Annotated in this window: 58 protein-coding genes (2 of these 58 running past the window's edge); 19 read left to right on the forward strand and 39 right to left on the reverse strand. The window is 30.2% G+C overall.

From position 1 onward, the window contains the following. The 28 genes from GFV01_RS01865 to GFV01_RS02000 form a co-directional block, all read right to left on the reverse strand. A protein-coding gene (locus GFV01_RS01865) for a hypothetical protein (RefSeq protein WP_160564392.1) crosses the window boundary here: on the reverse strand, positions 1-73 show its beginning. It extends 107 nt beyond the left edge of the window; the window shows 73 of its 180 coding nt (coding positions 1-73); its start codon is at positions 71-73; its stop codon lies off the left edge, out of view. Between the two features lie 29 nt (positions 74-102). Next, the gene (locus tag GFV01_RS01870) at positions 103-588 is read right to left on the reverse strand and encodes a hypothetical protein (protein WP_160564394.1); all 486 of its coding nucleotides are present in this window, start codon (positions 586-588) and stop codon (positions 103-105) included. Then, positions 585-956, reverse strand: a complete 372-nt coding sequence (locus tag GFV01_RS01875; RefSeq protein ID WP_160564396.1) for a DUF1508 domain-containing protein — start codon at positions 954-956, stop codon at positions 585-587. Before GFV01_RS01875 ends, GFV01_RS01870 begins: the two co-directional genes overlap by 4 nt. 12 nt (positions 957-968) lie before the next feature. Next, positions 969-1,340, reverse strand: a complete 372-nt coding sequence (locus GFV01_RS01880) for a hypothetical protein (RefSeq protein ID WP_160564397.1) — start codon at positions 1,338-1,340, stop codon at positions 969-971. Between the two features lie 13 nt (positions 1,341-1,353). Next, positions 1,354-1,713 (reverse strand): DUF1508 domain-containing protein, encoded by a 360-nt coding sequence (locus GFV01_RS01885; RefSeq protein ID WP_160564399.1) that lies wholly within the window; start codon positions 1,711-1,713, stop codon positions 1,354-1,356. 23 nt (positions 1,714-1,736) lie between these two features. Next, entirely contained in the window at positions 1,737-2,093 is a 357-nt protein-coding gene (locus tag GFV01_RS01890; protein WP_160564401.1) for a DUF1508 domain-containing protein, read from the reverse strand. A 12-nt stretch (positions 2,094-2,105) separates the two neighbouring features. Further along, positions 2,106-2,480 (reverse strand): DUF1508 domain-containing protein, encoded by a 375-nt coding sequence (locus tag GFV01_RS01895; protein ID WP_160564403.1) that lies wholly within the window; start codon positions 2,478-2,480, stop codon positions 2,106-2,108. A gap of 12 nt (positions 2,481-2,492) precedes the next feature. Continuing rightward, positions 2,493-3,203, reverse strand: coding sequence for a DUF1508 domain-containing protein (locus GFV01_RS01900; protein WP_160564405.1), 711 nt, complete (start codon positions 3,201-3,203; stop codon positions 2,493-2,495). A gap of 38 nt (positions 3,204-3,241) precedes the next feature. Next, on the reverse strand, positions 3,242-3,532 hold the full coding sequence (locus GFV01_RS01905; protein WP_160564407.1) for a hypothetical protein: 291 nt from the start codon (positions 3,530-3,532) through the stop codon (positions 3,242-3,244). Continuing rightward, positions 3,529-4,647: a hypothetical protein gene (locus GFV01_RS01910; RefSeq protein WP_160564409.1), complete on the reverse strand. Its 1,119-nt coding sequence runs from the start codon at positions 4,645-4,647 to the stop codon at positions 3,529-3,531. The genes GFV01_RS01905 and GFV01_RS01910 overlap by 4 nt, the downstream gene beginning before the upstream one ends. A gap of 23 nt (positions 4,648-4,670) precedes the next feature. Next, positions 4,671-4,820: a hypothetical protein gene (locus GFV01_RS01915; protein ID WP_160564411.1), complete on the reverse strand. Its 150-nt coding sequence runs from the start codon at positions 4,818-4,820 to the stop codon at positions 4,671-4,673. A gap of 16 nt (positions 4,821-4,836) precedes the next feature. Next, entirely contained in the window at positions 4,837-5,613 is a 777-nt protein-coding gene (locus GFV01_RS01920; RefSeq protein ID WP_160564413.1) for a DNA cytosine methyltransferase, read from the reverse strand. Between the two features lie 37 nt (positions 5,614-5,650). Next, positions 5,651-5,926 carry a hypothetical protein gene (locus GFV01_RS01925; RefSeq protein ID WP_160564415.1) on the reverse strand — a complete coding sequence of 92 codons (276 nt, stop codon included), beginning with the start codon at positions 5,924-5,926 and terminating at the stop codon, positions 5,651-5,653. Further along, positions 5,910-6,698: a hypothetical protein gene (locus GFV01_RS01930; RefSeq protein ID WP_160564417.1), complete on the reverse strand. Its 789-nt coding sequence runs from the start codon at positions 6,696-6,698 to the stop codon at positions 5,910-5,912. The genes GFV01_RS01925 and GFV01_RS01930 overlap by 17 nt, the downstream gene beginning before the upstream one ends. Beyond that, positions 6,673-7,644, reverse strand: a complete 972-nt coding sequence (locus GFV01_RS01935; RefSeq protein ID WP_160564419.1) for a hypothetical protein — start codon at positions 7,642-7,644, stop codon at positions 6,673-6,675. The genes GFV01_RS01930 and GFV01_RS01935 overlap by 26 nt, the downstream gene beginning before the upstream one ends. A gap of 112 nt (positions 7,645-7,756) precedes the next feature. Then, positions 7,757-8,959, reverse strand: coding sequence for a DEAD/DEAH box helicase (locus tag GFV01_RS01940; protein ID WP_160564421.1), 1,203 nt, complete (start codon positions 8,957-8,959; stop codon positions 7,757-7,759). Positions 8,960-8,974: 15 nt separating this feature from the next. Then, positions 8,975-9,505: a hypothetical protein gene (locus GFV01_RS01945; RefSeq protein WP_160564423.1), complete on the reverse strand. Its 531-nt coding sequence runs from the start codon at positions 9,503-9,505 to the stop codon at positions 8,975-8,977. 138 nt (positions 9,506-9,643) lie between these two features. Then, positions 9,644-9,922, reverse strand: coding sequence for a hypothetical protein (locus GFV01_RS01950; protein ID WP_160564425.1), 279 nt, complete (start codon positions 9,920-9,922; stop codon positions 9,644-9,646). A gap of 29 nt (positions 9,923-9,951) precedes the next feature. Then, on the reverse strand, positions 9,952-10,542 hold the full coding sequence (locus GFV01_RS01955; RefSeq protein WP_160564427.1) for a DUF1508 domain-containing protein: 591 nt from the start codon (positions 10,540-10,542) through the stop codon (positions 9,952-9,954). A gap of 4 nt (positions 10,543-10,546) precedes the next feature. Continuing rightward, positions 10,547-10,999 carry a hypothetical protein gene (locus tag GFV01_RS01960; RefSeq protein ID WP_160564429.1) on the reverse strand — a complete coding sequence of 151 codons (453 nt, stop codon included), beginning with the start codon at positions 10,997-10,999 and terminating at the stop codon, positions 10,547-10,549. Between the two features lie 30 nt (positions 11,000-11,029). Continuing rightward, a complete protein-coding gene (locus tag GFV01_RS01965; protein WP_160564430.1) occupies positions 11,030-11,470 on the reverse strand; it encodes a hypothetical protein in 441 nt (146 codons plus the stop codon). A gap of 6 nt (positions 11,471-11,476) precedes the next feature. Beyond that, positions 11,477-12,508, reverse strand: a complete 1,032-nt coding sequence (locus GFV01_RS01970) for a hypothetical protein (protein WP_105297680.1) — start codon at positions 12,506-12,508, stop codon at positions 11,477-11,479. Between the two features lies 1 nt (position 12,509). Continuing rightward, a complete protein-coding gene (locus GFV01_RS01975; RefSeq protein WP_105297681.1) occupies positions 12,510-13,061 on the reverse strand; it encodes an ERF family protein in 552 nt (183 codons plus the stop codon). Positions 13,062-13,157: 96 nt separating this feature from the next. Then, positions 13,158-13,391 carry a hypothetical protein gene (locus GFV01_RS01980; RefSeq protein WP_160564432.1) on the reverse strand — a complete coding sequence of 78 codons (234 nt, stop codon included), beginning with the start codon at positions 13,389-13,391 and terminating at the stop codon, positions 13,158-13,160. A gap of 11 nt (positions 13,392-13,402) precedes the next feature. Then, on the reverse strand, positions 13,403-13,738 hold the full coding sequence (locus GFV01_RS01985; protein ID WP_160564434.1) for a hypothetical protein: 336 nt from the start codon (positions 13,736-13,738) through the stop codon (positions 13,403-13,405). 122 nt (positions 13,739-13,860) lie between these two features. Further along, complete coding sequence (locus GFV01_RS01990; RefSeq protein ID WP_160564436.1) at positions 13,861-14,211, reverse strand: hypothetical protein; 351 nt, start codon at positions 14,209-14,211, stop codon at positions 13,861-13,863. A gap of 26 nt (positions 14,212-14,237) precedes the next feature. Continuing rightward, positions 14,238-14,426 (reverse strand): helix-turn-helix domain-containing protein, encoded by a 189-nt coding sequence (locus GFV01_RS01995; protein WP_160543274.1) that lies wholly within the window; start codon positions 14,424-14,426, stop codon positions 14,238-14,240. Between the two features lie 11 nt (positions 14,427-14,437). Continuing rightward, complete coding sequence (locus tag GFV01_RS02000) at positions 14,438-14,626, reverse strand: hypothetical protein (protein WP_160564438.1); 189 nt, start codon at positions 14,624-14,626, stop codon at positions 14,438-14,440. 85 nt (positions 14,627-14,711) lie between these two features. Between GFV01_RS02000 and GFV01_RS02005 the strand changes: the two genes are divergently transcribed. Then, a complete protein-coding gene (locus GFV01_RS02005) occupies positions 14,712-15,137 on the forward strand; it encodes a helix-turn-helix domain-containing protein (RefSeq protein WP_160564440.1) in 426 nt (141 codons plus the stop codon). A 935-nt stretch (positions 15,138-16,072) separates the two neighbouring features. Beyond that, entirely contained in the window at positions 16,073-16,318 is a 246-nt protein-coding gene (locus tag GFV01_RS02010) for a hypothetical protein (RefSeq protein WP_160564442.1), read from the forward strand. 1,143 nt (positions 16,319-17,461) lie between these two features. Here GFV01_RS02010 and GFV01_RS02015 read toward each other — a convergent pair. Beyond that, on the reverse strand, positions 17,462-19,321 hold the full coding sequence (locus tag GFV01_RS02015) for a hypothetical protein (RefSeq protein WP_160564444.1): 1,860 nt from the start codon (positions 19,319-19,321) through the stop codon (positions 17,462-17,464). A gap of 550 nt (positions 19,322-19,871) precedes the next feature. Beyond that, positions 19,872-21,089, reverse strand: coding sequence for a DUF6051 family protein (locus GFV01_RS02020; RefSeq protein ID WP_160557054.1), 1,218 nt, complete (start codon positions 21,087-21,089; stop codon positions 19,872-19,874). A 418-nt stretch (positions 21,090-21,507) separates the two neighbouring features. Here GFV01_RS02020 and GFV01_RS02025 point away from each other — a divergent pair, with 418 nt between their 5' ends. After that, entirely contained in the window at positions 21,508-22,452 is a 945-nt protein-coding gene (locus tag GFV01_RS02025) for a 3-oxoacyl-ACP synthase III family protein (RefSeq protein WP_160557053.1), read from the forward strand. Positions 22,453-23,005: 553 nt separating this feature from the next. Here GFV01_RS02025 and GFV01_RS02030 read toward each other — a convergent pair. After that, entirely contained in the window at positions 23,006-23,554 is a 549-nt protein-coding gene (locus GFV01_RS02030; protein ID WP_160564446.1) for a hypothetical protein, read from the reverse strand. A gap of 253 nt (positions 23,555-23,807) precedes the next feature. On the opposite strand from GFV01_RS02030, the gene GFV01_RS02035 reads away from it, so the two are divergent. After that, the gene (locus GFV01_RS02035; protein ID WP_160564447.1) at positions 23,808-25,328 is read left to right on the forward strand and encodes a lipopolysaccharide biosynthesis protein; all 1,521 of its coding nucleotides are present in this window, start codon (positions 23,808-23,810) and stop codon (positions 25,326-25,328) included. 540 nt (positions 25,329-25,868) lie between these two features. On the opposite strand, the gene GFV01_RS02040 is transcribed toward GFV01_RS02035, so the two are convergent. Continuing rightward, positions 25,869-26,057: a hypothetical protein gene (locus GFV01_RS02040; RefSeq protein WP_160564449.1), complete on the reverse strand. Its 189-nt coding sequence runs from the start codon at positions 26,055-26,057 to the stop codon at positions 25,869-25,871. A gap of 55 nt (positions 26,058-26,112) precedes the next feature. Between GFV01_RS02040 and GFV01_RS02045 the strand changes: the two genes are divergently transcribed. Next, positions 26,113-27,444 (forward strand): HTTM domain-containing protein, encoded by a 1,332-nt coding sequence (locus GFV01_RS02045; RefSeq protein WP_160564451.1) that lies wholly within the window; start codon positions 26,113-26,115, stop codon positions 27,442-27,444. Between the two features lie 92 nt (positions 27,445-27,536). Here the strand turns inward: GFV01_RS02045 and GFV01_RS02050 are convergent, their stop codons facing one another. After that, the gene (locus GFV01_RS02050; RefSeq protein WP_160557048.1) at positions 27,537-28,484 is read right to left on the reverse strand and encodes a DMT family transporter; all 948 of its coding nucleotides are present in this window, start codon (positions 28,482-28,484) and stop codon (positions 27,537-27,539) included. Between the two features lie 296 nt (positions 28,485-28,780). Between GFV01_RS02050 and GFV01_RS02055 the strand changes: the two genes are divergently transcribed. Further along, positions 28,781-31,576: a hypothetical protein gene (locus GFV01_RS02055; RefSeq protein ID WP_160564453.1), complete on the forward strand. Its 2,796-nt coding sequence runs from the start codon at positions 28,781-28,783 to the stop codon at positions 31,574-31,576. A 437-nt stretch (positions 31,577-32,013) separates the two neighbouring features. Beyond that, positions 32,014-33,546 carry a DUF6770 family protein gene (locus GFV01_RS02060; RefSeq protein ID WP_160564455.1) on the forward strand — a complete coding sequence of 511 codons (1,533 nt, stop codon included), beginning with the start codon at positions 32,014-32,016 and terminating at the stop codon, positions 33,544-33,546. Positions 33,547-33,572: 26 nt separating this feature from the next. Here the strand turns inward: GFV01_RS02060 and GFV01_RS02065 are convergent, their stop codons facing one another. Next, entirely contained in the window at positions 33,573-34,880 is a 1,308-nt protein-coding gene (locus tag GFV01_RS02065; protein ID WP_160564457.1) for a M48 family metallopeptidase, read from the reverse strand. A 108-nt stretch (positions 34,881-34,988) separates the two neighbouring features. Here GFV01_RS02065 and metH point away from each other — a divergent pair, with 108 nt between their 5' ends. The 10 genes from metH (at position 34,989) to GFV01_RS02115 (ending at position 49,892) form a co-directional block, all read left to right on the forward strand. Beyond that, complete coding sequence (metH, locus tag GFV01_RS02070; RefSeq protein ID WP_160564459.1) at positions 34,989-37,652, forward strand: methionine synthase; 2,664 nt, start codon at positions 34,989-34,991, stop codon at positions 37,650-37,652. A gap of 151 nt (positions 37,653-37,803) precedes the next feature. Then, the gene (locus GFV01_RS02075) at positions 37,804-38,481 is read left to right on the forward strand and encodes a response regulator transcription factor (RefSeq protein WP_160564461.1); all 678 of its coding nucleotides are present in this window, start codon (positions 37,804-37,806) and stop codon (positions 38,479-38,481) included. After that, entirely contained in the window at positions 38,478-39,836 is a 1,359-nt protein-coding gene (locus tag GFV01_RS02080; protein ID WP_160564463.1) for a HAMP domain-containing sensor histidine kinase, read from the forward strand. Before GFV01_RS02075 ends, GFV01_RS02080 begins: the two co-directional genes overlap by 4 nt. Before the next feature lie 129 nt (positions 39,837-39,965). Then, entirely contained in the window at positions 39,966-41,090 is a 1,125-nt protein-coding gene (locus GFV01_RS02085; RefSeq protein ID WP_160564465.1) for an efflux RND transporter periplasmic adaptor subunit, read from the forward strand. A gap of 15 nt (positions 41,091-41,105) precedes the next feature. Beyond that, positions 41,106-44,198: an efflux RND transporter permease subunit gene (locus tag GFV01_RS02090; protein ID WP_160564467.1), complete on the forward strand. Its 3,093-nt coding sequence runs from the start codon at positions 41,106-41,108 to the stop codon at positions 44,196-44,198. A 12-nt stretch (positions 44,199-44,210) separates the two neighbouring features. Next, positions 44,211-45,494 carry a TolC family protein gene (locus GFV01_RS02095; protein ID WP_160564469.1) on the forward strand — a complete coding sequence of 428 codons (1,284 nt, stop codon included), beginning with the start codon at positions 44,211-44,213 and terminating at the stop codon, positions 45,492-45,494. 94 nt (positions 45,495-45,588) lie between these two features. Next, entirely contained in the window at positions 45,589-46,569 is a 981-nt protein-coding gene (gene dusB / locus GFV01_RS02100; RefSeq protein WP_160541825.1) for a tRNA dihydrouridine synthase DusB, read from the forward strand. A 180-nt stretch (positions 46,570-46,749) separates the two neighbouring features. After that, complete coding sequence (dprA, locus tag GFV01_RS02105) at positions 46,750-47,835, forward strand: DNA-processing protein DprA (protein WP_160564471.1); 1,086 nt, start codon at positions 46,750-46,752, stop codon at positions 47,833-47,835. Positions 47,836-48,166: 331 nt separating this feature from the next. After that, positions 48,167-48,682: a YceI family protein gene (locus GFV01_RS02110; protein WP_160564473.1), complete on the forward strand. Its 516-nt coding sequence runs from the start codon at positions 48,167-48,169 to the stop codon at positions 48,680-48,682. A gap of 211 nt (positions 48,683-48,893) precedes the next feature. Beyond that, complete coding sequence (locus GFV01_RS02115; RefSeq protein WP_160564475.1) at positions 48,894-49,892, forward strand: homocysteine S-methyltransferase family protein; 999 nt, start codon at positions 48,894-48,896, stop codon at positions 49,890-49,892. Between the two features lie 130 nt (positions 49,893-50,022). On the opposite strand, the gene GFV01_RS02120 is transcribed toward GFV01_RS02115, so the two are convergent. After that, the gene (locus GFV01_RS02120) at positions 50,023-50,439 is read right to left on the reverse strand and encodes an Hsp20/alpha crystallin family protein (protein ID WP_160564476.1); all 417 of its coding nucleotides are present in this window, start codon (positions 50,437-50,439) and stop codon (positions 50,023-50,025) included. A gap of 323 nt (positions 50,440-50,762) precedes the next feature. Here GFV01_RS02120 and GFV01_RS02125 point away from each other — a divergent pair, with 323 nt between their 5' ends. After that, the gene (locus GFV01_RS02125; protein ID WP_105296649.1) at positions 50,763-51,416 is read left to right on the forward strand and encodes a DedA family protein; all 654 of its coding nucleotides are present in this window, start codon (positions 50,763-50,765) and stop codon (positions 51,414-51,416) included. Positions 51,417-51,533: 117 nt separating this feature from the next. Further along, positions 51,534-52,931: a dicarboxylate/amino acid:cation symporter gene (locus GFV01_RS02130; protein ID WP_160541820.1), complete on the forward strand. Its 1,398-nt coding sequence runs from the start codon at positions 51,534-51,536 to the stop codon at positions 52,929-52,931. Positions 52,932-53,272: 341 nt separating this feature from the next. On the opposite strand, the gene GFV01_RS02135 is transcribed toward GFV01_RS02130, so the two are convergent. The 4 genes from GFV01_RS02135 to GFV01_RS02150 all read right to left on the reverse strand — a co-directional run. Beyond that, positions 53,273-55,147, reverse strand: coding sequence for a thioesterase family protein (locus GFV01_RS02135; protein ID WP_160564478.1), 1,875 nt, complete (start codon positions 55,145-55,147; stop codon positions 53,273-53,275). 111 nt (positions 55,148-55,258) lie between these two features. Next, complete coding sequence (locus tag GFV01_RS02140; RefSeq protein WP_160564480.1) at positions 55,259-56,359, reverse strand: ABC transporter permease; 1,101 nt, start codon at positions 56,357-56,359, stop codon at positions 55,259-55,261. Next, complete coding sequence (locus GFV01_RS02145) at positions 56,356-57,462, reverse strand: ABC transporter permease (RefSeq protein WP_160564482.1); 1,107 nt, start codon at positions 57,460-57,462, stop codon at positions 56,356-56,358. The genes GFV01_RS02140 and GFV01_RS02145 overlap by 4 nt, the downstream gene beginning before the upstream one ends. Positions 57,463-57,498: 36 nt before the next feature. Continuing rightward, on the reverse strand, positions 57,499-57,671 hold the 3' portion of the coding sequence (locus tag GFV01_RS02150) for an ABC transporter ATP-binding protein (protein ID WP_160564484.1). The gene runs 559 nt beyond the window's last position; 173 of the gene's 732 nt are visible here — the last part of the coding sequence; its start codon lies beyond the right edge, outside the window — the gene reads right to left on this strand; it ends in the stop codon at positions 57,499-57,501.

Consider the following 57,671-nt stretch of genomic DNA (forward strand, 5'->3'; position numbering starts at 1 on the left):
CTTCATTACAATCTTCACGTAATTGATCTGTGGATTGAAAATCTTTTGATATTTTCTTTAGAGCATCTAACATTAAATTGAATTCCTCTGCTTGTCTGTATGTTATTGTGATTTTATTATTTTCCATTTTTTATATTTATTATTTAAGTAATTTTCGATATCCGTTAATTCTAATACGATCCCACGGCAATACAATTCTTCATTATTCATAAGGTCAAATGATGCATGAGGTATATCTGTTGTTATTAACCATGTACAGTCTAGTTCTTCTGGACACCATTGAATTTTAATAGGGATTATTGGTAAAATAAAATCCATATTGTAATCTTCTAAGATTTCTTTTATTTCATTTATTTTTTCTTGTGATATATAGGTTAATTTCCTGTTTTTATCTATGTATAGATATTTAGTATCTTTTTCATAAACTGCAGCCACGTCCAATATTAACCCTTTGAATTCTAAAAAATCATAAGAATACCCGAAACAAACCAAAAGCCCATTTTTTTCGGCTTGTATGAGTTCTTCAGTGGTCATTTTTTCTCCATATTGTCGGCCATTTAATAATTGCGCTAATTCTTCTTTTTTCATGATTTTAGTTTTAATTTAGTATAGTCAACAACAGGAGTTTTAAGAGTTAAGCTTTTTAAATCTTCAATAAAGTTATTAGCTTCTTCATAGGTGTTAAAAGACGTTTTGAATGCTCTTGTTTTACCGTTTTCGGTTTTCATAAAGACATTCCATTTTTTATAGAAAGGGTAATCAGCTATAACCCGTGCATCATTTTTAGAATTTCTTATTACTGACTTTATTCCTTTTTGACAATTAGTTTTTAGTACATATAAATCACTTTCTAAATAAATGTTACCTTCTTCGTCTTTAAATTGGAAATAGAATAAATTGTCTTTAGTTTTATCTATTTCAAAAAAGAATTTTTCGTTGTTTGTAGAGTGTTTCATGATTTTAATTTTTTATTTAGTTTTGTCAATAACAGGCGTTTTAAAAGATATGCTTTTTAAATCTTTAATCATGTTTATAACTTCTTCTTCTGTATCAAAATCACTGCATTCAGTTATTAACCTACCGTTTCTGTCTGTAAGTTCGACTGTCCATCCAAAGTAAGTTGGTTCTACTATAAACCGTTTTTCATTTCTAATATTCCTTATTACTAACTTTACATATTTTAGACATTTAGTTTTGTGTATAAATGCCCGGCTTTCTAGATAAATTTTCCCGTTTTTATCTTTTAATTTGAAAAAGAATTGATCTTCGTTCAAGGTAAATTTGTCATAATCTTGGTATATTTCAAAAAAGTATTTTTCGCTGTTTATAGAGTGTTTCATGTTTTTAGTTTTTTTATTTAGTTTTGTCAATAACAGGAGTTTTTAGAGATAAGTTTTTAAAATTTTTAATAAAGTTTTTAGCTTCTACATATGTATCTAAATAATTAGCTGATTCTGCTATTATTTGACCGTTTTCATTCCTCAGATAGGCTATCCATTTTTTATCGTAAGGTTGTCCAAATATAAACCGATCTTCATTTTTAGAATTTCTTATTACTGATTCTATTACTTTTTGACAATTAGTTTTTTGTGTATACAAACCGCTTTCCAGATAAATGTTCCCGTTTTTATCTTTTAAATCAAAAAGGAAAAAGTTTCCTTCATTTTTGTTTATTTCAAAATAAAATTTTTCTTTGTTGTTTGTGTGTGTCATGGTTTTAGTTTTTTAAATAATTATTATTTAGTTTTGTCAACAATAGGAGTTTTAAGAGATAAGCTTTTTAAATCTTCAATAAAGTTTTTAGCTTCTTCTTCTGTATCAAATTCCTTAGGAATTATTGCTATTGTTTTACTGTTAACGGTTTTCATACGTACCATCCATTTTTTATCGTAAATTTGTTCTACCTCAAACCGCTCTTCATTTTTAGAATTTCTTATTACTGTTTTTATTCCATTTCGGCAATTAGTTTTGTTTGTAAATTGCCAGCTTTTAAGTAAAATTTTATCCTCTTTGTTTTTTAATTGGAAATAAAAAAAGTTGTCTTTATCTTTGTTTATTTCAAAAAAGAATTTTTCGTTGTTTGAATGTTTCATGATTTTAGTTTTTTATTTAGTTTTATCTATAATAGGAGTTTCAAGAGATAAACATTTTAAATCTTCAATAAAGTTTTTAGCTTCTTTTTCTGTACGATAACAAGGTGAGTTTGCTATTTTTTCCCCGTTTCCCGCTTTAAGATAAACTCTCCATGTGTAATTGTAAGGTTGTTCAATTATAAAACGTTCTCTGTTTTCAAAATTTCTTAATACTGATTTTAGTTCTTTTTGACAATCAGTTTTGAGTAGATATGGACGGCTTCTAATATAACTGTTACCATCTTCGTCTTTTAATTTGAAATAGAATCGATCATTGGAAGAGGAAATGTCATATTCATCTTTGTATATTTCAAAATATAATTTTTCTTTATTTGTTGAATGATTCATATTTTTAGTTTTTTATTTAGTTATGTCAATAACAGTGGCAAGATTAGATATATGTTTTAATTTAATAATAAAGTTTCTAGCTTCTTTCTCTGTATCAAAATATTTTGAGTATGCTATTATTATCCCGTTTCCATCTTCCATAAAGACTATCCATGTGTCATTGTAATCTTGTTTAATTATAAAATGTTCTTCATTTTTAGAATTTTTTATAACTGATTTTATCCATTTTTCACATTTATTTTTTTGTTTATAAAAATAGCTTCCTAAATAAATATTACCTTCTCCGTCTCTTAAATATAAATAGAATAAATTACCTTTAGCTTTGTCTATTTCAAAAAAGTATTTTTTGTTGTTATTTGAATCTATCATGGTTTTAGTATTGTCAATAACAGGAGTTTTAAGAGATACGTTTTTTAAATCTTTAATAAAGTTTTTAGCTTCTTCTTCTGTATCAAAATATTGTGAGTGTGCTATTCTTTTGCCGTTTCCCGCTTTAAGATAAACTATCCATGTGTCATCGTAAATAATTTCTACCTCAAACCGAAATTCATTTTTAGAATTTCTTATTATTGATCTTATCCCTTTTAGACAATTAGTTTTTTGTGTATATCGCCAGCTTTCTAGGTAAATATTACCTTCTTCGTCTTTTAAATTGAAATAGAATAAATTGTGTTGATCTTTGTATATTTCAAAAAAGTATTTTTCGTTGTTTGAATGTTTCATGATTTTAGTTTTTTAAATAATTATTTATATTTTATAATTTATTGTTTATTTAACAATTCTTTAAAGTCATAATCCTTGTCTAAACTTTCAATCATTGAAACGGCCAATGCAGCAACTTGAATAACTTCATCGCGGTATCTTTTTAAAATAGTGATGGGTTCTTCCTTTTTGTTGTTAAAATAACAGTCGGCGGCTTCTTTAGCTACTTCTCCTACTTCCTCAGTAAGTAAGGCTACCCATTCTATAGGTTCATATTTTTGCTCCCCCCATTTACGGTCTTGCCTGTTTCGTTCTTCACGTATTTCTTTAAAAATTGATTCTTTTTTCATAATTTTAGTTTTTCCAATATGGTTCTACTATTTTTATAATATGGTTTAAATATTTCTAAAATTTCTTCTTTTGTAAACTCTCTGAATTTTCCCTCTTCATCAAATCCGTAAGGTTTATCGGGTTCTATCGTTGTCCCTAAAATTTCTTCTCCAACCTTTGCAGCATGTATTTTTTTTCGTTTAATTTTTCCCTCTTCTGTTCTATAGTATTCAGCGATTACAATGTCCCCCTCATGAGCTCTTATTATTGACCCTTTACCAAAGGCACATGTAATGGCGCCTTCTCCTTTCGTTGAGCTTATAGAATCCCATCCCAAGGTCACGCTATATGACTCTTTTCCTTCTGTATAACTTTGGGATTTAAGCCCAAAAGTTACACTGTGTGCATGATCCCCTTTTGTTTTGCTTTTTGAGTCATATCCCAAAGTTGCGCTTGGAGAACATATGCCCTCTGTATAGCTATCCGATATAGTACCTAAAGTCGCACTAGGTGAATAAACCCCATTTGTTGCGCTTGTTGAGTAAACGCCTAGAGTTGCGCTTCGTGAGAAATCCTCTTTTGCTTCGCTTTTTGAATAATCCCCCAAAGTTACGCTTGGCGATAACCTTTCTCTTGTTTTGCTTTTTGAGTAATCCCCCAAAGCTACGCTTGGCGATAACCTTCCTCTTGTTTCACTATTTGATTTGTTTCCCAAAGCAGCACTAGGTGAAAACCATCCTTTTGTATAACTTTTTGATTCTCCTCCTAAGGTTGCACTTGGGGCACACCTCCCTTCTGTGCTACTTTCAGATTTATCTCCCAAAGTTGCACTAGATGATCTCCCCCCTTCTGTGTAGCTTTTGGAGTAATCCCCCAAAGCTGCGCTAGGAGAGCTTCCGCCTTTTATATAGCTGCATGATTTATACCCTAAGGTTACACTAGGTGAATAAACCCCATACGTGTTGCTTTCTGATTTATTCCCAAATGTTACACTAGGAGAGCGAAAGATTTTAGTTTCACTTTTAGAATCATCGTTTAAAGTAACACTAGGGGCCCACGCCTCCTCTGTATAACTGTATGATTTATACCTTGTTTTTTCTCCTTCTGTGATTGTTTTGCTGTTTGATGTTTCCATTATTTTATTTTTTTAATAGTTCTTTATCTCAACGCTATTGTTCTTTTATCTCTTCGGTAATATTTTTTTCCTGCTTTTATTTTTTTTGCTTCTATTTCTTTAGCATTTTCTAGATTTTCAATGGCTTTTTTTCTTGCTTGTTTTTTTTCTTTATGGGTAATTTCTCCTTTCATTTCGTGGTATGATTTATTAATTTTTAAATTCAAACTTTTTAATACATTCAAAAAGATAATGTGCGATTTCAGGTATTACTGCATTTCCCAATGAACTTATTCTTCTTTTGTCCAATTCTTTGGAAAACCCATCATCCATTCGTAAAAATTCATAGCTTGATTTGCCGTTAAACCGTTTAATTGGCACTGATATAGGGTTTTGTCTTGATAGTTTTTTAAGTAATACTTTTGGTAACTCAATGAAGATTGAAGTATTATTAATGCATCGCTTTTCGTAGGGGTAGGCAATACCGTAAAATCGGGTTCTTTTATGATTGTATCCAAATTGCGTAGCCGATAAACTTTGCCATTCACACACATACCCGATTTTGGTAAGGTCGTGTAAAACTTTTCCGAGTCCTCGAACAGTAAGCATTGGACTATTTTCAATAATAACGTATCGGGGTCTAACATCCCTAATAATTCGCCACATTTCAGTCCATAATCCTGATCTTTTCCCATTAATTCCTTTTGCTTTACCATCTATAAAATTTTCTTTACTTATGTTGCTTATACTTATATCTTGACATGGAAATCCTCCACTTATTATATCTACATATTCAGGTGTTTGCATAGTAACTATGTCCTTATAAATTCTTGTTTCAGGAAAATGTTTTTTTATTATTTTTACATTGAATTCTTCTATTTCACACCCCCACAATGTTTTTATTCCACTCATTTCCGCGCCTAAGTCAAATCCTCCAATCCCCGTGAATAAACTTCCGTGAGTTAAGTTTCCTGTTAAGTTGTTCATATGGTTATAATTCCGTTAAAGTGTTTTTTGTTGGAGTTTAAATTGTGACATAATTTTTACGGATAACTGTTTCCACTTTTTGGGCGAGATCCTGAATGTAGGTAGATCCACTTATCTTTTTTATTGTAAATACTTTATCGGTTAACTCCTCTATTTCTTTTGCGTTAAATTCTAAGTTTTCTTTAAATTTTTTGGATCTTTCATTGAATTCCTGTATTCTTTGTAACCGGTCTATTACATGGAGTAATAACATGGATAAAACCACATATTCATGAAATAATTTATCTTTTTCTTTTTTACTTATTTTTCTCATTTTTTAAGTTTTTTAATTCCCCTAAGAGGTCTTCTATCGTTTTAAATTTTTTTAAATATTTGCTTACTACTATATCTCTGCATTGCTGCTTTACCGACTCTATAGGTGAACCGGACAATAAGTTTTCTTTCAACTCTTCAATGCTTTTTGGAGCTTTCAAAACATGCATGTCAAACATTTTCAAATCTTTAATGTCTTTTATAGTGGTAAATTTTTTTAAAAATAAATACGCTTGATATCGATAGAGCCTTTGGGCTGCTTCTTTTGTTATCTTTATTTTACTTTTTATGTATGGAAAATAAAAGGTTGCTTTTCCCGTGAAACCTTTGTCTTGTAATTCTTTAAAAATTATCTTGGCATAGTTGTACAGGGTTTCTTCTTCTTCTTTCTGAATTTCTTCTTTAGTCTTTTCGGGTAGCATTAATTTTTCCAATTCTTTCCTGGCCTTCCATACTTTTTCGTTATTCCCTTTTTCTAAAACATAAGCTCTTAGTATTGCTGCACTTTGAATCATGGATAACACCGGAAAAATTTTAAACCTTTCCCCTGCTTCATTCAACAGATCACTGTTTAGCGCCATCACGTGAGCTTGGTAGACTTCTTCATGTGTCAGCTTTCTAAATGGAGAGGTAAAAAACCAGTAGATCCAATCTTTTTGATTTGCTTTATTTTCAGAAATGGTGTATAGTCTGCATATTTTGTTCAGTACTCCTGTTTCTGAGACCATTTCGTTTAAAGTTACCGGATTAGAGCATATTTCCCATTTCAGCATCTTTGGCAAGTTCTTTAACAAGTTCTTCGGGATTGATTTTTGCAACCCTCCTATTCGAATTTTCGTTAGTTCTTGCTTGTGTATGATTTTTGTCTTCATAGTTATTTTTCGTTCTCAATTCAAAAAATCCGATCCAAGAATTAGCTATAGAATTGTTTACAATTTTCCGAGCTGTTTCCGAGTTGCCGTTTGAATATTTGATAAGTCGATTGACGGCAATTTGTTCCCATTTAATTCCACTGTATTTTTTTTTCAAAGATTTTCGATATTCTAACCATTCTTCCCAAATAGGCTCAAAATCTTTAGGCATCTTCAATCTTTCCGGTTCAATTGGTAATTTTGGTTTAAAAGGCAATTCCGGTTCAAACGCTTTAACTTTTCTTTCCTGCTTGGCGTGCTCATTCGTTGTCTTTTCTTTTTTTGGCGCAACTTTTTTTCTTTTCTCTCCCTCGTCCGATATCGGTAGTAACCCCGAAACCGAGTCGGGTGAATTTTTTATTTCTTTTTTGATCTCACTGTCGTCCTCTATTTTTTTGTTTTTTTTATTATTTTTTTTTAATAAATGTCTTTGTCTTTGTCTTTGTCTTTCTTTACCATAAACAGAACTGGAACAAATCTCACTACTAACCTTAGCGCTAACCTCGCTATTAACCTGTGAAATATTTTTAAAGGTTTGATTACAGGTATATGTTACATTAGCATCTCCATTTCTTGTTTTAAAATCAATTAATCCGGCTTGTTTTAAACGATTTCTTGATTTATTAAGTGTTGGTTTTGACATCCCTAAATCTGCACAGATTTTAGAATTGTTGCGCTTAAACGAAGTTTTCCATAATAACTTATTATTTACATCTAACAGATAGAAGTAAAGGGCAATGGAATTGGCTGGAAATACTTCTACATCATGCAACTGCCAAAAATTATTTATTAAATCAATGTATTTCATTTAAATCTCTCTGTATGGGAATTATTTGTGTTTTTACTTATTAATAGAGATCTTTTCAAAATCGTCTTTTTATTATGCAGTGATTTTTATTTATTCCTTCTAATTGATTATATTACCTTTGAAATTTTACATTAGTTAAACTTCTGCCATTGTTGGAGATATAATAATATCCTTTATCTGTTTGGTTAATTTTCATCGTTTCGATTTTTCCAAAATATTCTATGTTCCCCCCTAAATCAACTATCCATGCGTTATCTTTATTCGGGGCAATTCTCATAGCCCTGCCGATCATTTGATAATATAGCGCAAGTGAAAGGGTACTTCTTGCTATAAGGACAACTTCTAATCCAGGATAATCAAAACCGGTTGTTAAAACTCCCACGTTAACCACGCAGGTGATTTCTCCCTTTTTAAATAATGACAAGATCCTTTCTCTTTCTTCTTTTTTGGTTGCTCCTGTTAATAATGCTGAACCAGGAATTCTTCCTGTTACATTCTTGGCTTCTTCTATTAATGAACAAAAAATTAACAGGTTTTTTCTCTTTTTAAGGAGTCTCATTGCATAGTGCACAATTATTGAAGGCATGTTGATACTTTTATACAACCTACGTACGCTTTCTTCTGTAAAATCCGTCTTTTTATTATTTAAAACCAGTTTTGACCGGTCAATGATATTAGGGGAAAAGTACTCAAGTTTAGTAAGGTACCCAGAATCAAAAAGGATTTTATTTTGTACATAGTAAAGTACTTCATGAAAGACTCTTGGCCTTGTTCTGGTAATGAATCGCAATTCTGAACCATATAGTGAACTATGTAATCTGTACGGCGTTGCAGTTAAACCAAGTACCTTTGCTTCAGATAAGGTATTGATAAGTTGTTGATACATTCCCTCATTTGGGTTAACTAAATGGCACTCATCTATAATTATATTTTTTACTTCTTTAAAAAGATGAGTCTTTTTTATAATGCTACCAATGGTGCAAAAAGTAACTTTACTTACTAGTTTTTGACCTGCGGAGGCTGAATATATTGACGCTTGATAACCATAACTGCAATACTTTGAATAGTTTTGTTCTAAAATCTCTTTGGATGGCTGTAAAATTATTGTTTGATCTTTTAATGCTGTTATTATATTAGCTATCACAATTGATTTTCCCGATCCGGTTGGTAAAATTATTATCGCGTTTTTATTAGTTTGACCTTGAAAATAATTAATTCCTGCTTTTACGGCTTCTTCTTGGTAATCACGTAATTTAAATTTTGGTTTTTCAAGTGTCTGAAAAAGACCTCCGTACTCTACATTACAAGTTGACATAGTATTCTAAATTATTTAAAAAACATCAAGATCCATTTCATCGAAATCTATTGACGACTGAACGGGCTCAGGCGCTTTTTTTCCTCCTAAATAAGCTATAACTTCATTTATTGCATCATTTATTCTTTCGGAGATTTCTTCAAGATATAAATAGTTTCCACCTTCAAGCATTATTTTTGGTGTGTCAAACTTTATATATCCGTATTCAACCTCTTTTACTCCTGTCAATATTACTGATCTGCTCTCCTCTTTACCGGTTATGCTAAAGCCCACTACAGTATATTTTTCTGTTTGTTCTTTGTTTTCTAATTCAGTTATTGTTGTTTTATTAGTGGAAAATCCCTTATATGCCTCGTCAATGTGAGCTAAAAAAACATTTAAGCGCTTAAAAGCTTCTTCTAAATCGGTGTGAACATAATGAACTCCTTTGTGTTTAATAATGTCCCCTCTTATAGGGTCGGATAATAACTCATAAGATATTAAACATAATGACTCTTTTATTTGTGCTTTTTTTATTTCGTAAATATTTGTTTCTTTTTCTTCCATTTTTTTGTTTCTGTTAAATTCATATTATTTAAATCAGCCTTCTCTCTTTTAAATTTTAAATAGGATATCAGGTTTATTAATATTTAGTGCTCATTTATTCAAAGGATGCAAGGAATATTGAGTAAGAATATAATAATGTTAGTTGCTTTCTTCTTGTCTTAAATTCCTTCTTTTCATGATTATAACAGGTCTTAATTTTTTGTTATATCTTAATAGGAATTTAGGTTTAACACATATAACTTCAAGGTACCCTTTATATCCGCAATAAAAACCTGTTTGATACCCCTGACAATTCCATCCGTTAAATCCATCTTTTCTCAATTTCTCCATCAATGACAAATAATTTTTCATGGACATTTCCTTTTTCATAACTACCGTTATTATTTCTTCGGGATTGTATTTCAGCTTTTTACTCATGCGAACATGTTTATAAGTTTTTGTTTGGTTTATATCATGTTTTTTTCAGTTTTAGAAATTTCATCTAAAAGCCTATCGGCGTATTTAAGAGATGTTTTAACTATATCTTGTTGCCCTATCTTATCAAGTATTCCTTGATTAGAAATTATAGCATGCATTGCTAAACCGGCAAAATACGCTCGTTTAGTCAATCCTTCATTTAAATAAGCAGGGGGTGGTGTAATAATTCGTTGATTGTGTTTATTCTTTCTAATATCTTTGGAAACAATACTACGATCTATAACAGGAGCCTTAAGAGATAAATATTTTAAATCTTCAATCAAGTTTTTAAGTTCTTCTTTTGTAACAAATTCTTGTGATTTTGCTATTATTCGACCGTTTCCGCCTTTTAGCCAGAAGAACCAATCTTCAAAAGAATCTTGTTCTACCTCAAACCGCTCTTCATTTTTAGAATTTCTTATTATTGATCTTATTCCGTGTTTACAATTTGTTTTTAGTGTATATGGAAGGCTTCCTAGACAAACATTTCCGTTTTTATCTTTTAAATTGAAATAGAATAAATTGTATTGATCTTTGTTTATTTCAAAAAAGTATTTTTCGTTGCTATTTGAATGTATCATGGTTTTAGTTTTTTAAGTAATTTTCAATATCTGATAATTCTAATACGATCCCACGGCAATACAATTCTCCATCATCATAAATGTCAAATGTTGCATGAGGAATATCTGTTGTTATTAACCATGAACAGTCTAGTTCGTTTGGACACCATTGAATTTTAATAGGAATTTTTGGTAAAATAAAATCAATATTATAACCTTCTAAGATTTCTTTTATTTCATCATAGTTTGATTCATCCAAAAATGCTATTTTCTGATCTTTGTTTTTATACAGGAAAATACTCCCTCCTCCATAAATTCCTGCTTCATCAGACATAATACCTCTAAATTCCAATAAATCATCAGAATATCCGAAACAAACCAAAAGCCCGTCTTCTTTGGCTTGTAAGTGTTCTTCATAGATCATTTCTTCTCCATATTGACGATCATTTAATATTTTTGCTAATTCTTCTTTTTTCATGATTTTAATTTTTTATTTAGTTTTAATTATTTATAAATATTCTTTATTGTTTTCAATACTGATTCTTATTTCATTTAAAAAGTTCAAGTCATTCGGTTCGGGTAGGTAATGACCGAATTCTTTTAATGAATATGCTCTTAATCTGTCTATTGCTATCGTCAAATCTTTACTGTTGAGTATTGACGTACTCTTCCAGTCTTCGCGAATCTCTTTCGTTCTTTTATTTAGATGTTCGGTTTTAAAAATGTCCGAATTCAATTTCTTTTTAAATATTTCTAACTTTACATATTCTAAGGTGTCTCCATATTCCAGAGCGAAAGAACTTAACAGTAAATGCAAATAATTGTTTTGACTTATACTTCGTATGGGTTGTTTTTTTGTTAATTCGAAGGTTTTTTTCTTGTTTATCAACCAATTAAAGTATTCTTTTGCTTTTTGAATGTCGAAGGGTTTTTCTGCGTTGTAGAACATAATATTTTATCTATGTGTAAATATTTCATTATCAAACCCATCAATCCATTTAGGCTTGTAAAATTTAGTTTTAGACCTGAAAAAATTATAGGATTTATTAAAAGCGTTTTCAGCGATCATTTTGTTTAAACAATTGATCTTAAAATCAACCTTTCTTCTAGCATATTCTAAATACCCATCATCTACTTCTATAATGGAATAGTTAAATTTATCATCATACACAATGAATTTGAATTTAGGATTATGACTTAATCCTAGTATTATTAAACCTAAGGAATAAATCCCAAATTGAAGATCATATTGGAATTTACGCATGTCATATTCAAATTTTTCAGGTGTGCAATCGGATGCATATTTGAAATCGTAGAAAATTTTAGATTGAAAAGCGTCTAATTTTCCTTTAATTTTCCACCCTTTATATTCAAACTCTATTGCTTTTTGAAATTCTTCAACTTGCTCTAATTCCTCTAATATTTCATCTTGCGATAATAAATTATCACTTACATCTTTGCATTTTTGGTAATGGACAATGCTAATAACTTGCTTATTTTCGCAAATTGAATATATATAAGGGATTAAATGTTTTAAGTTTTCCGAACTTCCTTTTTTGTAAAACTCTTTAAATGTTTCATTGAATAGTATTTCAAAAATGGGTGATGTTTTGTCTATTCCTTTGCTCTTTATTTTTTCAACCACTGCATGGCAGAAATTAACTTGCAGTTCAGTAGATGGAATGTCTTCTAAAACTGCATAGTTCTTAATAAACAGATCAGGGGTAGTTATTAAAGTATCTATAACACTCCCCGTTATCATCCCTTCATTTGTTTTTTTAGGGCGCAGATAGTAGTTGATAAAATTTATCGGGCTATCCAAACATTTTAACGAAGAATAACTTAGTACTTTTTGCTTATTTTTAAGTCCTTCTATTAAAATGTCTTTTTCTGTCATATATTCTTGATTACTCATTAAGTATTCGTATTGATTTTCTATGTAATAGCTCTCTGAATATTGAGCTGCAAGTTCACTTGATGCGCTCATATTATTTGTTTTTTAATTCTTTAATTTTTTCTCTAATAGCTTCTTTATATTGCGTCTTCAATCCTTTAGGCGGGGTATTCCACTGTACACCAAATTCTCTTAAAAATTTTATATCCGTTGATCTTATAGCCTCTTGAAATTCCTTTTCTGTAAGCCATTGGGTAATTTTGGGTTTATTTTGTGCATTTTGAATTGTTTTATTACCGTCATCGTCTTCTGCTTGTAGTCCTAAAAGTGATTGAAGAGTATATCTACGGTAATAGGTAATGGCGGATCCTGTTTTTTGCGGGTCTTGAAATACTGGCAATTCTATTTCACTAGTTACGTTTTCTCCTGAATCGATATCCGTTATCGTAGATATTACTTTATTATCCTTTATAGGCTGCATAAGAAGTAAATTATTTTTATGCAATAAAGGCTCAACGTGCTCGATGAGCTGGTTTACATCAAAATACTTGGATTGAAAAAATGGATTTATTTCATTTTTTATAAGTTTACCTATTTCGAGTTTTACTTGAAATAGTTTTTTGTATATACTTGTTTTATTTTCCATAGTGATTTTAAGATTTTCTATGACTTTATTTCTTCTTTTAAGAACTCTTGAATTTTTTCAATACTTGACATGGTAAGCAACCACCATGTGAAATAATTATATATCCTTTTCATGGTATGCTAAGTATTCTTTTAATGATTTAAAAGTCTTACCGTTACTAAATGCACTTTGTATTTGATTATTTTTAAACCCTTTAATTATTGATTGGTGTCTATTCTCTTGAGTGTCTACCTTTTTAAGGTATTTTTCGTATGCCTTCGCTAATGTGATATTATTATTTTCTAAAGCTTCATCGTAAAGAAGTTTTACGCCTTTTATTGTAGCATCCATTGTGTAATGTTTTAAAAATATACTTTTACTTCTCTTTCCAGATCCTCTACTATTTCATCGATTATACTGTCATAAGGTTTATTGAAGTCGTAAACAGCTAAATAACAATCGGTAATAACTCCCTCCCAGTAATTGGTGGAATAATCATAATTTTGAACATCTTTTATCCAACGAAATCTCACTTTTACTATGGATCCTTCTATTTTTTCTATCTCGTAATATAATTTGCCTTCTTTAGGAAGTATTATTATGTTGAATAAAACCTCAAGAGACTCTTGAAAAATTGACTCAGCTAATTTTTTTGATACTTCTCTTTTTTTAGTTATATTTGCACTTATTGTATTCATGATAATATTTAATTGATATTATTGTGATTAAGTCCTGTTGCTGCAGGGCTTTTTTTTATTTTATTATTCTAATTTTTGATTGGCGTTTTTACAGGTAAATGGTTTTTGATCGTTTTTGTTTTCTACATGATTTTCTGTAAATGCTCGAAAAACTCATTATATTTCTCTGTCTCTAATTCGGAAATGCGATCGATATTGAATTGGTTTAGTAATTCTTTAACTTCTTGACTTTTTTTAAACCTTATAAGAGAGTTAATCTTTTTTTTAATTTTATCGAATTTTATATTGTCGGTGAGTTTGTAGAAAGGCTCTAAAGGCGGGATATTTTTTTTATCCTCTTTCTTGTTTTCTTTTATACTTTCTTCTGTCGGTTCGTTTAAATCAACAGTATCTAAGAAATTTTTACCGCATTTTTTTAAAACTTTTAAGGCCTTTTCTCCAAATTCTATATTAATTTTTATATTTATTTCCATAACAAGACAATTTTTTAAGGTTTTTTCTAATTATACCTTCTGTGTTTATTTATAAAATCTTCAACCCACTGCTCGGTTATGACTCTTTTTTTTCTGATGTTACCCACCAAGAAAGTATCATCTAATCCTATTGTGCCCTTGTCTATCATTCGGTAAATGGTGCGGGCAGACAATGAAGTCCTCGCGCTCACTTCTTTTATGGTTAAGACATTCATAATAAATTTTATTACATTACTCGTTTTACGATGGTTTCATTTAATGAAGCAGAAACATTAAATTTTTTACCTGAATCGGAGGTGATTTGTCCGGCAATTGATCGGATTATAGAAGGTCGATAAAGAGGCTTCGGAAATTTCAAGGCTCCCCCCTCCACCTTTAGAGAGTTGATTGCACCTCGTATATTGATTTTTTCCATATATTTGTATGTAAGTAAGTTAATAAGTACAAATATACGCATATTTGCGTAACAAACAAACGAAATGCGTATAAATTTTACAAAAATGAGTATAATAATTGATAAAAGGCTGATTTTAAATAATATAAAAAATCATTTAGGTTTTAAAACACAATCGGATTTTGCAAAATTTCTAGGAATTGCCCCTACTACATTGTCTAGTTGGTACGCAAGAAATACTTTTGATATGAATTTGGTATACTCAAAATGCAGTTTTCTAAACACTAATTGGCTATTAACAGGAGAAGGAGAAATGCTAAAATCAAAAGTTTTAAATAACAACTTAGAGCCTGACGATAATTTTGAAGAAATTCAAGCTCTAACAGATATAGCATTTTACGATATACAACTTTCAGAAGAAAAACTAAAAAAAGCCAATAAAAGAATTGAATTACTGGAAGAGTTAGTAGAATCCTATAAACTTGAAATAAACGATCTTAAAAATGAGCTTTCAAAAGGCTCTAAAAAATAATACAATACCAAAGAAAGAAAATTAAAAATTTAATTCAGTTATTCAAGTTGTAGGACTTAATAACCGAATATATTTTATAGAAAATTCAAAGCATAAATCCAAAAAAGATCTGATTAAAGAAGATTGACATGTTTGACTTTTGAGTTAACACTCCCGTTTTTAATATTTTTAGCTCTTTTGACGAACTTTTTTATCAAAAACAACTAAGACTACCACTAGGGTAATTTAAGTGTCTTAAATAGCCTTATTTTATCTTTTCTTTTTTTTGGCGCAACTTTTTTTCTTTTCTCCCCTTCGTCCGATATCGGTAGTGAATACGAAACCGAGTCGGGTGAATTTTTTATTTCTTTTTTGACCTCACAGTCGTCCTCAATTTTTTTGTTTTTTTTATTATTTTTTTTTAATAAATGTCTTTGTCTTTGTCTTTGTCTTTCTTTACCATAAACAGAACTGGAACAAATCTCACTACTAACCTCGATACTAACCTCATCACAAACCTGTAAATTTTTTTTACAGGTTCGTTTACAGGTAAATGTAAAAAAATATATAATTTTTTAAAAAAGAACTCTTGTTTTTTATTTTATTTAATTTCTAAAAAATATCTTTATTACGTTTTTTTTTAAGTTATGTTGGTATTTTAAATAAGTAAAAGCAATTTGGAATACTAATATTATCGGAAGAAAAATAGAATTTTATAAGTTTGGAATATATTTAAAAATGAATTTTCAAAATATTTTTTCATGAAAATATAAGCACAAGATAATCAATCCACTTTTTGAAAAAATTTTTACAAAACATTAACCATTTGTTAACTTTTGATTATTAAATAGTTAGCTTTAATATTTTATATGGATAGTTTAATATATGATATTTAACATATGAATTTTATACCGTTTTTTTTATAATTTGCGTTTACACTAAGAACTTTAAAAAAAATGAATGAAAAGGAACTGCTTAAGATTATGTTGTACCTTAATAAAAAAGGCGTAATATCTAATGAAAAATTTAACTGGTTAAAAAATAATAATACATTAATCTTAGAACTTTTAATCTTTTCAATGGGTTACTATGAAAAGGTATTATCAAAAAATCAAAATTTTAATTTTCATGATTGGAAACTACTTGACACCTCCAAAATGTGTTGTTATTTTTTAAAAAATAGTTTTAAAAACCTTAATTAATACTTTTTGATACCAACAATTATAAGTAGTTGGTATTCAATTAATGTTCTAATTCCTCTCTCTCCGCAAAAATGAATCGTAATAATTTAGATAATAGATTATTACGATTTTTTTTGTAATAAGCAACATATAGATGTATATTTCATAAATTTTAAAAAATTATCTTTTAAACCTATTAAATTATTAGTACCTAATAAAAATTCTTACGTATAATAAATAACTCTGCTTGATTTCTATTGTATATTATGTATCTTATATCTTTAATCATATCTAACTAAATATAACCTTGCAATTGGAATAAGTTAATATACAAATTCAAAAAAATTAATTTTATTAAATATCTTTTAACTTCTTATACTTTTCTTAATTCAGCTACAAAGATTATCTGAGATATAATAACTAATACATAGAGTAAACGACCTAAATCACGTAATATCCATTTTAATCATCAAACAATATTTTCCTTACTTAAATTACTAATCACTTCTAGATAGTTTTTAGAATATTTACAAAGCGTTTATCTTTATCATAATTCTTTAAAGCAAAAACCATATAAAAAAAATTTTTCAAGTCATGGCAATACCTTTATATTATATAATTCAACCAATAAATTTTAGGTTTTTTTATCGGATTTTAATTATTTTTGCTAATATACTTTTGTTATTGATCTAGATACAGCACCTTAAAAAGTACATTATCAAGGGTGAAATATAAAAAAATAGAATATATGCTTAAATATAAATAAGAATCTCTAGCTTTTAATTAGGTATTAAAATAGCAACAGTATATTATAGAAAATTTCTAAAATTTTGAAAGTTACGGCTAAAGCTTTCATATCAATTATAGAAATTATATAATTAAATTTTATAGTTTCATATACTACAATATCAGTTTATTTATTAAGTATCTAAGAGATTAATAAATATTTATATTTCTCTGCTTCTTAGCTTATTATTTATTAATAATACTGTTCCCCTATTTAAAGGTGTAATGTAAGTACAACCCATATTTATATAAGTTTCTATTTAAAATATTAAATACTTTTAAATATTCTTGATTTTACTGAATTATATTTTTGATTTTTATATACTATATAAAACGGAAACTTAAAAAACTATAATGTTTTACATGATTTCAATCGATTTATTCTCTCGACTGAGAATTAATTCCGTTGGTTTGAGCTGTTTCTATAGCCCAAGCAATCGCATTTGCGGTAAAAATTGAATTATATATAGTATGAATAGGTCCTCCTATATTAACATTTCCATAATTAGGCTTGGGTATTGGATAATAAGGATATGTATAATCGTTAATTGTAACTTTATCTATTAACATAGGATATTTATAAGAACTTGCATCATTTCCATTCATTTTATTAGGATAATTAGTAAGTGACGAATTAAATCCCCCATCTCCAACAAATATTAAATTATATTTTTTATGTTTAAATGCAGAAATTCTTCCATCTTCAGTTCCTGAAAATATTTCAAGATCTTCTATAGGCAATGATTCTAAAACTGCTGTTTGACTAGTATCATCACCCCATTTTTTTCCTCGTATGTCTCCAAAAGGACCATTTAAAACAGAACTATCCGCATCTGTAAAATCCCATACAATACCATTTCCTTTTTGATCAGTATATAATGAGCCTTTGATCGGTAAATCAGGATATAAAGCTTTAAAAAAACGTTCTACACGACTTTGATCTTCTATAAAAAGAAGCACAATCCCTTTTCTTTTAAGATACTCTACATAAATTGGAGCTGATTTAAGCGTGATTTCAGATGTTTGCCCGGTAATAAGTATATCCGGTGGATTATCTCCCAGCAACAAATTTTCTAACTCTGTTTCTTTGGGAGAATCTAATATATTTTTATTATCAATCCATCCTTTAAATTTAACTATACTGTTTGGTGAAGGACCAAAATTTTCGGAACTGTTTACCATTAAAGATAAATTACCACCATATGGACCGGTTGACAAAGCATTATATACTCCCGCACCGGTAGCATATAATTTCACATAATCATAATAATAAGTCATGGGTACCGATGCTGAACAACTGGTTGATAATTCACTGTTAGAATATATAGTTAACTCTTTGGGTGAATAACCTTCCGGAATTCCATATCCTTGCAGCTTTACCGTTTGAGTTATTATATTATTATTGTTCTGCTGATCTCCTTCTAATGTTAAATTTTCAGTCTTAAAACCAATACCATCGACAATATTTGTATATAAAGATAATGGAGCTCCAATGTTTATCGGATTAAAACTTATGGTTACTTCAATATAATTATTTGGCGATAATTGAGATCCACTTGTATAAGATCCCTTTACGGATATAGAAGAACAATCTAAATTATATGCGGATTTCATTACCCGCTGTTTTACAACGACATTAAATTTACATGAATTACCTTCATTTATTTCCTGAGTTGTTAAAGTAAATTCATCTCCTGAATTATTTTCAGGGGTAAAATCTATAGGAGTACCATATCCCGGAATTTCAATTGTGTAAGTTCCTGTAGAAAGAAATTCTCCTGATTTAGAAAAAAAATACCTGTTATCCGGAGAAGAAACAGCATTAATTGTATAGGGCCCCGGTTTAGTAACATGTACCGTTACAGCGATTTTATTTTCCGAGGTAAGAGTTTCATCATTAACATAATTTCCTAACACTTTAATAGTGGAACAATCAATGCTGAAATCAGCATTTATCTTATTACCGCAAATACTTTTCCATCTCGCTTCGATCTTATTCCAGTAATTAAAGCAGTTTTCAGTAGTATTAAATATCAACAAACCATTTTTGCTAACAGCAGTATCAATTGAATCTCTTTGTTTCTGACTTAGTCTTGGTATTAAAATTCCCTTGTTATTTTTGGGGGAAGAGATATCTAACATCGTTTGGGGATCCGGAAATTCATTTCCAATTCCTACTTGCGCATTAAGTGTGTAAATAAATAGTAAGAAAATAATCAAATAGTTGAGTTTGCTCATAATCAAATTTTAGTAGTTATAGTATTATTATTAATTGGATTTTTTAAAATTATAAAATTTTTAACAATTAATTAGCCTTTTATACATAAAATTTTAAAGGTTTTTTAAAATACTTACATAAAAGTAATAAATTAATAATTACGTTCGTAAATTTTTTATCCTTTACTTCTTGATTGTTAAAACGTTAAATATTTAAATAATATCTATAAAAGAATTAGTGTAATTAAAATTTATAATGAACAAACATGTATAATTAAAAATCAATAGACTATTTATCGATTATTTAAAATCGATGAATTTTTTTAAATCTACTCTATAATATACCTATTAGATTTAGTCAGAAAATTTTTAAAACTTACCATCTATTCATTTCATTTTGCAGAATATATTGTGTTTTTTTAAAATATTATATTATTTAATATAAAAAATTCTAATTCAAATTTAGTATACATTATACTAAACCCAGATAAACTGCTACTAAATTTAAAATAGGTTGTATTTTTTATACCAAGTAAAAAGGATATTTTTAAATAGATGGAAGAACAATAATTTATTTTTCCATTAAGAAATTACAAATTTTATCAAATGTAAAGGTAAAACATTCATCAACTTCATCTGAGATTTCTTTTCCACAAGGAAATGGGTCTTCGTGAATATACGTATAAGGATAATCCATTAATTCAATTTTTACAGGAATATCTCTTGCCGTTCCTTGTAATGTATTCATAATTTCGTAGGAAGGGATCACTTCATCTTTAGCCAAAGTGATTACATAAAACTGATCGCTGATTTTTCTAAATGTTTCTTCCCTTTCTTTAATTAGGTTTTTATAACAAAGCATACTCCTGAAATTAGGCCCCTCCGGTTCAGTATACATATAGTGTCGAAGAACCTCGTCTCTTTTCATATGACTTTCCATATGTTCAACAATAAAGGAATATAATCCAACACCGGCTTCACTGTCCAAAATAAATTTGGAAACGGGTGTTAATCGGTTAAATACGGCACCTCCACAAAAAATGGCACATTTGGTATCTGAAAAATAACCGTTTCTGTTACTCATTTTTAAAACTTCAGCTAAAAAAGCACCTATGGAATAGGCAAAAAAGTCAATTTTAGCATCTTTATCAATTGCCGGATGTAGATCTTCTTTAATATCTTCAACAAAATCTATAACATCGTAATAAGATTGTAAACCCGACCAAATAAACCGTTGAGGTTTATTATTTATACGTGTACTTATTGCTACATTTGAAAGGCTGGAACATATAAGTATGGGAATTCTTTTTTTTCGTTCCTCACTTACCCGATACATTTCTCTGGAATTACTCCATAATAAGGGAGCTCTATTCATATGAAATGCCATTGGAAATAAAACAATAGCTTTTCCGGTTTTTTCTGCCAAATAGGTTGCCCAGGGTAAATACTTACTCCAATACTTTTCATTAAACCCATGAAATAGAATAATTATTTCTTTTGCCTTTTTTTCTTTTTTAGGCATTATTATATGATAACGAAACTCAATATTCTCGGATATATCTGCATCTTTTTTATTAAGCATCTTTTGTATGACATCCGGATCAAGATCGTTAATTGGATTACTTAAGAACTCATAATCATCATTATTACCTAAACCACCTGGAAGTATAAATCGATAATTTGATTTAAATGAAAAATTTCTTATAACCAAATTCTCGTCTATTTCAATTTCATCCGTTGTATAATTTTCAATTTTCTTTAAATAATTAAACAAGTCTAAATATTTCATTTATATGTTAAAATTTGTAGTTAGGTATTGACTCACAAATAATTATACTATTATTAGGTATTTTAGGCTACAATTATAATAATTTTTCTGAATATATATAGGATATAAACCCATATTTTTTCGGAATAATAAAGATAATTTAATCTTATTATTAAAAAAAATATTCGCAGATGATTCAATATTTTCTTAAAAACAAAAAATACATTATAAATATAAATTTAATTAATTAGTTAAATTATAATCATTTTTTTTGAATTAATTTTACAAATAATTAGCAATGGCATAAAATTTGATGTTAAATTATCCTTAATAATATGTTAATATATGCGTTCTTTTAATAAAACTCAGCTAAATAAATTAAAAAATAACTTATTAGAAGACTATATTTGCAAAAATTTTAATAATTAAATATTTTAAAATGTTTATAAATTCTAAAGGATGTTATATACCTACTAGGAGAGTTACTAATAGTTATTTTGCAAAACTTAATGATTTATCAGAAGATTGGTATTTTAAAAGGACCGGGATTTTAACCCGAGCCAGAGCTTCAGAAGAAGAAACTATAGACTACATGAGCATTAAAGCCGTTGAGGATGCTGTTAAAAATTTGCCCTACGACATTAGTGAAGTGGATTTAATTGTATTTGCTTCTTATACACCCAATGATACGGTGGGAACTACAGCTCATATTGTTCAAAAAGAGTTTAACATCAACAATGCCAAAGCTTTTTATATATCTTCTGCTTGTTCATCTGCCATCAATGGTATGGAAATTATTAATTCTTTTTTTAAAAGCAAAATATCTTCAAAAGCATTATTAATAAGTGCTGATAGAAATTCCAGCTATTCCGATGACAAAGACATTCAATCCGGACATTTATGGGGAGATGCTGCCGTTGCTCTATTTTTTTCTTCAGAACCTATGCGTCCAAATGAAGCTGAAGTTTTAGATATTAATACGCTTGGTCTTGGTAATATAGGCTATGGACCTAAAGCGGTTACTATGGAGCCTAAAAATGGTTTACATATGCCTTATGGTAAAGATGTATTTACTCAAGCGTGTATATATTTAACAAAGCTAACAGATGCTATAATCAAGAAAAATGGTTATACGATATCTGATCTAACTTATTTTATCGGTCATCAAGCAAATAAAAGAATTTTAAATAATGTATGTCATGAATTAGGGTTAGCTGAAAGTAAATCGCTGACAAATGTAGAAGAATTAGGCAATACAGGGTGTGCAAGTGCCCCTTTAGTTTTTGCTCAGAATTATAATATTTTTAAAAAAGGTGATCTTGTATGTCTTTCCGTTTTTGGAGGTGGCTATTCTTGCGGTACATGCTTAATTAAATTTAATTAACAAACTAACTGATATTAATTTTTAAGTTCTTACCATTTCAAATTTCATTGCTATAAGAATCAAAAAATTTTAATATCTTGTTTATTCAGAATGTATTATAATACATTCTTAAAATTTTATTTTGCTAATTTTTAACTATACAAAATGTAAACTTTTGTATAGCCGGGTATTGTTTTTTATAATTTTAAAGTTTTGCTCTTTATTAATAAATAGCTCTATGAGTTCTAGTAAGAAATAATTTTAAAACACATATCTATAAACATAATGTAGTGTATAAATCCGTTTCGGTAATTGATTGAAATCAAGCTTAAAGATTTACAAAACTTATAGAGATCTTTTTATATAATTTAAATAATCATCTTTTGTTAGTTACTTCATAAGTAAGATTAACTAATTATCTGTATACTTTTATAAAAGACATTAGCAATTATATGTGTATTTTCAATTAAATAGCAAACTAATTTTGATAAATACTAAACAAAATCATTATTGGACGATAATGCAAATATTTATTTTTAATAAAATTCTATGAAATTAGTATAAATATTATTTTTTACTCTTTGGATTTTTCAAATGCCTTACAAATTACTTGATGAATCAAAGGCATATACTCATCCATATGAGAAATGGCATGTATATCATCCAATTCCAACACCTTTAAAGATTCACCAAATACTTTTTTATAATATTCCGGATAAAGAACTTCATCATTTTTAGAGATAATAAGGTGTATATTTTTGTTTAAAATGTTTTCAGAAGTAGCCGAAAATATTTTTTCTTTCATTTCGGGAGGTATGCGTTTTTGATCTTTGATTTGTTCCGAAGAAAAAACAGGATTAGTCATAACATAATGAATATCATTAAAGAAATTTACTAAATTCCAAGTAAGATTTGCCCCCATACTGTCTGCCATAATAATTTTATCCCCTTTATCCTCTTCGAAAATTTTTGCTTTTTCTTTTAAAAATTTGGGAATGTCCATAAATTCATCCCATTCCCAATATATAAGGCTAAATTCTTTACTATTGCGATAAAAATTTTGTAAGCAATTGAATTTTTTTCCTGAAGTTTGATATCCGTGAAGAAAATATATTTTTTTCATTTGTAATTTTAGCTTGTCTAGTAGCTATTTAGATAATTATATTTATATAGATCAGTGCAATATCATTTACAAGCTTAATAATCTTATAAACTTCTCTATTAGTTCATTATAAATTTCATTAAGCTTTTACCCTATTTAAAAATTGACACCTGTAAACCTAATCAAATTTATTAAATTTGTCAATAATATAAAATTAAAAATTATATTATAACATTTATCGTAACTTAAACAGAAATTATCTAAAAAGAACTCATTGTATAAGAAGTTATTTAGTCAGACATTAATATATGGATTAAGCAATGTTTTAGTCCGAGTATTTCCATTTATCCTTACCCCAATGTTAGTACGAGCTTTTGGTCCGTCTAAATATTCAATATATGCTGATTTTTACTCAGCCGCGGGGATACTTTCTGTTTTACTTACCCATGGAATGGAAACTACTTTCTTTCGTTTTTTTCAAAAATTTAAAGACCACGAAAAAAGACAAAATGCAGTTTATTTTACTTCATTTACCTCTGTTTGCATTGTTTCTCTCTTATTCTTAGTGTTTGGCATACTTGCCAGACACCCGTTAGCCTCAGCATTTAAACACCCTGATGAGGTAATTTTTTTAGTATGGTTTCTATTTATTCTTGCTGCTGATGCTATTTCAGCTGTTCCTTTTGCAAAACTCAGGATTCAAAACAAATCTTTATATTTTGCTTCTTTAAAAATACTGAATTCAGTAACCATGTTCTTTTCCACAATTATATTAATATTTTGGATTCCTAAACAAATTGAAAATGGTGGAATTGGTGCTGTTTTTTTTAGTAAGATTTACAATTTTGATTACGGAATAGGTTATGCTTTTGCTGCAAACTTATTTGCAAGTATTATTACATTTCTTGCTTTAATTCCTACCATGCTTGATGGTAAATATGCTTTTGAATTTTCTTTATGGAAAAAGATGTTAAAATATGCGTGGCCAATTACCATTGCCGGTCTAGCCGGAATTATTAATGAAACTATGGATCGACAATTTATTAAATATCTACTTCCGGAAGGCATTGCCGAAGTTCAAATGGGTATTTACAGCGCTGTATACAAAATTGCTACTTTTATAACGTTGTTTAAGACTGCTTACCTGTTGGGTGTTGAACCTTTCTTTTTTTCTCACGCTGACGACAAAAATTCAGGAAAAACGTATGCTACTTTAATGAAGTATTATGCTATATTTAGTGCCTTCATTTTATTAATCTTAGTAGCCAATTTAGATTGGATCGGTCGTCTTTATATTAGAAACACCGACTACTGGAGCGGCTTCCAGGTTGTGCCTGTTTTATTAATAGGGTCTACATTTCTGGGAATATATCTCAATTTATCCATTTGGTATAAATTATCTGACAATACTCATTATGGTGCTATTATATCAGGAATTGGCGCATTCATAACTGTTATTTTAAATTTTATTGGATTGAAATATACAGATCTTGGCTATTGGGCGTGTGCGATTGCAACTTTTGTGTCATACTTAACCATGATGCTTATATCCTATTTTTGGGGCCAAAAAGAGTATCCTATACCCTACAATTATCGAAAACTGATTTTTTATATAGGCGGAAGTTCATTGTTAAGCTTTATTGCCTATTATTGCAGCAATCGCATGGCTGTGAGAATTGGGGTTGGTAATATTTTATTTTTTATTTTCTTATACCTTACTTTAAAAATTGAATATAAGGATGTACAAATTTTTAGAAAAAAACTTGTACAACTGAAAAAACGCAAAAAGAACTAATTTCAGTAGTTTTACTACATTCAAATTTTTTATTTTTTAGTAAAATAGTTACAATTATTATCAAATACTCATCTTTCTATAGCCCTATTATCTCATATATACTAGCGAACAACCTTAATTGTTTATGATACATTTTTAAAAGGCATACAATTTTAAATTTAAAAATTAATTTTTTTTATTTTATATCATTATGATTAATAATTAAAATTTTATAAAATAAATTTATAATTTATATTTATTGTATAGCCGCTTATTCAACGTACAATAACCATAGAATAATTAAATAAATATATTTATTTATTCTATTAATTATAATAATTAAATATATAAATAAATATTTATTGTAGCATATTAAAATAAATTTACTATATTTGCATTAATATTTATTTTATCTTATAATTATAATTTTGAGCATTCACAGATAGATATTCTTTCTATGCTGTGAAAACAAATAAAGCGGTCATAATATGGCCGCTTTAAATTTTTAAAAAGTTAAATGCTGTGCTCAATTGTAATAAATCATGCATATTATAATAAAATCTAATCAAAATTAAATTTCCTTACCAGGTCATCAATGGTAACAGTTAAATTTTTTCTATGTACTAATAGTCTTACTTGATCATCAATATTTGGAAATTCAAAGGGAATTAATCCTAAATATGTTTTTCTTATTTTAAGAATCCATTCAGCAATTGAACTTATATCATTATTAAATTTACTCGAGATCATTTATTTTGAATTACTTTTTATTTACTATCTTTATTGTATAACAAATAAAATTAGCATGGTACTATCAAGACAAAGTTTATTTCGCAAAATAGATAATTCACCATTGATCGTATTCCGTATACTATTTGGATTTTTGCTATTGGCGGAAACTTGGGGAGCAATTTTAACAGGTTGGGTAAACATCAATTTAATTACTCCTAAAGTCTTTTTCCCGTTTATAGGTTTTAATTGGTTACACCCTCTACCGGGATATGGTATGTATCTATATTTTATTTGTTTAGGTATATTGGGACTTTTGGTTATGATGGGTTATAGATATCGTTTAAGTCTTTTATGTTTTACTATTTTATGGACGGCTCAATATTTAATGCAAAAAACAGCTTATAATAATCATTATTATTTTTTAATTCTAATATGTATTATTATGCTCTTTTTACCTGCGAATGCTTATTATTCTTTGGACTCAAGAAGAAATAAAAATATAAGATCTTTGACCATGCCTCAATGGTGCGCATTCGTTTTATTATTTCAAATATCCATTTTATATTTTTTTGCGTGTGTTGCTAAACTTTATCCTGATTGGATAGATGGAACTTTTACGCGTTTATTATATTCCAATAAAACAAATATCCCTTTGATCGGCCCATTTTTCACCCAAAAATGGTTTTATATTTCTATAGCTTATCTTGGAATTTTATTTGACGGATTGGTTGTTCCTTTAATGCTTTGGAAAAAAACCCGAACGTTAGCCTTACTTGCCTGTTTAATTTTTCATCTTGCTAATTCGTTTATTCTAAACGTAGGAATTTTCCCCTATTTTGCCTTAAGCTTTACCGTTTTTTTCTATCCTCCGGAAACCATCCGTAAAATATTTTTCAAAAAGCGCCCAAATCTTTCTTTCGAAGAAAATAAATATGATTACTCTAATAAAAAAACGGTTTATTTTCTCTTAGTAATTTATTTCACTATTCAACTGATTATACCTATACGTCATTATTTCATTAAAGGAAATGTATTTTGGACTGAAGAGGGGCATCGGTTAAGTTGGAGAATGATGCTGAGACAGCGTAATGGGTCAACACATTTTACAGTTATTGATAAAAAAACTAAAAAAATTCTGCCGTTTCATATGCAGGATATATTTACTGATAAACAAATACTTAGAATCAATTGTTACCCTGATTTTATATGGCAAGCGGCTCAATATATAAAAGAGGATTTCAAATTGCGTCATAAAGATGTAGAAATTTATGCCGATACTCAAGTATCCGTAAATGCTCATCCCTATAAGAGGTTTATTGACCCAAAAATTGATTTAGCAGATGTAAGCTGGGATTATTTTAAACATTCCGATTGGATTCTTTTATACGATGATTACAGAAAATAGATTATTTATTAAATTTAACAGATTAGTGATAAATTAAATTGATGCTGCTACTTGTATTGTTTAATATTGTAAGAATAAATTAAATCATATCATTACTTTTTTTGAGATACTATAATCCCAAAAACACCCATTATTATGAGGAGAATACCAACTAACATCATTGAGGAAAAGGGTTCTGAAAACACTACTACTCCTATAATAACAGCGGTAATGGGCTCAAATGCGCCTAAAACTGAGGTAAGAGTAGATCCTATTCTTCTAACCGCCTCAACTAAAGTTATAATTGATACTATGGTGGGAATTAAAGCTAATAACGTTATATTTAGAACACATGAAGTATCTTTTACCGGAAACCATTGAAAAGAACCGGTCAATAAACAGAATATAAGAAGATAAACCACGCCAATAACTTGAATATAAAAGGTATATCTAAGCACCGGCATATCTTTTACCGTTGATTTAACGGATAATACCAGGAAAAATGCATAAAATATTGCTGCCGAAAGAGCAAACACAATTCCTTTGAAATTGATGTGACCTATTCCTTCCCCCAAAGATAAAAGGGCAACACCAACAACAGCCAATAGTATTGATATAAAACCTTTAACGGAAATTTTTTCACGAAAAAAGATTCCCATAATGATGGTAACAAAAACAGGATATAAAAAATGGACGGTAGTGGTTACTCCTCCTCCTAAATACGTATAGGATAGAAAGAAAAAGAGTGAACAAGTATTGCAAAGTAAACTTAGAACTGTTAATGCTTTAAATTCTTTCAAGGAAACTGAAAAATGTACTTTTTTTATTTTCATCAGTATTGCGACAGCAATACATGCCAATAAAAATCGATAAAACAACACAGTATCAAAATTCAATCCTTTTTTCATTAAAGGAATGCTAAATAAAGGAATTAATCCATAGGTCATGGATGAAATAATTGCGCTCAATGATCCTTTAAAAAAGGATCCTTTTCCATATTTTCCAACCAGTGCTTTTGACTTTCTTGGTAAGCGTAATAATATATACCTTGCTGCCCTCATTTTTAGTGCAAAATTTGCTGCAAATGTATTTCTTATATTTCACAAAAAAAACTAGATTATTTAAAAATTGATCTTAAGTGCATTAAATTATCAATTTTAAGTTAATAATCATGCTTACAACTAATTATTCAAAAAAAATACAGATATAATCTTGATATTTCAAAATGATTTAAATTTTTCACTAATCAAAATCAACTTATCATTTACTTTTCTAATCCAATAATTCACTTTTATTTTTATTTTATTAATATTGGATTTATTTTTTATATATATTTGATAAAAAAGAATCCAATTGTATGAAATGGAAAAAGATTTCATTAGGATTAATTTCTCTCTTTATTCTGGGAGTTGTACTTAACTTCGGAATTAATAGTTGGATTAAAAACAGTTTACCTGATTTCATTTCTAAAAGAAATGATACACCCTATAATTTTAATTATTCTGACGTTACTTATTCGCTCCTCCAGGGAGAAATGAACATAAGTGATATCAATATTGCTCCCAAGTCCAATAAAAAGGGCACTTATACCATCAAAGTAAAGAAAATAGTAATACACGGGGTAAAATTTATACGATTTTTACTATTTAAAGATTTAGCGGCAGATCTTATCGAAATTGACCAACCGGATATCATTTGTAAACAATATGCCGATTCATTAAATCACAAAAATAATTTAGTAAAATACAAGCTGGGAAATTCAATTCAAATTGGAAAATTTGAAATTAATAAAGGAAATTTAGCTCTTTACGACAAGGCAGACGGAGCTAAAAAAGCATCTTTACGAAATCTAAACCTTCATCTTTCCGGGGTATTATGGGATATGGTGGATAATGAAAAACGTATACCGCTTACTTACGATAAAGTAAAATTAGATGTATCGGATATTTTTTATCAGCTCGATGAAATTCACCAATTACAATTAAAAAAGTTTAAGTTTACCAACGGATTTCTTGAAACCAATCAAATACTTTTATATCCGAATATATCCGAAGAGAATTTTAAAACCGGAAATTATTTTCAAAAAACTTTACTTTCTATAGAGGTCCCGACCGCAAAGGTCAAAAATTTAGATTGGGGATATGATAAAAACGGTTACTTTTATCTTAAAACCTCTAAAATTGAAGTTGATTCCACTCATATCGCAATCATTGAAAAAAATTCAAATTCAAAACCTAAAAACATTACGGAGCATATAGACCGTATAATCCCTTTTAATTTGAGTATTGATACCATCCAAATACTTAAATCGAAATTAAATTTCAATAATCATTTAACAAGCAATAATGTAAATATCGAAATTCTAAAAATAATCAACAAGGTTAATGATAAAATCACCCTGGAACGTTTAAAATTATATGATAATTTTTTAATTATAAAACAACCTTATGAAACTAAATCAGCTAAAAACAATGCAGGCAAATTTACCTATTTATTCGACGATGTTCTTGAAATAAAAAATTTCATCATAGCTAATTCACATATACAATATTTCAATCGGGCTAATAACTCATTATTGGAAATGGGAAACATTAATTATTCGATTCATGATATTAATATCAATACGATATTTACTAATACAAAAAAATATATTCCTTTCTCCTACTCAAATTTTCAATTGGAAGCAAACCATATATTTTATACGGGATTTAAGTATTATAATTTCAAAATAGATAAAATGATTTTATCTGACAATAAATTTGAAGCAAAGAATTTAAACATTCTTCCTACTATATCTCCACAAAAATTTGCAGCACAAAAAGTAAGCAAAAACCTCTATAAAATCCATATGGATCATATACTACTCCCGAAGATAAAGTGGGATTTGAATAACAATAAATTCAGTTTACAAGCTTCTTCTTTGATTATAAATGAAATGAAAGCTTCAATATTTCAAAATCCAAAAGTTAAAGTAAAATCAAAAAATATACATTTCAACACGTACTACCTGGATACAGAAATTCGTTTAGATACATTTTTAATCGGCAAATCCTCCACCCATCAATATAATGCGGCCAATACAACACTCACTACATCAATAAAAGATTTAAAGCTTTCACTATACGACATTAAGGTAAAAGATTCATCCGATACCCATACCTTCGGTTTCCCTTTTTCTTTTTCAAAATTTAATATAACAGGTAAAAATATTTACCATGATATGGGATCTCATACGTTACAAATGAACCATCTGTTACTTACCCATACTTCCCTATATGCAAACACTATAAATATACGACCCAAAAAAAGTCAATTGAATTTTATGAAAAAAAAGGGTATTGATGCTTATACTGTGAATCTTTCCAAAATTGCAATTCCCAAAATAAATTGGGGTTCATTAGATAAACAAATAGATTTTATTGCTCCTAAAGTCATCGTTGAAAATATGCAAACCACTATCCATCAATACGACATTCCTGACAATGCTTACAAACCTGTTTACAAACCTTTTTTCAGCGAAAAACTAAGAAAATTAAAATTTAAGTTAAATATTAAAGAAATTCATTTTTATAATTCTTCCTTAACGTATGAAGAAGAATCCCTTACTAACAATATTGGAAAAATTTTCTTTACCAACATCAATGCAAAAATCAAAAATATTTCCGGTGGATATAATGTTTCTCATTTACCCGATGTAGTCATAGAATTTAAAAGTACTTTCATGAAATCCGGAAAACTATCTGCCAGTTGGAAATTTAATACATTAAATAAATCGGATAATTTTACCGTTAAAGGAAATTTATACGGACTTCCTGCCGATAAATTGAATCCATTTATAAAACCTTATTTACATATATCGGCAAACGGAGATATCCAAAAAGTTTCATTTAATTTTAATGGCAATAATACAGTTGGAAACGGTACATTCGGTATGAATTATAAAAATTTAAAAATCACCCTATATAAAAAGGATGGTGAAAGAGAAAAAAAATTCCTTTCTTCTCTAGCAAATCTTGCCTTAATAAAAAATTCAAAAGACTCCTTAAAAATGTCGAAAATTAAAAAAGTAGAAAGAAGTAAAGACAAATCATTTTTTAATTTTCTATGGAAACTAACGTTCAGTGGACTTAAAGAAACTTTATTGATTTTTTAATTACAATTTAAATCAATAATAAATAAGTTAAATTAAAAAAATCAAATATATCATAAATAGACATAAAAATACCATTAATTTAAAAATTTTTACATTAAAATATATAATGAAATTTTTTTACAGCAAAATAATTGATTTTTAGCAAATTTATCACCATTTATAAAATAATTATTCAAAATAAATACTATTTATAAAATTGAATATTTAATATTTAAAATAAGTTTTTATTATTTTTGAATTTTAAATATAATTTATTTGTTACAATATTAACATACAATTAGTTAAAATTAAATTTATATACATTAAAAATATCTAAACCTTAATTATTAATATTTTTTCAATGATAAATTAATTTACAGCTTAAAAAGAAATTGGTAAATATTATGTATTTAAAAAAAAATATTTTAACATAATGAATTCAAATAAATTAACTAAATATGAAACAGAAAATTTGGACTACCTTATTATTATTTTTTATAACTTATTATTTTTCTGCTCAAACTCAAGATCTAGCTAATTTAGCCGATGGAGAATTAGTCTACGGTCAGATTTTATACACTCAAGAAAGTAAAGTTTATGGATATATTTACTTTTTTGATCAAGGAAAAATAGATAAAGAAAATGAAAAAATAGAATATGTGATTCTTGATAAAAATCTTAATAAAGTTTCTAATAATACATTTACTAGAAAAATCAGCAGATTTGTAAAAAGAAAATATAGTGATTGTTCCCTTATCAATGATAATGAAATATTGATCAAATATAAACTTAACCATCCCGCATTTAGTTTAACAATCAATTCTTTCAATATACTCACTATTAAAAACAAAACAATTTCTCCCGAATATTGGTACAAAAACGGTAATATAGTTGAAATACCTAAAACTTTTAAAGAATATAGAAAAATGATGAAACACATAGATTATAGTGGAATATTTTATGTAGACCACAAACACAATTCTATTTTCATCATTGAAAAATCCTTTGTTAAATTCGGTTCAAACAAAAACATACGTTTCTACAATACTAAACTAGAACTATTATGGAGTTATGAATATAATCCTGTAGGAAAAGAGAATAATTTCAAACAACTTACAGTTCGTAGTATTTCAAATAACCTTATTTATTTGTTAGAATCCCAACATAACTCAAAATATCCCGAAGAATTTAAAATTGTTGCTTTAGATGCAACAAAAGGTGAAAAGAAATTTGAATATATTTTAGAAAATAATAAAAGTGAATATTCGCATACATTATATGTAAAGGAAGCTAATAAACAGCTCATATTAACCGGAAACTATTCCAAATACAGTAAAAAAACCGATTTTAATTTAGATAAAAATCTAGGATATTATAAAATAGTTTTAAATGAAACCGGAAAAGTGGTTTCAAAAAAATATACCCAATGGGATGAATTCAAAAGCAAAATTGATGTTGATAAAAACGGTAGAGTGGAAAGTAATTACCAACTGAGACCCATCCAATTTTTTATATTTAATGATGGATCTATATCAATTTTAACTGAAAAATACAAACCCGCAAAAGAAGGTGTTTATTTACCAATCCCTATTCTTGGTGATATAACAAAATTAGCCACCACATCTAGGCAAAAAACAACTGATTTTATCCTTTTTAATATGGACGCTTCATTTAATAATAAATCAATTTCTACCATACATAAAGAGCTTTCAAAAGGATACATTTCAGATTATTTATTCTCCCAATATATCAAAAATGACCAGGGAGTTGCTTTCTTTTTTATAGATTATTTAAAATCTGATAAAACATGGATATTAGGAGTCAATACTATTATTGATGGAAAACTAAAAGAAGAAACTATAACCATCTATTCCAAAGAAGATAAGTTTACTATTTTACCAATGGTAGCTAAAGAAGGCTATATAATGTTAAGGGAGTATAATGAAAAAGACAAATATAATCAGATACGATTAGAGAAAATTAATTATTAAAATAAATAATATAGTTTAAAAAACATCTACTTAGTAGATGTTTTTTTATTATAATAATCGGAAATATTTTTGATTTCATCTAAAGACAAATTCCACATAAAATTTAAAAATCTTTGGTAACTTTCCGTTTGATTTTCAGGATCAACCCTTTCTAAATATCTATTTAATTTATAATTTTTTCTTCCCTCATATATTTTTTCAAAACACTTACCCATCCATTCTCTGTAATAAAAATCCTTACTATTCTTTTGTAATTGTATTAATGACAAATAGATTCCTTTGCCGTATTCTTCAAAGAAATACATAGACGGAATTTGTTCAAAATGAGCAATCCTTTGTAACTCAACAAATTCCTTAGATGGCTTATTCTTTATAGAATTTTTATTAACAAAAGTAAAACTTGATTTTAATTTTTTAATTCTATCCTCAATTTCCGGATGAGTGGAAATTGAATCCTTATTAATTTTTTCTTGATATAAAGAATAATCATAATTTGAAAAATCTTCCGTTTTAAACCAATTCTCATTAAAAGGTTGATTAGGTAAATTAAATATTTTTCTATAAATATTTTCTTTAACACCCTTAAGTTTAACAGAATCGTATTCAGCCATTAATTCAAGAGCATCAATAAAAACCATTTCATTAAAAGGTGAATTTTTAAGCAATACAAAACCTAAGGAATCTGCTTGGTATTCATTATTTTTTCTCATCTCACCGGTTGCATATAGCTTTGCTTTAAAAAGATCAAGAGCTGCACTGGATTTATTATATTTTTGCTTTTTAATATTTTTAATTTGATTTTTGGTGCTGGTAGATAATTGATCTGAGACTCTTTTTTCTTCTGTTTTCAAAGAATGTTTTAACATATCATGACTCAATTCGTGAGCTAAAACAGATGCAAATTCATCATCATTATCCAACCAATAAAATAAGCCCATATTTAAAACAAAGGTTCCATTGGGTAAACAATAAGCATTTAAACTCGGGTCCTTAGAAATTAAAAAAATTAAATTTTGAGGAAGATTAGAATTTCCTTTTTTTAATTGATTAAAAATAGAATCCACGTAAGAAGAAAAACGAGAATCATATATAAATGTCCCTTCCTTAATCTTCTTTTCAAATTCTTTATTAAATTCCTCATAATTTTTTGCCATTAATTTTCCTATCTTTTTAGGATATTTATTCTGAATCGATTTTACCCACTCACCGGCTGAATTTTCAAAAGAAGAAGCAGCCAATTCTCTAGCAGTTTTATCAAGAGTGTCAATGGGAATATAATTTTGAGCCAATAACAAATTTGTAAAAACAAGAAACACACACTTTAGAATTTTCATTTTGTTAATTTTTTAAATCCAAAAATAAAGTATTTGTGCTAAATTCCAAATATTCGATTTATAATCCTTACAAATAATCGTAACTTTGTTAATTCTTTGAATTACCCCATGCAGAATACATTAAAATTATCAGGATTAGAAGTTTTTACTATTTATCTTGGAAGCAATTTTATAAACATCGGTGAAAGGACCAATGTTACCGGATCGCGTAAATTTTTAAATCTGATAAAAAATGAAAAATTCGATGAAGCTCTTTCAATTGCCCGAGATCAAGTGGAAGGAGGAGCTCAGATCATTGATATTTGCATGGATGAAGGCTTAATTGACGGCGTGAAAGCTATGACTACCTTTTTACGTTTGATTGCTTCTGAACCCGATATAGCACGAGTTCCTATCGTTATCGATTCATCAAATTGGGAAGTCATTGAAGCCGGATTAAAAAACATTCAAGGAAAAGGAATAGTTAATTCCATCAGCCTTAAAGAAGGTGAAGAAGAATTTATAAAAAAAGCCAAAATAATCAAACGATACGGCGCGGCTATGATTGTTATGGCATTTGATGAAGAAGGACAAGCCGATAATTTGGAAAAACGAAAAATTATATCCCAACGCTCCTATGATATTTTGGTTCATCAATTAAACATTAACCCTTATGATATCATCTTCGACCTCAATATTTTCCCGGTAGGTACCGGAATGAAAGAACACCGAAGAAATGCACTTGATTTTTTTGAAGGAACTCAATGGGTGAAAGAAAATCTTCCGGGGTGTTTCGTTTCGGGAGGAGTAAGTAATGTATCCTTTTCGTTTAGAGGAAATAATAAAGTTCGGGAATCGATTAATGCAGCATTTCTATATCATGCCATCCAATACGGATTGGATATGGGAATTGTCAATCCCACCCAACTGGCCATTTATCAAGAGATTGAACCGCAATTACTAAAAAAAATTGAAGACGTCTTATTTGATAGAGATGAAGAAGCTACCGAAAGGCTTATAGAATATGCAGAAACTATTGTTGAAAATAAAGATACAAAAGAGCAAAAAATAGAAGAATGGAGGTCGTGGCCGATTGAAAAAAGATTGGAATTTGCTTTGATAAAGGGCAATGCGGACTACATTGAACAAGATGTTGAAGAAGCCCGTTTACAAGCCAATAAACCTTTGGATGTAATTGAAGGTCCTTTAATGGATGGAATGAATACGGTTGGCGAGTTATTTGGAGCGGGTAAAATGTTTCTTCCTCAAGTGGTTAAAACTGCTCGAGTAATGAAAAAGGCTGTTGCATACTTGCAACCTTTCATTGAAGCAGAAAAAAACGGAGAATCTCAATCTAACGGTAAAATACTAATGGCTACCGTTAAAGGTGATGTTCATGATATCGGTAAAAATATAGTCGGAGTCGTATTGGCTTGTAATAACTATGAAATTATAGATTTAGGAGTTATGGTTCCTAAGGAAACAATTATCGAAACCGCCATCCGTGAGAAGGTGGATTTGATTGGACTTAGCGGTTTAATTACTCCTTCTTTAGATGAAATGATCCACGTGGTTGAAGAACTCGAAAGAAGAAATCTTTCATTTCCGGTCATGATTGGAGGAGCTACTACTTCAAAAATCCATACCGCCTTAAAAATTGCTCCTAAATACAGTCATACGGTTGTTCATGTCTTAGATGCCTCTAAATCTGTTACCGTTGCATCTTCTTTACTCTCTTCACAAAGCGAGGATTTTAAGAAAAAAATATCAGAAGAATATGCCCATTTAAGAGAAGGCTATTTAAATAGAAGTACTGAAAAAGAATATCTTACGCTAGAACAAGCTCGTAAAAATAAACTAAATATTGATTGGAATCAATACATTCCCTGTAAACCCAAACAGCTAGGTGTACAAGTTTTTTCCTCCATACATCTGGAAGATTTAACGGAATATATCGATTGGCAACCCTTTTTCAGAACTTGGCAACTGACAGGAAAATATCCCGATTTGCTTTCAGATGAAGTAACCGGCGATGAAGCCACAAAATTATATCACGATGCATTACAAATAATTGAAAAAGTAATTGCTGAAAAACTATTGCAACCCAAAGCCGTAATTGGATTATTTAAAGCCAATTCCAATGAACAAGACGATATTGAAATTTACTCGAATGACAATAAACTAATTCATACATTTCGAACCTTACGGCAGCAATCTGTAAAGTCTGAAGGCAAACCGAATTTAGCCCTATCCGACTTTATTTTACCTAAAAACAAAGAAAATTTACACGACTATATAGGATGTTTCGCTGTTTCTATTTTTGGAGCAGAAGCCTTGGCCAAACATTACGAAACAAACCATGACGATTATTCGGCTATTATGATAAAAGCTGTTTCGGATAGATTTGTGGAAGCCTTGGCTGAATACATGCATCATAAGGTAAGAAAAGAAATTTGGGGATATGCTCCCGATGAAATCTTGGACAATCAATCACTATTTAAAGAAAAATATCAAGGCATACGTCCCGCTCCCGGTTATCCTGCTTGTCCGGATCATTTGGAAAAGCTTACTATTTTGGAATTGTTGGATGTTACGGATCGTATTGGAGTACAATTGACTGAGAGCCTTGCAATGTATCCGGCTTCTTCAATTTCGGGATATTATTTTGCCAATCCACAATCTAACTATTTCGGATTAGGGAAAATTACGCAAGAACAAGTTAAAGATTATGCAAAACGTAAAGAAATAAAACTTGAAGACGCACAATATTGGCTTAAACCTAATTTAGCCTAAGAATCTTACTATTTCACTTTTATTCTTGTTTTAAAAAAGAATGAATTAAATATTTATAAAAGCTAAACAAGAGACTACTTTTCTTTATAGAGAACATTACTAAGCCAATAATTCTTTATCTAATATAAAAAGAAAAGGTACATTTGCAATTATGAATATTCTATTAGTTGAAGACGATTTAAGAGTTTCGGAACTGATAAAAAAGGGTCTTAAGGAACAAGGATTTACTGCAACCTTAGCTTATGACGGTTTATCGGCAAAAAATTTGTTTCTAAGCCATGATTTTGACCTGATAATCACGGATATTATATTGCCTGAAATTAATGGAATAGCTCTTTGTAAAGAAATAAGAATGTTGAAACCGGAACTTCCCATTATCATGTTAACTGCATTGGGAACTACCGACGATAAAATTGACGGTTTTGATGCCGGAGCGGATGATTATCTAGTCAAGCCTTTTGAAATGAGAGAGTTGACTGCAAGAATAAAAGCTCTGTTAAAAAGATCATCCAAAAATAAATTAGGATTTATCTTAAAATTTTGTGATTTGGAAATGAATTTGCAGACGAAAATTGTGAAAAGAAGCAATAAAGAATTAAATCTTACCCTAAAAGAATTTAAACTCCTGGAATTTTTATTACAAAATCAAGGCAGAATTATTTCCAGAACGGAAATTGCCGAAAAAGTCTGGAACACTCATTTTGATACGGGAACTAATTTTATAGATGTGTATATTAACTACTTACGAAAAAAAGTAGATAAAGATTTTGAAAAAAAACTTATTCATACTCGCTCCGGTATGGGATTTATATTAAAATCCGATACATGAAAATTCGTACTCAGATCACCCTATTGTTTTCTTTGATTACAGCATCCATATTGCTGATATTTGCCACTATCATTTATATTTCAGCCAAACAAAACAGAGACAATGAATTTTATTCTTTATTAAAAAAAGAAGCCATAACCAAAGCAAATCTTTATTTTAAAGCGAAAGTACCCCCACAAACTCTTCAACAAATTTATCATAACAATTATCAAACAATTCAAGAAGTTGAAGTAGCTGTATACGATAAAGAATTTCATCTTCTCTATCATGATGCGGTAGATATTGATTTTGTGAAAGAAACTCCTGACATGATTCATGAAATTTATTCCAAAGGAGAGATCAAATTTCATCAGGGCGACTGGCAAGTAATAGGACTTATCTATTCCTATAAAAACAATAAATACATAATCACTGCGGCTGCCTATGACCAATACGGATACAATGAACTCAAGTCTTTATTGAGAAATTCATGTATTATCTTTATATTTTCCATACTTTTTATCATCCTTGTCGGATATTATTTTTCTAAAAAAGTATTCAAACCGATTAAAAATCTAACCACGGAAATGAAAAAAATATCAGCCAATCATTTAACGGTTAGATTGAAAACCAAACCTGATAAGGATGAGCTTTCCGAATTGGCAATTACATTTAATCAAATGCTGAATCGGTTGGAAAATTCTTTTGAAACGCAAAAACATTTTGTTTCCAATATTTCCCATGAATTGCGAACCCCGTTAGCAGCCATTATTGCTGAACTGGAACTTTCTTTACATCATCAAAAAACATCGGAAGAATATCAAAGGATTTTGAAAAACGCCTTATCAGATGCTAAAAAAATCACTAAATTATCTAATAATTTGCTTGATCTGGCAAAAGCCAGTTATGATCCCTCTAAAATAACATTTAAGCCAACAAGGATCGATGAAATCCTTATAGATGCTTGCAGTCAAATACAACAAGCAAATGCTGCCTATCAAACAAAATTATTTTTTGAAGATGATTTCATTCTCGATAATGAAACAGTACTAATGGGCAACGAATATTTGTTAAAAGTAGCCTTTATCAATCTTATTGAAAACGGATGTAAGTTTTCCGAAGATCACCTGTGCCATATATCCATTTCAACTAGTAATTCAAAACTTCAACTGAAATTTTCAGACCGTGGAATTGGAATTCCAACGGAAGACATTTCCAAAATTTTCACTCCTTTTTACAGAGGAAAAAATAAAAGCTTTAGCTACGGAAACGGAATCGGCCTTTCTCTTACTAAAAAAATTATTGAACTGCATTCCGGAACTATCAACGTAACCAGTCAATTGCATCAAGGTACTACCTTCACCATTCTATTATAACCTTTGTATTGCATTCTTTTCTAATAAAATTCTAATTTTTTTTTAAATCTTTTTTAATATTCATTAACAATTAGTTACCTTATTTTTGTATACAAAAAAAATTAAGAATTTTTAAAAAAGGCGGAAAATATGAAAACTATAAAAATCCGAAACATCAACTTACTAATTTTAGGATTATGCTTTATAACTTTTTCATGCCATAAACAAAATACAGAAGAAGAAAAGCCGGAATTTACTGTTAGTGGAAACACAATTATTTTACCGGATAATTCTAACATAAAAAATCACTTAAAAATAGAACCCGTAAAAAGTGAATGGTTAAGCCCCGACTTAGCAACCGTAGGAGTCGTCAGGGCCATACCAACCGGTTATGCGGAAATAGTACCTCCGTTTGCAGGCAGAATTACCCAATCCTTTGTAAAGCTGGGACAAAAGGTAGACGTGGGTTCTCCTCTTTTCGCCATCAGCTCTCCCGAATATTTCAATGCACAAAAAGATTATTTTGAAGCACAACAAGAATATTCCTTATCAAATTTAAATCTTAAAAGACAAAAAGACTTATTAGAGCACGGAGTAGGAATACAACGAGTGGTAGAAGAAGCTAAAACCGATTACGAAACCAAAAGATCCGCACTTGAAAATGCAAAAGCTGCTTTAAAAGTTTTTAATATAAATCCCGGCAGTTTAAAATTAGGGCAGCCCTTAGTTGTAACCTCTCCAATCAAAGGGGAAATTATTACCAGCAAAATAGTTATCGGTCAATATATCAAAGAAGAAGCTGAACCTATAGTCACCATAGCAGAATTAAATAAAGTATGGATTGCCGGACAAATAAAAGAAAAAGACTTAGGATTCATTAATAAACTAAAAGAAGTTACCATACAGGCAGACGCTTTTCCCGATAAAAATATAACCGGCAAAATATTTCACGTCAATGAAATGGTGGATGAAGACACCCGAAGTGTTGAAGTATTGGTTGAATGCGACAATTCGGACAGAGCCCTGAAACCGGGAATGTATGTAAACGTTCATTTTAAAAATGAACCGGAAGAAACTTTAACAGTTCCTACCCGGGCAATCTATCAAGTAAACGATGATCAATTTGTATTTGTACAAGTAGATAAAAATAAATTCATAAAAAAAAAGGTTGAAACCAAAGATATTTCAAAAGACAAAACCGAAATAAAAAAGGGAATTAAAGCAGGAGAAAATATAGTGACCGAAGGAGGAATATATTTACTGGAAGCCCAATAAAACAAAAAGAAAAACATGAATAAACTTATTCAAACAACTATACACAAACGTTGGGTACTGGTTGCCCTTTTTGTTATGCTTGCCCTATTCGGGTATTATTCCTGGAAACACCTTTCCATTGAAGCCTATCCGGATATCGCGGATGTAACATCTCAAGTGGTCACCCAAGTTCCCGGATTAGCGGCGGAAGAAATTGAACAACAAATAACCATTCCGGTGGAACGGGCCCTAAACGGTCTTCCGGGAATGCATGTAATGCGCAGTAAAAGCACCTTCGGACTTTCCATTATTACCATCGTATTTGAAGACGGTGTAGATGATTATTGGGCGAGGATGAGAATACAAGAACGATTAAATGATGTAGAATTACCTTATGAAGCAACTCCCGAATTAGACCCTTTAACTTCTCCTATTGGAGAAATTTATCGATACATTATTGAAAGTAAAACGCACGATTTACGCGAATTGACCGATCTGCAAAATTTCGTAATTATTCCACGAATTAAGCAAGTAGCAGGAGTTGCCGATGTAACAAATTTCGGAGGAATTACTACCCAGTTTCAAATTGAGCTGGATCCCAAAAAACTCGATCAGTATCAATTATCGTTAGGAGAAGTCATTAAAACCATTGAAAATAACAATGTTAATGCAGGAGGAAGTATTTTACCTCATGGAGATTTAGGATATGTTATTCGTGGAATCGGATTAGTTAAAAACCTGGAAGATATCGGTAAAATAGTAGTCAAATCGGAAAATGGAGTTCCTATTTTATTAAATGACATAGGAAAGCTTAAATACGGAAACATTGAACGAAAAGGAATTTTAGGTTATACAGATAAAAAAAGAAACTATTCTGAGAGTATTGAAGGAATCGTACTTTTATTAAAAGGACAAAATCCATCTAAGGTTTTAGAAGGAGTTCATGAAGCGGTAAACGATTTGAATACTCAAATCTTACCGGAAGGCGTAAAAATACATCCGTTTTTAGACAGAACCGAATTGGTGAACACCACCTTGAATACTGTTTCGCACACCCTGTTTGAAGGGATGTCACTGGTTATTGTTGTACTAATAGTTTTTTTAGGAAGTTGGAGAGGTGCTTTGTTGGTTGCCGTAACCATTCCTCTTTCCCTTCTCATTGCATTCATCTTGATGTACTTCACACATATTCCGGCAAATTTGCTTTCTTTGGGTGCTATAGATTTTGGAATCATTGTAGATGGTGCCATCGTTATGATGGAAACTATATTGCGGAAACGAGAAGAAGAACCTAATGAAGAATTGCAAGAAAAAACCATTGCACAAAGGGCTGCCGAAGTTGCAAAACCTATTTTATTTTCCACCATCATCATTATTACTGCTTATCTGCCTCTTTTTGCCTTCGAAAGAGTTGAAAAAAAATTATTTACTCCGATGGCATTTACAGTCAGCTATGCCTTATTCGGTGCTCTTCTCGTTGCCTTATTACTGATTCCCGGATTGGCCTATTTTATATACAGAAAGCCCCAAAAACTCTATCATAATAAATGGTTGGAAAAACTGACCGATCGCTATTTTATAAACATACAAAGGATTATGAAAGCTCCGAAAAAAATATTTCTTCCTTTAGGAATTTTACTGGGAGTTACTTTTCTACTGGCTTTTTATGTTGGAAAAGATTTTCTGCCTCCTTTGGATGAAGGATCCATATGGCTTCAAGTTCAGCTTCCGCAGGGTATTTCCGTTGAAAAGTCTAAAGAATTAAGCGACACGCTACGCGCACATACCATGAAATATGATGAAGTAACTTATATCACGGTACAAGCCGGTAGAAATGACGACGGTACCGACCCATGGACGGCATCTCATTTTGAGGTTTCTATTGGATTAAAGCCTTACAAGGAATGGAAAAAAGGAAAAACCAAATACGACCTTATCGCTGAACTGGAAAAAGAATATTCAAAACTTCCCGGTTTTACCGTCGGGTTTTCTCAACCTATGATTGATGGGGTAATGGATAAAATATCCGGAGCTCATAGTGAGCTGGTAGTAAAAATTTACGGAGATGATTTCGGGGAAACCCGTAGAATTGCCGAGGATGTTATGAAAACTTTAAAAACTGTTAAAGGAGCAGTAGATTTAGCTATCGATCAAGAACCGCCCCTACCTCAACTTCAAATAATTGCAAACAGGGACAAAATTGCCCAATATGGTTTAAATGTAGCAGATGTTGCAGAACTTATTGAAGTAGCCATTGGCGGGAAAGCCATTTCTCAAATTTTTATAGGAAATAAAGTTTACGATATTATCTGTCGTTACGATGAAAACAGCAGAAATACGCCTGATAAAATTTCAAATTTGATGCTTACCTCTGAAACAGGAGCCAAAATACCACTATCACAAGTTTGCGATATCAAGTTAAGTACCGGAGAAAGTACCATTACGAGAGAAATGAATAAAAGGCATTTAACGGTAAAACTTAATTTGCGAGATCGAGACTTAGGTAAATTCTTAGTAGAAGCACAACATAAAATAGAAAAAGAAGTAAAATATAATCACGAAAAATACCATATCAAATGGGGAGGACAATTTGAAAACCAAAACAGGGCTTATGCTCGTTTGGCCTTTATCATTCCTTTGTCTTTGGGAATTATGTTTATCTTATTATACAGTGCCTTCGGAAATTTCAGACAAGCCGGTTTGCTGATGAGCATTGTTCCTTTGGCTTTATTTGGCGGAATGTTAGCATTAAATGTAAGGGGCATGACTTTAAATGTTTCTTCAGCAGTTGGATTTATTGCTTTATCGGGAGTAGCTATACAAAATGGCGTAATTATGATTTCGCATATAAACTTTTTACGAAAACAAGGACAAACACTTCTCCGGGCGGTACTATTGGGTGCAAAAGATCGATTCAGACCGGTACTAATGACCGCAACAGTGGCTATTTTAGGTTTGCTCCCGGCTTCTTTAGCTACGGGTATTGGTTCGGATGTACAACGACCTTTGGCTACCGTAATTGTTTATGGACTATTATTTTCAACTGTTATTACCCTGTTTGCCTTACCGGCTCTATATTATATTATTGAAAACAAATGGGGAAAAGATGAACAAACAGAAGAAATTTAAAATCTGAAATTTATGAAATCAAAGTATACGATTCTATCGATATTCATCTGCCTCCTGTTTATACCGTTAATAGTACTGGCTCAAGTTGTCGATACCACCTTTGCTAAAAAACAACTGAACTATATTGATTTTATTCAGCAGGTTAAGAATAACAATTTGGAATACGCAGCACAAAAATATACGGTAAATCTCGCTGAAGCAGAGGTTGAAAATGCGAAAATTATTCCTGATGTGGAATGGAACATAGAAGGAAACAGCAACCAAAAACATATGGGTAACAATTTGGAAACCGGCTTAGGATGGACTATCGAGCTGGGAGGAAAACGAAAAGCCCGTATCGACTTAGCTAAAAGTCAAGTTGATTTAAATCGCTATTTGTTACAAGATTATTTACGAAATTTATATGCGGATGCTTCTTTGCAGTTTTTGGAATGTATTCAAAATAAAAACCTGTTGGATGTACAACTCAATTCTTATAAAACGTTATCCAATTTAGCCGCATCCGACAGCATTCGATATAAATTAGGAGATATTACTCTAACAGATTCTAAACAAAGTAAGTTGGAAGCTCAATTCATGCTCAATGAAGTCTTTAAAGCCGAGTCGGAATGGAAAAATTCTTTATATGCCTTAAATTTAGTCATGGGTAAATCTCAAAAAGATACTTTATATACAGCTAACAGCAATTTTACCGACTTTACCAGAGATTTTGATTTGGCTGATTTGATAACAACCGCACAAAATAATCGTGCCGATTTACAAGCCGCTTTACAAAATAAAGAAGTTTCACAAAAAATGTTGAAGTTAGCGAAAGCTAATCGGGTAATGGATTTAGGAATTAGTGCCGGAATGCAATTTAACGGAAAAGCTACCAATGAAGAAGCGCCTTCTCCGTATCATACGGGGGTAACAGCCGGACTCTCCATACCTCTTCGTTTTTTAAACAACCGAAAAGGAGAAGTGCAAACAGCACATTATACCATTCAACAAGCAGATTTAGAATATAAGCAAGTGGAACTTCAAATTCAAACTGAAGTTACTCAGGCGTATCAAAATTATGTAAATACCAAAAAACAAATGCAGCAGTTTTCCAATGGTTTGCTTTCCGAGTCCAAGTCCATTCTTGAGGGTAAAATCTACTCCTATAAGAGAGGTAATACGTCACTTCTTGAAGTCTTAGACGCACAAAGAACGTATAATGATGTACAGGAAAATTATTATCAAACCTTATATAATTTCTGTTCTGCATTAGTAAGATTGGAAAGAACTGTAGGCATTTGGGATATAAATTTTTAATTTTAAAACCAATAATCTTTTCATACCCTTGTATTTTTTACAGACCTTAGGTATTTTAAATGGCAGATTATATCTTTGTAAAAATTTTAAATAATTGGTTAAAATAGGAAACATAGAATTACCCGACTTTCCCTTTATTTTGGCACCTATGGAAGACGTGAGCGACCCTCCCTTCCGTCGTTTGTGTAAAATGCATGGAGCAGATCTCATGTATTCCGAATTTATTTCCTCAGAGGGTCTAATACGAGATGCCATAAAAAGTAAGAAAAAGCTTGATATATTCGATTACGAACGTCCTATAGGAATACAAATATTTGGCGGAGATGAAGAGGCTATGTCTCTATCTTCCAAAATAGTTGAAACCGTACAACCTGATTTAGTTGACATTAATTTTGGATGCCCGGTTAAAAAAGTAGCCTGCAAAGGAGCAGGTGCGGGAGTACTGAAAGATATTGATTTGATGGTTCGTTTAACTCGAGCTGTTGTACGAAGCACTCATCTTCCGGTAACCGTAAAAACCCGTTTAGGTTGGGATGAATCTTCCATTACCATTGATGAAATTGCTGAACGTTTGCAAGACGAAGGAATACAAGCACTGACTATCCATGCACGTACACGATCTCAAATGTATAAAGGGCACTCCGATTGGTCTCATATTGCGCGGGTTAAAAACAATCCAAGAATTAAAATTCCTATTTTTGGCAATGGTGATATCAACTCTGCTAAAAAAGCTAAGGAATATAAAGACACCTATGGAGTTGACGGTATCATGATTGGAAGAGCTGCTATTGGAAATCCTTGGATATTCAGCCAAATTAAACATTATCTGAAAAACGGAGAAGAGCTTCCACCGCCCGATTTGCAACAACGTATTGAAGCTGTTAAAAATCATGCTAATTGGTCAGTGGAATGGAAAGGCGAACGCACCGGCCTTTTAGAAATGCGTCAACATTATTCTAATTATTTTAGGGGAATTCCTAATTTTAAAATCTATAAAACTCAATTGCTTTCAGCTCTAACGTTAGAAGAATTGAACCAAATATTTGACAACCTCCTTGCTGATCAAGCAATTTAATTCCTATTTGAATTGATGGTTTACCTGATTGAGTAAATTTTTATTATTACTAAAATCTGTTGATAAGGTTGAATTTTTAATCTGATTTATAAAAATATAGCCGTCACATTTTCCATAAATTCTTTTTCATCGATATTTTTTCTTTATCTTTATCCAGACTATTGATAAAGCTATCTACTAATGAATCAGGAAATTGTACATCTTATTGCCCTACGAATGTGTCCTCTTATCGGCGATATGACGATTAAGAAATTAATAAGCCATTTCGGAAGCCCACAAAATGTTTGGTCTGCAAATTCTCAAGAATTGCTTTCTGTGTATCATATAGGTCATAAAACCATTCAACATTTAGGTAATCAATCGCTTTTAGATCAAGCTTATAAAGAGTTTGAATATTGCATTACTAATAATATTCAGATAGTGCATCTATGGGATGATTCCTATCCTATCTTATTAAAGGAATGTTCGGACGCTCCTGTAATGCTCTATTATAAAGGTGTTATAAATTGGAAACTACCCGCAGTAAGCATAGTAGGGACTCGTAAAATGACCTCTTACGGCGAAAATTTTACAAAAAAATTAGTAGAATGCTTTCAAAACAAAAAAATCAATATTGTCAGCGGATTGGCTTTAGGAGTGGATGGATGCGCTCATAAGAAAGCTAATGAACTTGCCATTCCCACTCTGGGAGTACTTGCTCACGGCCTATCTACCCTTTACCCGCCACAACACAAAGGATTAGCAGAAAGAATGATACAAAACGGAGGTATCCTTAGCGAATTTGCACCTAATACTAAACCCGAAAGAGCTAATTTTATACAGCGTAACCGTATCATTGCCGGGTTGTCTTCTGTAACGGTCATTGTAGAATCAGGATACGGAGGCGGTGCCATTTCCACTGTGAAATTTGCTAATTCGTATCATCGTGAGGTATTTGCTTTGCCCGGAAAAGTTACGGATACTTGCAGTCAGGGATGCAACCAGCTTATCAGAAACTTGGAAGCTCAAATACTCACCCGACCTGAAGATGTGGTATCCTTATTTGGAGAAGCTCCTATAAAAAATTTACAACAAGAATTATGGATTGATCTCACAGATCAAGAATTGAAAATTATTGAATTGTTAAAACGTAAAGGGAAATTGCAAATTGATGCCTTATCTTTAGAATTAAATTTACCTACGTTTCAACTCATGCCGATTTTGTTACAATTAGAACTTAAAAACATCATTGAAACCCTACCCGGAAAATATTTTTCTTTACTTTGATCTCCTACTTATTTTTAAAAAATATCAGTAATAAATAGTGCCCATCCTCGAAAAATTTAAAAAAAAATCAAAAGAGAAAATAAGGTCTAATCACTTATTATCATTGTAAATGTTTTCGGAATCTTAAATTATTGATTTATTACATCCTAAACAACTACTTTGGAAAAATGATAAAAAATTTCTATTAATTTCTTTTCAAGAAATCGATTAAAAAATAATAACCATTATCCTTATCATTTATTTATATATGGTACAGTATATGTTTTAAAAATATCTGATCTATAAGTATCAATAGTTAAAAGATTATTCATTACTAATAAAAAAAGGTAACATGAAAACAAAATGGTTAACTGATCCCGCTCACTCCGAGATCTTCTTTAAAGTAAAGCACATGGTAATATCAACCGTAACCGGAGAATTTACCAAATTTCAAGGTTCCATAGAATCTGAAAGTGATGATTTCTCAAATGCAAAATTTGATTTTTCCATCGATGTTGATTCTATCAATACAAAAATTGCTGATCGAGATACACATTTAAAATCAGAAGATTTCTTTGACGTTTCTCACTATCCTAAACTGACTTTTACCAGCGATTCCGGTATTAAAGACAATAAAATCACGGGCATCCTTACTATCAGAGATGTAAGTAAAGAAATTACTTTAGATGCAGATTTTGGAGGAATCATCAAAGATCCATGGAATAATCAACGAGCCGGATTTGAATTTACCGGAAAATTAAATCGTAAAGATTTCGGTTTAAACTGGAGTCAAATGACTGAAGCCGGAGGTTTGGTAGTTAGCAATGAAGTTAAATTGCAAATAAATTTAGAGTTTATCGCTCAATAAATAATATAATAGTAAAAAACAGACTGAATTTAAATTCAGTCTGTTTTTTTGCTCGTAAACTACTCTCGATTTTCTCATTTCGATCCTTTTTATTTATTCAATTGTATTTATCTGTTTTAATTGCAAGTGTATACACAAATAGTTTATAAGAATTCTAATTTTAAGAAACTTATAATGTTTTATGTACTTTTGTACGCAGGTAACTTGTAACATGAAAATAGAAGAACTCATTAAACATAAGATTCTGATCTTGGACGGAGCCATGGGAACCATGATTCAACGTTTTAAATTAAATGAAGAAGATTATAGAGGCACTAGATTTAGGGATTGGAACACAGATTTAAAGGGAAATAATGATTTGTTGTCCATTACACAACCGGATATTATTAAAAATATTCATTTAGAATATTTTGAGGCGGGAGCTGATATTATCGAAACGAATACATTTAATTCGAACCGAATTTCCATGACTGACTATAATATGCAGGATTGGGTACATGAGCTTAATTTTGCTTCTGTTCAAGTAGCTAAACAGGCCCGAGAGGAATATTGGAACAAAAATGGCACAAAACCTCTTTTTATTGCCGGTTCCATGGGCCCGACCTCAAAAACCGCTTCTATTTCTCCTGATGTTAATGACCCTGCTTACCGTGAGGTAGATTTTGATTATTTAGCGGAAATTTATAAAGAACAAGCAGTATCTCTTATTCAAGCCGGAGCAGATATTCTTTTAGTGGAAACTATCTTTGATACTTTAAATGCTAAGGCTGCATTTTATGGTATTGAAGAAGCTTTCGATAAAATCGGCAAAAAACTTCCCCTAATGGCTTCAGGAACAATTACTGATGCGGCGGGAAGGACATTATCCGGACAAACGACGGAAGCCTTTTTAGTTTCTTTATCACATTTACCTTTATTGTCCATTGGATTAAACTGTGCTTTGGGTGCTGAACAACTTTTTCAATACTTGGAAATATTGGCTAATAAAGCACCTTTTTACCTTAGCGCCTATCCTAATGCCGGATTACCCAATCCTTTAGGCGGATATGATGAAACGCCGGAAATGATGGCTGAAAAAGTTCAATTATATTTGGAAAATCAACTGGTGAATATTTTGGGTGGATGTTGTGGAACGACTCCTGAACATATTAAGCTTTTTAGTGAATTGGCTTCAAACTATACTCCTCGAACAATATCTTTTACCAAATAATGGGTTTTTATGAGTGTTATTTATATAGATTTATTTCCGCGCTATAACCCATAAAAAAGGAGCTAAAGCATAAAACTTTAACCCCTTTAACTAACTATAAATATTGATAGGTAAATATATAAGTAAAATTTTATTTTACTTCAATTTGTTTCGGTGCAATTTCTGTTTGTTCTTTCTTAGGTAAAACTAATTTTAAAACTCCATCATGATAGGTAGCATGTATTTTGGCTGCATCTATATTACTGTCATCTAATGTAAAACTACGTTTAAAGCTGGACTGGTAATATTCAGTTCTGTGAGATTTTTTATTATGCGTTTCAGCTTTTTTATCATAACTAATCGTTAGTAATCCTTTTTCTAAATTAACTTTAAAATCTTCTTTTTTCAATCCCGGAGCGTATAAATCCACTTCAAAATTGGCTTTATCTTCAGAAATATTTACAGGTGGAAATTTTACTTCTGCTCTATTCCATGCAGGAGCATTTGTGAAAAATTCATCTAATAAATTTCCAAAACTTTTGTTGTTGCTTTTAATTAAATCTGCCATAACTTTTATTTATTTTTTTAAGATTTTTATGTTTTATGATTTTCAAATTACAGACCAAATACTTAAAAAGAATTGTAATTTATTAAAACAAAACCTTTTAGATAAAAAGCAAATTTTTAAATAATGTCATTTTGTCTTATTTTTGAATTAAATAATATTTTTTAACGACATTTTGTCATAATACAAAAAGAATTATGGTAGAGTGTTTTATTTTTTATTTCATTTAACATACCTGATCGTTTTTACTATATTTGCAATCTTAATTTAAAAATTTTACTATTTTTTATTAGTTTTTATTAAAATAAACAGTATCAATATTATTCATGGAAACTTTACACTATTTAGTTGATTTTATTCTTCATATAAATGTTCATTTAGATGAATTAATGCGCAACTACGGAAATTGGGTTTATGCCATTCTTTTTTTAATAATTTTTTGTGAAACCGGACTAGTAATTACCCCTTTCTTACCCGGTGATTCTTTATTATTTTCCGCTGGAGCTCTTGCTGCTTCCAGTGATGAATTTAGCATCTATTTATTAGCCCTATTATTTGTGGTTGGAGCTATTATTGGAGATACGGTCAATTTTGAGATAGGAAAATATTTTGGACATAAACTATTCAGTAATCCCAATTCTAAAATATTTAAGCAAAGCTATCTTCAAAAGACTCATGAATTTTATGAAAAACACGGAGGCAAAACCATTATATTAGCTCGTTTTGTTCCTATTGTTAGAACCTTTGCTCCTTTTGTTGCCGGAATGGGACGTATGAGTTATAAATACTTTATTTCCTATAATATTATAGGAGGCGTTGTATGGGTGTTTATTTTCTTATTCTTGGGATATTTTGTAGGCAACATTGGATGGGTTAAAAATAATTTACCTCTATTAATGATTTTAATTATTGTAGTATCTATTTTGCCTGCCATTTTAGAAATTTTACGTAATAAATTTATTGTTAAAAAGGATAAATAAAATGCTAATATTCATGTAAGAGTTTTTATAAAAAATTTTATTTTAATATATTTGTTAAATTATTATCTATAAATGGGTAATAATTTCGTAAAATTTTATAAAAAATCATAAACTTACATGAATATATCTCGTTTTTTTAATATACTCCCTTTTATTTTTATTACTATTACAGGCGCACTGTATCTGGTTAACTTCTTTTTTGGAGTTATTCCGGAAAATCTTTTTTTCGCTTGTCGTTGGTTATTTATTATTTCTATTATCATCTTTGCATTTAAAAAGAAAAATTTAACCATATGGATTTTTGTAGCGTTACTAGTTGGTGCTTGTTTAGGGTATGATTTTCCGGGGGTTAGCGGAAAACTCGATATATTAAGTAAAGTATTTCTTAAACTGATAAAAACGATTATTGCTCCTTTGATTTTTGCAACCCTAGTTCATGGTATAGCCAGTCATTCAGATATTAAACAAGTAGGTAGAATGGGTTGGAAATCTCTGGTTTATTTTGAGATCGTTACTACCTTTGCGCTTTTTATCGGATTAGCAGCCATCAACCTCACTCAAGCAGGAGTAGGAACGAAAAAAATAAATATAGCCCATGAACAATTACCACAAGTAGCATCCCAATCTTGGGAGGATATTGTGCTGCATATTTTTCCTGAAAATATAGCAAAGTCTGTCGCAGAAGGGCAAGTATTACAAATCGTTATATTTAGTATCTTATTTGGAGTAGCCCTTATAATGGTAACCAAAGAAAAGCGAATGTATTTAGTAAATTTTACAGACAGTCTTGCCGATACGATGTTTAAATTTACTAATATCATCATGTATTTTGCTCCTTTCGGTGTCTTGGGCGCTATGGCTTATACTATCGCACATATGGGACTGGATGCCTTAATTCCTCTTATTAAGCTGTTATTAACTCTATACGGTGCTCTCATCGTATTTGTTCTCATCGTATTCCTTCCGATAGCTTTACTTATAAAAATGCCTATAAAACGATTCATTAAAGAAATCAAAGATGTGGCATTTTTAGCTTTTTCAACGGCTAGTTCAGAAGCTGCTCTACCCAAAGCCATGATTGCGATGGAAAGACTCGGCGTTCCTCGAAAAGTGATTGCTTTTGTAATGCCGACCGGATATAGCTTTAATTTAGATGGAACTACTTTATATTTATCTTTAGCTATTATATTTGTAGCACAAGCAACCGGGGTTCATGTATCCTTTACTACCCAATTAATTATGATACTTACCTTAATCGTAACCAGCAAAGGTGTAGCCGGAGTGCCTCGTGCTTCTTTAGTTATCTTAATGGGTACGGCAAGTACTTTTAATCTTCAAGAATGGCCCATTTTAATGATATTAGGAATTGATACGTTAATGGATATGGCTCGTGCTACGGTAAATGTTATTGGAAATTGTTTAGCTACTGCTGTAATTGCCCGATGGGAAGGAGAGTTTGATCCTGAAGGAGCAGAAAAAAAGTTGTTGGAAGAAGAAAATGTTCAGAAAGCCTAAGTTATAAGTAAGCTATAACCTATTATTTTTTATTTAAATTTATCAAAAACGTTAAATATATAAATTTAGTTTTTGACAATTAGCCGATTAATGTCTCATTACTCGTAATATATTAAATATTATTATCCATTTACAATGAATGTAGGATAAATTTTGTAAATACTGAAAAAGACATTTTCGGCATAAGGATGAGTAAATTTTTTTGAATATTAACTTATCATTTTTTGTTACAGCTTTTTTTAGGTCTTACTGATTTAAGTAATTAATTTATATTCTTTTAAATATCGAACTAAAATAAGTTACAACCTTATAATAGTTAAGAAATTCTTTGATGTATTAAATTACATATAAGGCATAAAAGCTTTTATGACTTCGGGAGGAATATCCAATAATCGGTAATCTTTAGGAGAAACAAATATCAATTGTTGTTTTCCTTTTCCCAATAAATTTCCGGCGGAATCGAAAACTTGATGTTCCAAAGTGGCAATCTTTCGATTATATTCCGAGGCTCGTATTTTTACGCTTATCCGTTCGAATTCTCGAGTTTCAGTAATGTATTTGTGTTCAAAAGATCGTGTTAATATTAAATAGGTAGTATCTTTTAAATTAAAATCGGGTAATACATAATTAAAAAATAATTCGCGCGTCTTTCCAACCCAAAGAGCATAAACTCCAAAATAAACATTTCCAACTGAGTTGGTATCTGCATAGGTTGCCATAAAGGAATGCACAAACCATTTACCTTCAAAATGACTTCCCGTGCTAACTTCCAAGGTTTTCCCGTTAATAGCTGTATGAGTTGCTTTAGATAAATTTTTTAATACAGGAATTTCGGACGCAGCATCTATCACTTCTTCAACTTTCTCTTTCACGACTCGTAGTAAATCAGTATTTAAAACCAACCAAAACACATAGAGTATTGGAAGTATTGAGCCTATGATCATCAATACGGCCATTTGCATAAAATAACCTCCTGCAAATACCACTAATGAAAGTGCTCCAATCGAAAAAAGTTTCACTTGAGGTAAAGAATGCTGTGAATTGGGTACAAAACAACGCGCTATACCTAATGAGGCATAAGCCACAAAAAAAGTGGCATAAAATACCATAAAATATTCCAATTCAAAATTTGCCAATACAGAGAATATCGTAATTAAACCCGCCAAAATATAGGTAGGGATGGGAGAATCTGCAATTCCTTTAGGTATTATGGATAAAACAGGACTATTACTGGATTTGGAAACTTCTTTCACAAACCACCGAGTTGAAACATATCCGCTATCTAAAGTTGTTAATACTGCGAATACTATAAATAAATAATAGGAAAGCGGAACCCATTCGGGAAGTGTATATCGAAAGTGGATCATATAATTTACAATTTGCTCATGACCGTATTTTATACCTCCCAATCCAATCGATGCCATATTCGGATTAAACCAATTACTGTTAAAAACAAAACTTGCCATTAATCCATGAAAAATAAGCAGGAAAAAAAAAATAACGGATCCGAAAAAATATCCGGTACATATATTGGTTTCTTCTTTTCTCATTTGTATAGCTCGCTGCCATTGTTGTAAATCCAGCCAAGGCCCTACAAAAAAACCAACAAAAATGGCTACCATATAGCCTATGAAAATAGGTTTTTGAGTTTCACTTTTTACCCATGCTTGATAATTGTATATTTCTTTAGGTTGTAAATAAGATAATAAGGAAACAATTATGACTAATAAAACTGCTCCAATTAATAGATGCCAGTATTTAATAGATTTAATCGAAAATTCTTCACCCAGTAAACAGGAAGCAGAAATAACCAATGAAACCACAAGTAATAAAGAAAAAATTTGTAATAAACTTCCCCCATCATCCCAGCCCGGCCAATAAGAAGTAAGCAAAGGAATAAACAAATATTTTACAGTAGCAAAAACGGTTAAAGTAATTGCCAATAACTGATATAAATATAAACTGAGGCGAAACGGCTTATACCATTTTTTATAAAAACGTTCTAATGATTCTTGTCCTTTATCCCGATTGGCAATCTTTTGAGTACCATAACCAAATAAAAATAATCCGATTGAGTTTAACAAAGCAAAACCCAATAGACCTGTTAAACCGAATAAATAAGTTATTTGCACGGAAAAAAACAGTCCTAATCCCCACAACCAGGAAAGAGCAACCGAATTTCCCCAAAAAAAAGAATTTATGATTTTAGATTTCATTACTTTTAATTTAAAGTATATGTTGTTTCATTAATTTATTAATGTCAAAAATAATGCTTAAGAAACTTATAAAGAACATGTTCTATGCCTTTAAATAACTCTTTCAGACTCTCAATTTGTTTTTTTGTAGCTTACAATTGCACCTACATTCAACACTACAGCAAAGATAATAATTATATATAATTGATGAGAGATATCAGCCAAGGTACTTCCTTTCATATAAACCAGCCTCATCACTTCAATAAAATAACGTACCGGATTAAACATGGTAACGATTTGCGCCCATCTGGGCATACTGCTTATCGGAGTATAAAGTCCGCCCAATAAGAAAAATATAATTATAATAAAAAACAACACAAACATGGCCTGTTGTTGCGTAGATGAAAAATTTGAAATTATTAACCCAAATCCGGTAAATGCAATAAGGTAGAAAAAACAAAATATATAAATTATTAGGGCATGACCGGCCGGAACTAACCCGTATACCAACCAGGCTATTAGCATACCAACAGTTAGTATAAACATTCCCATAACCCAGAAAGGAATCAATTTTCCTATAATAAAAATATATTTTGGAATAGGTGTAACATTGATTTGCTCAATGGTTCCTGCTTCTTTTTCTTTAACAATATTCAAGGAAGAAAGCGCCCCGCCTATAATACTGAGTAGCATAACCAAAATACCGGGCACCATAAAATTTCGATAATTCATTTCTGTATTATACATATAATAGGGCTTAACAATAATTTGTCCCGAACTTTGAGACTGACTAACCAGTTCCCGATTGTAAGCTGCTAAGATTTGTCCTAAATACGAAGACCCTAAACCTGCTTTTTGTCCGTTTATGGCATTTACCGATAGCATAACATCGGTAGATTTTTCTCTTATAAAGGTATTTTCAAAATTATGGGGAATTTCTAAAATCAAGTCTGCTTCATTTTTTTCGACGACCTTTAATGCGTCTGAATAAGACGTTGAATAATTGGCCAATTTAAAATATCCGGATGAAATTACCTTTTGTATCAATTCTCTGGAAGCCGAACTGTGATCGTTATCTATTATGCTTAATAAGATATTTTTCTGTTCAAAAGTGGCTGCCCATGGCAATACTAATAATTGAAAAACAGGCATAAAAAATACCAATCTCAAAATAGTTTTATTCCTGAATATCTGAAGAAATTCTTTTTCTAATAAAAATTTTAATGTTCTCATAACCTGTTTTTAAACATTTTGATACTTACCACTAATAAGAAAAGAGTCATACCAATAAGTATCAAACATTCTTGCCAGATAGCAAAAAAACCAAGCCCTTTAATCATTACATCTTTAACGGCAGTAATAAACCAGGTAGCGGGTAAAATGGTTGATATTATTCTTAGCGGCAAGGGCATATTTTCTACGGGAAATATTAACCCTGAAAGCAACAATGTGGGAAGCAATAATCCCATACCCGAAATTAACATGGCAGCTTGTTGGGTTTCCGTTATGGATGAAATTAAAATCCCTAACGATAAGGTTGATAGAATGAAAATTGTACATAGAAAAAGAAGTAAAAGTAAATTTCCTTCAATTGGCACTTCCAAGATGGTAACAGATATAATTAATATAGAAAAAACGTCAATAATGGAGATCAGGAAATATGGAACCACTTTCGCTAATACAATGCTTATGGGTTTTAGTGGAGAAACTAATAATATCTCCATAGTTCCTTGTTCTTTTTCTTTTACAATGGAAATAGATGTCATCATTGAACAAATTAACATAAGAACCAATCCCATAATTCCCGGCACAAAATTATACGCACTTTTTAATTGTGGATTATAAAGCATTTTAACCTGACTTTTAATTACATAAGATCCTGAACTCGCTTTATTCATTTGTTGTTTTTGATATTCCGATATAATTTGTTGCAAGTAGCTAACTATAGTTGATGCTTCATTAGGATCTGATGCATCTACAATAAGTTGAACTTCACTAGTTCCTTGATGATACAAGTCTTTATCAAATCCTTGAGGAATAACCACCGCCAATTTAGCTTTTCCTAAGCGAAAACGTTGTTCAACCTGTTCTAATTTATCCAGGTAGCCTGTAAGGTCAAAATATTTACTGGCATTTATTTGTTCTATAAGTTGTATGGATTGGATGGTTTTAGAATTATCTAATACAATGAAAGAGGTATTTTTAATTTCTGTCGTAATAGCAAACCCAAATATCATAAGAAGAGCTATAGGCATAATTAAAAGCATAAGCATAGTTCTAAAATCACGGGTGATGTGAAAGATTTCTTTCTTTATAAAACTAAAAAATTGATTCATGCCCTATTCTTATTTTTTCCTTTATTTAGTTAAAATCTATTCTCTTTTTGCTCCTCTTGCCAATATTTGAAAAACTTCATCCATTGTTTCCGCATGATATTTATGACGAAGTCCCGCAGGCGTATCCAATGCTTCAATTTTACCATCGACCATAATTGAAACCCGATTACAATATTCTGCTTCATCCATATAGTGAGTTGTAACAAAAA

The organism is Apibacter sp. B2912, from assembly GCF_009827835.1.
In the GTDB taxonomy this organism is placed as follows: domain Bacteria; phylum Bacteroidota; class Bacteroidia; order Flavobacteriales; family Weeksellaceae; genus Apibacter.

What these genes read in the sequence shown, in the direction of transcription:
- GFV01_RS01870 (WP_160564394.1), bottom strand. Translation starts at nt 588, where the DNA reads ATGAAAAAAGAAGAATTAGCGCAATTATTAAATGGCCGACAATATGGA.
- GFV01_RS01875 (WP_160564396.1), bottom strand. Translation starts at nt 956, where the DNA reads ATGAAACACTCTACAAACAACGAAAAATTCTTTTTTGAAATAGATAAA.
- GFV01_RS01880 (WP_160564397.1), bottom strand. Translation starts at nt 1,340, where the DNA reads ATGAAACACTCTATAAACAGCGAAAAATACTTTTTTGAAATATACCAA.
- GFV01_RS01885 (WP_160564399.1), bottom strand. Translation starts at nt 1,713, where the DNA reads ATGACACACACAAACAACAAAGAAAAATTTTATTTTGAAATAAACAAA.
- GFV01_RS01890 (WP_160564401.1), bottom strand. Translation starts at nt 2,093, where the DNA reads ATGAAACATTCAAACAACGAAAAATTCTTTTTTGAAATAAACAAAGAT.
- GFV01_RS01895 (WP_160564403.1), bottom strand. Translation starts at nt 2,480, where the DNA reads ATGAATCATTCAACAAATAAAGAAAAATTATATTTTGAAATATACAAA.
- GFV01_RS01900 (WP_160564405.1), bottom strand. Translation starts at nt 3,203, where the DNA reads ATGAAACATTCAAACAACGAAAAATACTTTTTTGAAATATACAAAGAT.
- GFV01_RS01905 (WP_160564407.1), bottom strand. Translation starts at nt 3,532, where the DNA reads ATGAAAAAAGAATCAATTTTTAAAGAAATACGTGAAGAACGAAACAGG.
- GFV01_RS01910 (WP_160564409.1), bottom strand. Translation starts at nt 4,647, where the DNA reads ATGGAAACATCAAACAGCAAAACAATCACAGAAGGAGAAAAAACAAGG.
- GFV01_RS01915 (WP_160564411.1), bottom strand. Translation starts at nt 4,820, where the DNA reads ATGAAAGGAGAAATTACCCATAAAGAAAAAAAACAAGCAAGAAAAAAA.
- GFV01_RS01920 (WP_160564413.1), bottom strand. Translation starts at nt 5,613, where the DNA reads ATGAACAACTTAACAGGAAACTTAACTCACGGAAGTTTATTCACGGGG.
- GFV01_RS01925 (WP_160564415.1), bottom strand. Translation starts at nt 5,926, where the DNA reads ATGAGAAAAATAAGTAAAAAAGAAAAAGATAAATTATTTCATGAATAT.
- GFV01_RS01930 (WP_160564417.1), bottom strand. Translation starts at nt 6,698, where the DNA reads ATGCTGAAATGGGAAATATGCTCTAATCCGGTAACTTTAAACGAAATG.
- GFV01_RS01935 (WP_160564419.1), bottom strand. Translation starts at nt 7,644, where the DNA reads ATGAAATACATTGATTTAATAAATAATTTTTGGCAGTTGCATGATGTA.
- GFV01_RS01940 (WP_160564421.1), bottom strand. Translation starts at nt 8,959, where the DNA reads ATGTCAACTTGTAATGTAGAGTACGGAGGTCTTTTTCAGACACTTGAA.
- GFV01_RS01945 (WP_160564423.1), bottom strand. Translation starts at nt 9,505, where the DNA reads ATGGAAGAAAAAGAAACAAATATTTACGAAATAAAAAAAGCACAAATA.
- GFV01_RS01950 (WP_160564425.1), bottom strand. Translation starts at nt 9,922, where the DNA reads ATGAGTAAAAAGCTGAAATACAATCCCGAAGAAATAATAACGGTAGTT.
- GFV01_RS01955 (WP_160564427.1), bottom strand. Translation starts at nt 10,542, where the DNA reads ATGATACATTCAAATAGCAACGAAAAATACTTTTTTGAAATAAACAAA.
- GFV01_RS01960 (WP_160564429.1), bottom strand. Translation starts at nt 10,999, where the DNA reads ATGAAAAAAGAAGAATTAGCAAAAATATTAAATGATCGTCAATATGGA.
- GFV01_RS01965 (WP_160564430.1), bottom strand. Translation starts at nt 11,470, where the DNA reads ATGTTCTACAACGCAGAAAAACCCTTCGACATTCAAAAAGCAAAAGAA.
- GFV01_RS01970 (WP_105297680.1), bottom strand. Translation starts at nt 12,508, where the DNA reads ATGAGCGCATCAAGTGAACTTGCAGCTCAATATTCAGAGAGCTATTAC.
- GFV01_RS01975 (WP_105297681.1), bottom strand. Translation starts at nt 13,061, where the DNA reads ATGGAAAATAAAACAAGTATATACAAAAAACTATTTCAAGTAAAACTC.
- GFV01_RS01980 (WP_160564432.1), bottom strand. Translation starts at nt 13,391, where the DNA reads ATGGATGCTACAATAAAAGGCGTAAAACTTCTTTACGATGAAGCTTTA.
- GFV01_RS01985 (WP_160564434.1), bottom strand. Translation starts at nt 13,738, where the DNA reads ATGAATACAATAAGTGCAAATATAACTAAAAAAAGAGAAGTATCAAAA.
- GFV01_RS01990 (WP_160564436.1), bottom strand. Translation starts at nt 14,211, where the DNA reads ATGGAAATAAATATAAAAATTAATATAGAATTTGGAGAAAAGGCCTTA.
- GFV01_RS01995 (WP_160543274.1), bottom strand. Translation starts at nt 14,426, where the DNA reads ATGAATGTCTTAACCATAAAAGAAGTGAGCGCGAGGACTTCATTGTCT.
- GFV01_RS02000 (WP_160564438.1), bottom strand. Translation starts at nt 14,626, where the DNA reads ATGGAAAAAATCAATATACGAGGTGCAATCAACTCTCTAAAGGTGGAG.
- GFV01_RS02005 (WP_160564440.1), top strand. Translation starts at nt 14,712, where the DNA reads ATGAGTATAATAATTGATAAAAGGCTGATTTTAAATAATATAAAAAAT.
- GFV01_RS02010 (WP_160564442.1), top strand. Translation starts at nt 16,073, where the DNA reads ATGAATGAAAAGGAACTGCTTAAGATTATGTTGTACCTTAATAAAAAA.
- GFV01_RS02015 (WP_160564444.1), bottom strand. Translation starts at nt 19,321, where the DNA reads ATGAGCAAACTCAACTATTTGATTATTTTCTTACTATTTATTTACACA.
- GFV01_RS02020 (WP_160557054.1), bottom strand. Translation starts at nt 21,089, where the DNA reads ATGAAATATTTAGACTTGTTTAATTATTTAAAGAAAATTGAAAATTAT.
- GFV01_RS02025 (WP_160557053.1), top strand. Translation starts at nt 21,508, where the DNA reads ATGTTTATAAATTCTAAAGGATGTTATATACCTACTAGGAGAGTTACT.
- GFV01_RS02030 (WP_160564446.1), bottom strand. Translation starts at nt 23,554, where the DNA reads ATGAAAAAAATATATTTTCTTCACGGATATCAAACTTCAGGAAAAAAA.
- GFV01_RS02040 (WP_160564449.1), bottom strand. Translation starts at nt 26,057, where the DNA reads ATGATCTCGAGTAAATTTAATAATGATATAAGTTCAATTGCTGAATGG.
- GFV01_RS02045 (WP_160564451.1), top strand. Translation starts at nt 26,113, where the DNA reads ATGGTACTATCAAGACAAAGTTTATTTCGCAAAATAGATAATTCACCA.
- GFV01_RS02050 (WP_160557048.1), bottom strand. Translation starts at nt 28,484, where the DNA reads ATGAGGGCAGCAAGGTATATATTATTACGCTTACCAAGAAAGTCAAAA.
- GFV01_RS02055 (WP_160564453.1), top strand. Translation starts at nt 28,781, where the DNA reads ATGAAATGGAAAAAGATTTCATTAGGATTAATTTCTCTCTTTATTCTG.
- GFV01_RS02060 (WP_160564455.1), top strand. Translation starts at nt 32,014, where the DNA reads ATGAAACAGAAAATTTGGACTACCTTATTATTATTTTTTATAACTTAT.
- GFV01_RS02065 (WP_160564457.1), bottom strand. Translation starts at nt 34,880, where the DNA reads ATGAAAATTCTAAAGTGTGTGTTTCTTGTTTTTACAAATTTGTTATTG.
- metH (WP_160564459.1), top strand. Translation starts at nt 34,989, where the DNA reads ATGCAGAATACATTAAAATTATCAGGATTAGAAGTTTTTACTATTTAT.
- GFV01_RS02075 (WP_160564461.1), top strand. Translation starts at nt 37,804, where the DNA reads ATGAATATTCTATTAGTTGAAGACGATTTAAGAGTTTCGGAACTGATA.
- GFV01_RS02080 (WP_160564463.1), top strand. Translation starts at nt 38,478, where the DNA reads ATGAAAATTCGTACTCAGATCACCCTATTGTTTTCTTTGATTACAGCA.
- GFV01_RS02085 (WP_160564465.1), top strand. Translation starts at nt 39,966, where the DNA reads ATGAAAACTATAAAAATCCGAAACATCAACTTACTAATTTTAGGATTA.
- GFV01_RS02090 (WP_160564467.1), top strand. Translation starts at nt 41,106, where the DNA reads ATGAATAAACTTATTCAAACAACTATACACAAACGTTGGGTACTGGTT.
- GFV01_RS02095 (WP_160564469.1), top strand. Translation starts at nt 44,211, where the DNA reads ATGAAATCAAAGTATACGATTCTATCGATATTCATCTGCCTCCTGTTT.
- dprA (WP_160564471.1), top strand. Translation starts at nt 46,750, where the DNA reads ATGAATCAGGAAATTGTACATCTTATTGCCCTACGAATGTGTCCTCTT.
- GFV01_RS02110 (WP_160564473.1), top strand. Translation starts at nt 48,167, where the DNA reads ATGAAAACAAAATGGTTAACTGATCCCGCTCACTCCGAGATCTTCTTT.
- GFV01_RS02115 (WP_160564475.1), top strand. Translation starts at nt 48,894, where the DNA reads ATGAAAATAGAAGAACTCATTAAACATAAGATTCTGATCTTGGACGGA.
- GFV01_RS02120 (WP_160564476.1), bottom strand. Translation starts at nt 50,439, where the DNA reads ATGGCAGATTTAATTAAAAGCAACAACAAAAGTTTTGGAAATTTATTA.
- GFV01_RS02125 (WP_105296649.1), top strand. Translation starts at nt 50,763, where the DNA reads ATGGAAACTTTACACTATTTAGTTGATTTTATTCTTCATATAAATGTT.
- GFV01_RS02130 (WP_160541820.1), top strand. Translation starts at nt 51,534, where the DNA reads ATGAATATATCTCGTTTTTTTAATATACTCCCTTTTATTTTTATTACT.
- GFV01_RS02135 (WP_160564478.1), bottom strand. Translation starts at nt 55,147, where the DNA reads ATGAAATCTAAAATCATAAATTCTTTTTTTTGGGGAAATTCGGTTGCT.
- GFV01_RS02140 (WP_160564480.1), bottom strand. Translation starts at nt 56,359, where the DNA reads ATGAGAACATTAAAATTTTTATTAGAAAAAGAATTTCTTCAGATATTC.
- GFV01_RS02145 (WP_160564482.1), bottom strand. Translation starts at nt 57,462, where the DNA reads ATGAATCAATTTTTTAGTTTTATAAAGAAAGAAATCTTTCACATCACC.